Genomic DNA, 56,362 nt, shown 5'->3' with positions numbered 1-56,362 from the left:
GGTCCACCGCCCCGGCACCACGTTGTGCCCGACCAGCTCGGCCTCCAGCCGCTCGGCCAGCTCGGTGTGGCCCGCCTCGCGCAGCAGCCGGGCGGCGTCCGCGACCTGGCCGTCGGCGCCTCCGGTGAGCTGGTGGAACGAGAAGAGGTGGCCGCGGGCGCGCTCGGTGGTCTCCAGCGCCTCGGTCAGCCGCCCCACGGCCTCCACCGTCGTGTCGTCCACGCCCTCGGGTCGCCTGCCGTCCGCCGCTGGGATGCTCATGGACGGGGAATACCCGTTGCGCGCGGGCCTAACAGGGTGAAGAACCTTCGGATTGAAGAAGGCTTTCGACCCGCGTCAGCGGATGTATCGTGGCGACTGTGCCGAATCTGCGGATAAGCGAGGCCGCTGCCCTGCTCGGTGTCAGCGACGACACCGTGCGGCGGTGGATCGACCAGGGGCGACTGCCCGCCGTGCGGCTGGACAACGGCCGCAAGGGCGTGGCGGGGCGCGAGCTGGCCGCGTTCGCGCAGCGCGGGGCGGACAGCGCCGAGCCCGGCGCGACCGTCGCGGCTTCGGCGCGCAACAGGATGCGCGGGATCGTCACCCGCGTGCTCAAGGACGGGGTGATGGCCCAGGTCGAGATGCAGGCCGGGCCGTTCCGCTTGGTGTCGCTGATGAGCCGGGAGGCCGCCGAGGAGCTGGGGCTGGAGCCGGGCAGCGTCGCGGTCGCCTCCATCAAGTCCACCCATGTCGTCGTCGAGATCCCGGAGACCACGTGAGGCGGCCCCCCGTGCTCGCCCCGGTGCTCGCCGCAGCGCTGGTGGGCGCGTGCTCCTCCGCGCCCGACGGGACCACCGTGACGGTGTACGCCGCCGCGTCGCTGACCGAGGTGTTCACCGGTCTGGGCGCGGACTTCCAGGCCGCCAACCCCGGTGCGCGGGTCAGCTTCAACTTCGGCGGCAGCTCCGCGCTGGCGCAGCAGATCGGCCAGGGCGCGCCCGCCGACGTGTTCGCCTCCGCATCGCCCGCGACGATGGAGCAGGTCGCCGCCGAGGTCGACCGGCCGGTGACCTTCGCCCGCAACCGGCTGGAGATCGCGGTCCCCGGCGGCAACCCGGCGGGTGTCACGGGCCTGGCCGACTTCGGCCGGGCGGAGGCCAGGATCGCGCTGTGCGCCGAGCGGGTGCCCTGCGGCGCGGCGACCGGGGAGGTGTTCCGGGCGGCCGGGGTCACCCCGCGACCGGACACCCTGGAGCAGGACGTGAAGGCGGTGCTGACCAAGGTCCGGCTCGGCGAGGTGGACGCCGCGCTGGTCTACCGCACCGACGTGCGGGCCGCGGGCGGCGAGGTCGAGGGCATCGGGTTCGCCGAGGCCGAGCGGGCGGTCAACGACTACCCGATCGCGCCGCTGAAGCGCGCTTCCCCGCGCGGCAGGCAGTTCGTCGACTTCGTGGTGTCGGAGGCGGGGCGCGCGGCGCTCACCGCAGCCGGGTTCGACGTGCCGTGATCCGCGACCGCCCGCTGGTCCTGGTGCTGCCCGCGCTGGCGGGCCTGGCCTTCCTCGTGGTGCCGCTGCTGGGGCTGCTGGTGCGCGCGCCCTGGGCCGAGCTGCCCGCCCGGCTGTTCAGCGCCGAGGTGGGGAACGCGCTGCGACTGTCGCTGGTGTGCGCGAGCCTGGCCACCGCGCTGTGCCTGGTGCTGGGCGTCCCGCTGGCCTGGCTGCTGGCGCGCGGCGACGTGCCGGGGCGCGGGCTGCTGCGGGCGCTGGTGACCGTGCCGCTGGTGCTGCCGCCCGTGGTCGGCGGCGTGGCGCTGCTGCTGGTGCTGGGCAGGCGCGGGCTGGTCGGGCAGCACCTGGAGGCGTGGTTCGGCGTGTCGCTGCCGTTCACCACCGCCGGGGTGGTGGTCGCCGAGGCGTTCGTGGCCATGCCGTTCCTGGTGATCGCGGTCGAGGGCGCGCTGCGCGCGGCCGACCCCCGCTACGAGGAGGCCGCGGCGACGCTGGGGGCGTCGCGGTGGCTGACCTTCCGCCGGGTCACGCTGCCGTCGGTCGCGCCGGGCGTGGTGGCCGGGGCGGTGCTGTGCTGGGCGCGGGCGCTGGGGGAGTTCGGCGCGACGATCACCTTCGCGGGCAACTTCCCCGGCGAGACCACGACCATGCCGCTGGCGGTCTACCTGGCGCTGGAGACCGACCCGGACGCCGCGATCGTGCTGAGCCTGGTGCTGCTGCTGGTGTCGGTGGGCGTGCTGGCCGGGCTGCGCGACCGCTGGGTCGGTGGTGCCGGGTGAGCCTGCGCGCCGAACTGCGCGTGGTCCGCGACCGGTTCCGGCTCGACGTGGACCTCGACGTCGCGCCGGGGGAGGTGGTCGCCCTGCTGGGCCCCAACGGCGCGGGCAAGACCACCGCGCTGCGCGCGCTGGCCGGGCTGACCCCCGGCGGCCGGGTGCGGGTGGACGGCGCGGCCTGGGACGGGCTGCCCGTGCGGCGGCGGCCGGTCGGCGTGGTGTTCCAGGACTACCTGCTGTTCCCCACCATGTCGGCGCTGGAGAACGTGGCGTTCGGGCTGCGCGCCCGAGGGGTGCGGCGGGCCGCCGCGCGCGCCGAGGCGGCCCGGTGGCTGGAACGGGTCGGGCTGGCCGCCCACGCCGAGTCCCGGCCCCGCGCCCTGTCCGGCGGGCAGGCGCAGCGCGTCGCGCTGGCCCGCGCGCTGGCCACCGGACCGCGGCTGCTGCTGCTGGACGAACCGCTCGCCGCGCTGGACGCGGGCACCCGCGTGCACGTCCGCGCCGAGCTGTCGCGGCACCTGGGCGAGTTCACCGGCCACACCGTGCTGGTCACCCACGACCCGCTGGACGCGATGGTGCTGGCCGACCGGCTGGTGATCCTGGAGCGGGGGCGCGTGGTGCAGGAGGGGACGCCCGCGGAGGTCGCTCGCACGCCCCGCACCGACTACGTCGCCCACCTGGTGGGGCTCAACCTCTACCGCGGCGTGGCCGAGGGCGGCACCATCCGGCTCGACGGCGGGGGCGTGCTCACCGTCGCCGAGCCCGCCGACGGCCCGGTGCACGTGGCGTTCCCACCCGCGGCCGTCAGCCTGTTCCCGCAGGCCCCGGCGGGCAGCCCGCGCAACACCTGGCCGGTGACCGTGGCGGGCGTCGAGCAGCACGCGCACACCACGCGGGTGCGGCTGGACGGCGCCCCGCCGGTGCTGGCCGACATCACCACCGCGACACTGGCCGACCTGCGGCTGCGGCCCGGCGACGCGCTGTGGGCGGTGCTCAAGGCCACCGAGGTGCGCACCTACCCGATCACCGGGGCGGGCGGGGGATGAGCACGGCGACCTCGGTGAGGTCGTCGAGGAACTCCGCACCCGGCTGACCGCCGACCGGCTCGGCCTCGGCCACCACGACCGTCGCGCCGTCCAGCGCCGAGGTGTAGTTGTGGGCGTGGAAGGGGATCTCGGGCAGGCCGAGCAGGGCGCGGGGCAGCGGCGTGATGTCGCCGGTGCCGTGCACGTCCTCCAGGGCGCGGAACTCCCTGGCGTCGCGGCGCAGGCGGAACTCCACCCACGCCACCGACACCACCGCGCTCGCCCGGTCGTTCGACACGGTGAACAGCGCCCGGCTCAGCGAGGCGCACGGCGTGGTGGCCAGCAGGTCGCGCACCTGGCCGAAGGAGTGCGGCACGCAGTCGGCGTCGTGCTGGACCTTCACCTCGCCCTGCCGCACCCCCAGGTCCGCCCACGGGTCTTCGGGCTCGGGGGCGCTCATGCCGTTGGCGCCCACCACGACGACGCCTGCGAGGGCGGTACCCGCCACTACCGCTGCCAGACTCGCCATGCCGCCTCCCGTCGGTGCCCGCCCACAGTCTTGCCCCTGCCGCTCGGCGGCGAAACGCGCGGGCCCGGCGAGGTCAGACCGGCCGCAGCGCGGTGCGCGGCCCGGCGGGCAGCTCGACCCGGATCTCGTCGCCGGGGCGGACCACCCCGCCGACCAGCACCACCGACATGATCCCCGCCTTGCGGACCAGGTTGCCGTCCTCGTCGCGGTCCAGCACGGCCGCGAGCATCCCCCGCTGGAAGTCGTCGATCTGCGCGCACGGGTTGCGCAGGCCGGTGACCTCCACGACCGCTTCGGCGCCCAGGCGCAGGAGGGTGCCGGTGGGCAGGCCCAGCAGGTCGACCCCGCGCGTGGTGATGTTCTCGCCGAGCTGGCCCGCCGAGACCCGGAAACCGGCCGCGTTGAGCTCGTCGAGCAGCTCGGAGTGGATCAGGTGGACCTGCCGCAGGTTGGGCTGCGTGGGGTCGCGGCGCACCCGCGAGCGGTGCTTGACCAGCTCCCCCCGGTGCGCGTCGCCCTCGACGCCGATCCCGGCGATCAGCAGGACCGCGTCCTGGGTGGGCTTGCTGAACGTGTGCTCCGCGCTCCGGCTCACGGCCGTCACCATCCCCATGACCGCGACCCTACTGCCGCGCCAGCGGGTCGCCGTGGCCCACGCACACCACCCGCGCGTCCAGGTCCAGCAACCGCCGCGCGGAGGCCAGCAGCCGAGGCCGGTCCAGGTTGAACACGCCGGGGATGGGCCTGCCCTCCCAGGTGGCCACGGTGTCGCCGGTGAACAGCACCCCGTGCCGAGGCAGGTGCACGGCGATGCTGCCGTCGGTGTGCCCCGGAACGGACAGCACCCGCGCCCCGCCGCCGAACTCCAGCACGTCGCCCTCGTCGACCTCGTGGTCGACCGGTGAGCGGGGCGCGGGCGGCACACCGGGCGTGACGCGCTCGAACAGCTCCCGCTCCTCGTCCGGGATCACCGGGGGCGGGGCGGGCACGTCGCCCCGGACCACCGGCGCCTCCAACCGGTGCGCGAACACCTCCGCGCCGGTCCGCGCGCGCAGGTCGGCGGCCGAACCGATGTGGTCGTCGTGGAAGTGCGTCAGCACGATCCGCCGCACCGGTCCCAGCGCGGCGATCCGCTCGGCGTGCCCGGCGGTGCCTGTGTCGACGAGCGTCAGGCCGTCGTCGTCCTGCCACGCGTACGCCTGGCCGACGGGGAAGCGCAGCATCCGCAGACCGGGCAGCACCTCGATGATCTCCACCCCGGCCACGCTAGGCGGTGCTCAGCCGACCGCGACACCGGTTTCGCCGACGGCGGAGCGCGTGCCCGACCAGGCCGCCCACAGCTGCGCGTACCGGCCGCCCGCGGCCAGCAGGTCGGCGTGGGTGCCGCTCTCCACCACCCGCCCGTCAGCCAGCACCACGACCCGGTCCGCCGAGGCGGCCTGGGTCAGCCGGTGCGCCACCAGCAGCCCGGTCCGCCCGTCCAGCGCGCGGGCGGCGGCGGCCTCCAGCTCGCGGGCGCCCGCGCTGCCCGCGTCGGCGGTGGCCTCGTCCAGGATCGCCACCGGTGGGTCGGCCAGCACCAGCCGGGCCAGCGCCAGCTGCTGGGCCTGCGCCACGGTCAGCCGGTGCCCGCCCTCGCCGACCACGGTCGCCAGCCCGGAGGGCAGCGCCCGCACCCAGCCCAGCGCGCCCACCAGCTCCAGCGCCCCGGTGATCTCCTCGTCGGTCGCGGACGGCCGGGCCAGTCGCAGGTCCTCGGCCAGCGGACCGGCGAAGACGTGCACCTCCTGGCTGATCAGCGCGACCGAGCGCACCGCGCGGTCCAGCTCGACCCCGCCCAGCCGGATGACGCCCGCAGTGGGCCGGTGCACGCCCGCGATCAGCTTGGCCAGCGTGGTCTTGCCCGCGCCGGACGCGCCTACCAGCGCCACCCGCTCGCCGGGGGCCAGTTCCAGGTCGACCCCGCGCAGCACGGGGTGACCGTCCACATAGGAGTGCTCGACGCCGGAGACCGCGATGGCGGTGTTCGCCGGGCGCACCGCGCCGGAGGTGTCGGGCAGCGGCTCGTCGGCCACGCCGACCAGGCGGGCCAGCGACGCCGAGGCGGCCTGGGCGTCGTCGGCCAGCGCCAGCGCCGCGTTGATCGGGTTGAACAGGCCGTGGAAGTACAGCGCGGCGGCGGTGGCCGTGCCCACCGACGCGGAACCGTTGCCCACCAGCAGGAAACCGGTCACCAGCACGCCCGCCAGGCCGATGAACTCGGCGAGGTTGAGCCTGCCGTAGAACCGGGTCAGCAGGCGGATGCCGCGCAGCGCCAGGTCCACGGCGGCGGAGGAGCGGGCGCGCACCCGCTCGACGTGCCGCTCGGCCAGGTTGAACGCCCGCACCGTCGACGCGCCGCCGATGGAGTCCAGCAGTTGCTGCTGCTGCGCGCCGACCGCGACCCGCTGGGCCGCGTACAGCCGCACCGCGCGCCCGCCGTACCAGCGCACGGTGTGCGCCTGGATCGGCGCGGCCAGCAGCACCGGGATCAGGAAGCGCCAGTCCAGCACCGCGATGCCCACCACGGTCAGCGCGATGGTCAGCGCGGAGCGGGCCATCACGGGCAGCGCGTTGCGCACCGCGTCGGCGATCACCTGCACGTCGCGGGTCACCCTGGCGGTCAGATCGCCCGCGCCCGCCTGCTCGACCCGCTCCAGCGGCAGGTGCAGGGCGCGCTCCACGAACCGCTCGCGCAGGTCGGCCAGCGCGCCCTCGCCCAGCCGCGCCACCAGCGACGTGCCCGCCGCGACGGCCACGCCCTGCACGGCCGCCACCACGGCCAGCGCGACCACCGGCCAGGTGAGCGCGTCGGCGGGCGAGCCCGCGCCGACCAGGTCGACGACGTGCCCGAGCAGCGGCGCGGTGGCCAGGCCGACGGCGGTGCCCGCCACCAGCACGGCCAGCGCCGCCCAGGCCAGGCCGCGGCGGGGCCGCAGCAGCTCGCCCACGGCGGCGCGCACGCGCGCGGTCGAGGCGGTGGTGAGCAGTTCCCGCGCCGTCCCCTGGTCCGCGCTCATCCCAGCACCACCGCCCGGTAGGTCTCGTCCTCGGTCAGCTCGGCGTGCCCGCCGGTGGCGGCCACCACGCCGTCGCGCACGAACACCACCCGGTCCGCGGCGGTCAGCAGGGCCGGGCTGGTGGCGACCACGATGGTGGTCAGCCCCCGGCGCACCCGCCGGACGCCCTCGGCCAGCGCCACCTCGGTCACCGCGTCCACCGCCGTGGTCGGGTCGTGCACCACCAGCACCGGGGGCGCGGCGGCCAGGGCGCGGGCCAGCGCCACGCGCTGCCGCTGCCCGCCCGACAGCGACCGGCCGCGCTCGGACACCGCGCTGTCCAGCCCGTCGGGCAGCGCTTCGGCCACCTCGTCCACCCGCGCCGCGGCGATCGCCTCGGCCACCCGTGGCCCGCCCGCGGCGACGTTGTCCCGCAGCGAGCCCTCGAACAGGTCCGCGTCGTGCGCGGCCACCAGCAGCGCCGAGCGCCGCGCCGCGGCGTCCAGCTCCGACAGCGCGACGCCGTCCAGCGCCACCTCGCCCTCCTCGGGGTCGACCTCGCGCGCCAGCACGGCCAGCAGCGCGGCGGCGTCGGCCGGGTCGCGCGCCACGACGCCGAGCAGCTCGCCCGGCGCGGCCTCGAAGCTCACCCCGCGCAGCGTCCCCGACCACACCCCGGACAGCCGCACGTGCCCGGCCACCGGCTCGGCCGGCGACGCGTGGCCCGGTGGCACGGCCGGGGGAGCGGCCAGCACCTCGCCGATCCGCGCGGCCGAGGCGCGGCCCTGGGCGAACAGCCCGTTGACCCAGGAGAACACCGACAGCGGCCACAGCAGGAACTGGGCCAGGCCCACCGCCGCGACCAGCTGGCCGACGGTGATCGCCCCGTCGGCGGCCAGCCTGCCGCCGACCAGCGCCACCACCGCCAGGAACACCCCGGTGACCGCGAGCATCGAGCCGTCCAGCCAGGCCCGCGCCCGCGCCGCCCGCACCGCCGCGGCCATCGAGTCGCGGCTGGTGGCCCGGTACCGGTCGGCCGCGGCGTCCTCGGCGCCGATGCCCTTGAGCGCGCGCAGACCGGCCACCAGGTCGGCGGCCACGCCGGAGGCCAGCGCGGCGCGGTCCTGCTCGGCGTCGCTGCGCCGCTCCAGCGGCTTGCCCAGCAGGTGGGCCAGCACCAGCAGCAGGGGCGCGGCGACCAGCACCAGCAGCCCCAGCGGCAGCGAGACCCGCAGCAGCGCCACCGCGCCCACCAGCAGGCCCGCCACCGCCGCGAACGCGGTGGGCAGCGCCAGGTTCACCGCGCCGACGCGCTGGGCGTCGGCGGTGGCGATGCTGGCCAGCTCGCCGGAGAGCCTGCCGCGCTGGGCGCCGCCGTCGGCGGCCAGCACCCGCTGGGCCAAACGGGTGCGCAGCTCGTGCGCGGCCCGGTGGGAGGCGCGCTCGCTGGCCCGCAGGGAGAACCGGAAGCTGGTGGAGAGCACCAGGAACACCGCGCCGAGCACGGCGATCCAGCCGAGCAGCCGCCCGGTCGTGCCGGTGCCCACCGCTTCGTCGATGACCACGCCGATGAGCAGGGGGACCATCGCCTCGCCCGCTTGGTGCGCGGCGCCCAGGACCGAGGCGGCGGCCACGGATCGCCACTGCCCGGAGACGGCGTCCGACAGGACGGTTTTCACCCGACCACCTTCCCCTGTGCTCCAGGTGAGGTTAGCCTAACCGCAGAAGAGACCCGGCTCACTCCCCGACGCGTGCAACTTAGGTTAGGGTAACCAAAGTTTGATCACCCACTCGTCGCACCGATGGGACAGCCATGCCAGCACAGCCACCGGTTTTCGACCTACTCGGCGTCGGCTTCGGGCCCTCCAACCTGGCGCTGGCCGTCGCCGTCACCGAGTACAACGCCACCGCGGCCAAGGCGGACGTGGTGACCGCCCACTTCCTGGAGCGGCAGGAGGGCTTCGGCTGGCACCGGGGGATGCTGATCGACGACGCGACCATGCAGGTTTCCTTCCTCAAGGACCTCGTGACGCTGCGCAACCCCAACAGCTCCTTCAGCTTCCTCAGCTACCTGCACCACAAGGACCGCCTGCTCGACTTCGTCAACCACAAGAACCTGTTCCCCCTGCGGGTGGAGTTCCACGACTACTTCGAGTGGGCCGCCGAGCGGGTCGACGACCTGGTCTCCTACGGCCACGAGGTGGTGGCCGTGCGCCCGGTGGTCGAGGACGGCGTGGTCGCCTACTTCGACGTGGTCTCCCGCGTCGCGGGCGGCGAGCCGGAGGTGCGCCGCGCCCGCAACCTGGTGCTGGCCACCGGCCTGCGCGCCCACCTGCCCGAGGGCGTGCGGACCACCGAGCGGGTGTGGCACAACAGCGAGTTCCTGCACCGCGTGCGAGCGCTGTCCGATCCCCGGCGGCTGGTCGTGGTCGGCGCGGGCCAGAGCGGCGCCGAGGTCGCCGCGCACCTGCACGAGCGCTTCCCCGACGCCGAGGTTTGCGCGGTGTTCGCCCGCTACGGCTACAGCCCGGCCGACGACAGCTCCTTCGCCAACCGGATCTTCGACCCGGCCGCGGTGGACGACTACTTCCAGGCGCCCGAGCAGGTCAAGCGCGCCCTGATGGCCTACCACGGCAACACCAACTACGCGGTGGTCGACAACGACCTGATCGCCGAGCTGTACCGGCGCGTCTACCGGGAGAAGGTGCTGGGCGCGCAGCGGCTGCGGCTGCTCAACGTCTCCAAGCTCGCCGAACTGGTGGACACCCCGGACGGGGTTCGGGTGACAGTGGAGTCGCTGACCAGCGGCGAGCGGGAGGTGCTCGACGCCGACGCGGTGGTGTTCGCCACCGGTTACCGCGAGGCCGACCCCACCGCCCTGCTGGGCGAGCTTGCCGCCAAGTGCCTGCGCGACGCGGGCGAGCGGCTGCGGGTGGGCCGCGACTACCGGCTGGGCACCACCGACGACGTGCTGGGCGGGATCTACCTGCAGGGGGGCACCGAGCACACGCACGGCATCTCGTCCTCGCTGCTGTCCAACACCGCCGTGCGGGTGGGGGAGATCCTCCAGTCCGTGCTCCACCACCGCGCGCCCGCGGTCCCCGCGCAGCACGAGTACGCCGTCAGCGCGCTTTCCTGAGGCAGCGGCGAGAACACCGGCAAGTCACCACGGCGCTCTGTCGCGCCTGGCGAAAGGGAACAACGACATGTCCACCAGGTCCAAGCTGACCGCCGTCGCGGCGGCCGCCGCGCTGGCGCTGACCGCCTGCGGGGGCGGCGACGCGGGCAGCGGCTCCGCGAGCACGACCGGCACCTCCTCGGGCGCCTTCCCCGTCTCGGTCGAGCACAAGTACGGCACCACCGAGATCAAGGCGGAGCCCACCAAGGTCGTCACCCTCGGCCTGTCCGACCAGGAGCCGGTGCTCGCGCTGGGCGTCAAGCCGGTGGGCGTGGTCGACTGGTTCAAGGAGCGGCCCTACGGCAACTGGCCGTGGACCAAGCAGCTGTGGGGCGACACCCAGCCCGAGATCGTCGGCGAGCGCGACGAGTACAACCTGGAGAAGGTCGCCGCGCTCAAGCCCGACCTGATCGTCGCGGTGTACTCGGGGATGAACCAGGAGCAGTACGACACCCTGTCCAAGATCGCCCCGGTGGTCGCGCAGCCCAAGGGGTTCGTCGACTACGGCGCCCCGTGGCAGGAGCAGACCAAGCACATCGCCAAGGCGCTGGGCAAGTCCGCCAAGGCGCAGGAGCTGATCGACGGCGTGGCCAAGCGGTTCGCCGACGCCAAGGCCGCGCACCCGGAGTGGTCGGGCAAGACCGTCGTGGTGGCCGACAGCTTCAAGCCGGGCGAGTACTCCGCGTTCGCCCCCACCGACCCGAAGGCCATCTTCATGCGGGAGCTGGGCTTCACGCTGGTCGACGAGATCGGCGCGCTGGCGGGTGAGCGGAACGTGGCGCAGTTCAGCGAGGAGCGCTTCGACCTGCTCGACGCCGACCGCCTGGTGTGGCTGACCTCCGACGTGGCCGCGCAGGAGCGGGTCAAGGCGGTGCCCGCCTACCAGCGGCTGGACGTGGTCACCGGCAAGCGCGACCTCTTCCTCACCTACATGGACCCGCCGATCGGCGCCGCCATGTCCTTCAACACGGTGTTGAGCGTGCCCTACGGCATCGACCAGGTCGTGCCGCTGCTGGAGCAGATCAAGAGCTGACCGGCGAAGGCCGGGGGTGGGGTGCCGACCGGGCACCCCACCCCCGGCGTGCGCGGGTGAGGAACGGACGAGCCGGAGAAGGTTGAGATGACGACCCTGCCACTGACCGCCGCCCAGCGCGGAGTCCGGCTGGCCCAGCAGTTGGAGCCGGACAACCCCGTCTACAACGTGGGCTGGTACCTCGACCTGCGCGGGCCGGTCGACTTCGGCAGGCTGGCCTCGGCGGTGCGCCAGGCCATCGCCGAGACCGGGGCGCTGCACGTCCGGTTCACCCGGCACGGGCAGCAGCCCGTGCCGGTCTCCACCGACCTCACCGACCTTGACTTCGAGTCCTTCGCCGACGCGCGCGCCTGGATGGAGCGGGACCTCGCCCGGCTCGTCGACGTCGCCGAGGGGCCGATGTTCCACCACGCGCTGCTGCGCGTCGGCGCGGACCGCGTGCTGTGGTACCAGCGCTACCACCACCTGGTCATGGACGCGCGCGGCTGCGTCCTGCTCACCGAGCGCGCCCGCGACCTCTACGCCCGGCCCGACGAGCACCGCCCGCGACCGCTGGAAGTGCTCGTCGAGGCCGACCTGGCCTACCGGGACTCCCCGGCGCGCCAGGCGGACCGGGAGTTCTGGCACGCGCGGATGGCCGACCGGCCCGAGCCGGTCCGGCTGGTGCCGCGCGCCCACGGCCAGGCGCGTCGGGTCCTGCGGCGCACCGTCGAGCTGCCCGCCTCGCCGAACTCGCGGCAGGCCATCGCCGCCGTCGCCGCCTACGCGCACCGGGTCAGCGGCGCGCACGACGTCGTGCTCGGCCTGCCGGTCACCGGCCGCCTGGGCGAGGCCGACCGCACCACCCCCGGCATGGTCTCCACCGTGCTGCCGCTGCGGCTGACCGTGCGCCCGGAGGCCACCCTCGCCGAGCTGGCCGCCGACGCGGACCGGGAGATCCGGGCCGTGCTGCCGCACACCGCCTACCGGGGCGAGGACCTGGCCCGCGAGCTGGGCCTGCGCGACGGCGTCGCGGAACTGGTCGGCCCCACCGTGAACTACCTCGGCTTCGGCCAGGGCCTGGTGTTCGAGGGCCTGGACACCGAGCTCAACGTGCTCTCCCACGGCCCGGTCAACGACCTGAGCACCTCGTTCGTGCGGCGCGTCGACGGCACGACGGCGATCACCTTCGAGGCCAACGCCGAGGTGTGCGCCGAGGCCGAGCTGGCCGAGCACGAGCGGCGCTTCCTGCGCGTGCTGGCCGCCGACCCGGACCGGCCCATCGCGCGGATCGACCTGGTCGACGCCGGGGAGCGCGCGGCGCTGCTGGAGATGGGCAGCTCGCCGCGCGAGGTGGAGGAGCTGACCTGGCCCGCCGCGTTCGAGCGGCAGGCCGCCCGCACCCCGGACGCGGTCGCGGTGGTCTGCGAGGACGAGCAGCTGACCTACGCCGAGCTCAACGCCGCGGCCAACCGGCTCGCCCGCGCCCTGCGCGCGGGCGGCGTGCGGGACGAGGACGTGGTGGGGGTGATGCTGCCCCGGTCGGTCGAGCTGGTGGTGGCGCTGCTGGCGGTGATGAAGGCGGGCGCGGCCTACCTGCCGCTGGACGCCGACCACCCGCGCGAGCGGGTCGCGGCGATGGTCGCCGACTCGGGCGCGGCGCTGGTGCTGACCCCGGAAACCCGGCTCGACCTGCCCGACGACGCGGGCGACCTCGGCCTGGACATCGGGCTGCACCAGGCCGCCTACGTCATCTACACCTCCGGCTCCACCGGCAGGCCCAAGGGCGTCGTGGTCACCCACGAGGGCATCGGCAGCCTGATCGCCACCGCGCTGGACCGCATCGGCATCACCCCCGACAGCCGCGTCGTGCAGTTCGCCTCGGTCGGCTTCGACGTGGCCGTCTGGGACCTGTGCATGTCGCTGTGCGTGGGCGGTACGGCGATCGTGGTGCCCTCGCACCGCCGCGTCGCGGGCCAGGAGCTGACCTCCTACGTCAACCACCACCGCGCCACCCACATGATCCTGCCGCCGTCGCTGGTGGCCGCGCTGCCGCCGGAGTGCGAGCTGCCCGAGGGCGCGGTGCTGGTGGTGGGCACCGAGACCGTGCCGACCGAGCTGATCGCCCGCTGGGCGCGCCGGATGCGCGTGGTCGCCGCCTACGGCCTGACCGAGGCCACCGTCAACTCCACGCTGTGGGCGGCGCGGCCGGACTGGACCGGTCCGGTGCCCATCGGCGTGCCGGACCCCAACACCCGCTGCTACGTGCTGGACTCCGCGCTGCGCCCGGTCCCGGTGGGCGTCGAGGGCGAGCTGTACGTGGGCGGGCGCGGCCTGGCGCGCGGCTACCTCGGTCAGTCCGCGCTGACCGCCGGGCGGTTCGTGGCCGACCCGTTCGGCGAGCCGGGATCGCGCATGTACCGCACCGGCGACCGGGCCCGCTGGCGCGCCGACGGCAACCTGGACTTCCTGGGCCGCGCCGACGGGCAGGTCAAGATCCGCGGCTTCCGGATCGAGCCCGGCGAGGTGGAGAGCACCCTGATGGGGCACCCGGACATCGCCCAGGCCGCGGTGCTGGTGCGCGAGGACCACCGCCGCGTCAAGCGCCTGGTGGCCTACGTCGTCGGCGGCGTGGACCCGGCCGCGGCGCGGGAGCACGCGGCCGCCGCGCTCCCGGAGTACATGGTGCCCTCGGTCGTGGTGCCGGTCGCGGGGCCGCTGCCGCTGACGCCCAACGGGAAGCTGGACCGCAAGGCGCTGCCCGAGCCGGACTGGACCGCGCTGGGCGGCGACGCGCCCGCCACCAACCCGACCGAGCGGGCGCTGGTCGACGCGATGGCGGCGGTGCTGGGCCTGACCCCCGGTGTGCACGACAACTTCTTCGAGCTGGGCGGCGACAGCATCGTCGCGACGCAGCTGGTGGCACGAGCCCGCGAGGCCGGTCTGGTCATCACCCCGCGCGAGGTGTTCGAGCACCGCACGGTCGCCGCGCTGGCCGCCGTCGCCCGCGCCGCCGCCCCCGCCGCGGACCGGACCGCCGACCTCGCCGGGGTGGAGCTGGTCGACGCCGAGCTGCGCGCCGAGTTCGCCGGGCACGACGTGCTGCCCGCCGCGCCGCTGCAGGAGGGCTTCTTCTTCCACGCCCGCTTCGACACCGACGACTCCTACGTGGTGCAGGAGGTCCTGTCGCTGGGCAGGCCGGTCCGGCGGGACGAGGTGCAGGCCCTGCTGGACCGGCACCCCGCGCTGCGGGCCGGGTTCGCGCAGAGCGCGCGCGGCCGGGTCGTGCAGGTGATCCCCGAGTCGGCGCGGCTGCCGTGGCGCGAGTACGACGCCTGCACCGACCTGGAGGAGGTGCTGGCCGCCGAACGCGCGGACGGGTTCGACCTGGAGCGCCCGCCGTTGATGCGGGCCGCGGCGGTGGGCGACCGGTTGGTGCTGACGCTGCACCACATCCTGGTTGATGGCTGGTCGGTCGGCCTGCTGCGGCGGGAGCTGGACGGGCACCCGGTGGACGCGCCCGAGCACCGCGCGTACTTCGCCTGGCTCGCGGGCCGCGACCGGGACGCCGCCCGCGCCGCGTGGCGCGCCGCGCTGTCCGATGTGGACGGACCGACCGTGCTCGTGGCCGCGCCGTCGGACCGGCACGCCCAGCACGGCGTCGTGCTGTCCGGGGAGGCGAGCGCGCGGCTGGTCGCCGCGGCGCGCGGGCGCGGCCTGACCCTGGGCAGCGTGCTGCACGGCGCGTGGGGGCTGCTGCTGGGCGGCCTGACCGGCCGCGCCGACGTGGTGTTCGGCAGCACGGTCGCGGGACGGCCCGCCGAGGTGGCGGGCATCGAGTCGGCGGTCGGCCTGTTCATCAACACCGTGCCGGTGCGGCAGCGGTGGCGGGCCTCGGACACGCTGGCGGGCGCCTTCGCCCGGCTGCAGGACGAGCAGGCGGCGCTGCTGGAGCACCAGCACCTGGGCCTGGCGGAGATCCAGCGCGCGGCGGGCCACGGCGAGCTGTTCGACACCCTCGTGGTGGTGGAGAACTTCCCCGACGTGGTCACCGACGTCGAGGTGCGCGACCGGGTGCACTACCCGCTGGCGCTGGTGGTGCTGCCCGGCGAGCGGATCGAGCTGCGGCTCAAGCACCGCCTCCCCGACGACGAGGCGGCGCGGATCGCCGACCGCCTGGTGCGGCTGCTGGAGGCGTTCGCGGCCGACCCCGACCAGCCGGTGGTGGGCCTGGAACTGGTGTCGCGGGCCGAAGCCGAGTGGCTGGCCGCGCTCAACGCCACCCGCGCCGAGGTGCCCGAGGGCACGCTGGTCAGCCGCATCGCCGAGCAGACCGCCCGCACGCCGGACGCGGTGGCGGTGGTGTTCGAGGAGCACCGCCTGACCTACGCCGAGCTGGACCGGCGCTCCGACGTCCTGGCCCGCAGGCTGCGCGCGCGGGGCGCGGGGCAGGTCGTCGCCGTGGCCGTGCCGCGCTCGGCCGAGCTGGTGGTGGCGCTGCTGGGCGTGCTCAAGTCCGGCGCCGCCTACCTGCCGCTGGACCTGGACTACCCGGCCGACCGGATCGAGTTCATGCTCGCCGACTCCGGCGCGACCACCGTGGTGCGGCCGGAGGACTGCGCGGACCTCGACGCGCCGGACGCCGCGCTATCGGACGCGCAACCGGTCGCGCCGCGCCCGAACGACCCGGCCTACCTGATCTACACCTCCGGGTCCACCGGCCGCCCCAAGGGCGTGGTGGTCACCCACCGCGCCATCGTCAACCGGCTGGCGTGGATGCAGCACCGGTACGGCCTGGCCGCCGAGGACCGCGTGCTGCAGAAGACGCCGTCGAGCTTCGACGTGTCGGTGTGGGAGTTCTTCTGGCCGCTGTGCCAGGGCGCGGCCGTCGTGCTGGCCCGGCCCGACGGCCACCGCGACCCGGCCTACCTGGCCGAGCTGGCGCGCGCTCAGCGGATCACCACGCTGCACTTCGTGCCGTCGATGCTGGCGGCCTTCCTCGGCGTGCCCGAGGTGCTGGACGACCCGGCGTGGTCGGTGAGCCTGCGCCGGGCGTTCAGCAGCGGCGAGGCGCTGACCGGGGAGGTGGCGGCCCGGTGGCGCGAGCTGACCGGCGTGCCGCTGCACAACCTCTACGGCCCCACCGAGGCCGCGGTGGACGTGACGCACTTCGAGCACGACGGCGCGCCCGAGGTGTCCGTGCCGATCGGCCACCCGGTGTGGAACACCGAGCTGCACGTGCTGGACCCGTTCCTGCGGCAGGTCCCGGCCGGGGTGCCGGGCGAGCTGTACCTGGCGGGCGTCCAGCTGGCGCGCGGCTACCACGGCAGGCCCGCGCTGACCGCCGAGCGGTTCGTGGCCAACCCGTTCGGCCCGCCGGGCTCCCGGATGTACCGCACCGGCGACCTGGTCCTGCGCCGCGCCGACGGCGCCCTGGTCTACCTGGGGCGCACCGACCGCCAGGTCAAGGTGCGCGGCAACCGGATCGAGCTGGGCGAGGTCGAGGCCGCGCTGCGCGGGCAGCCCGGCGTGGCCCGCGCCGCGGTGATAGCGCGGGACAACCAGCTGCTGGCCTACGTCACGCCCGAGGACGTGGACCTGACCGCGGTGCGCGCGGGCATCGCCGAGGCGCTGCCCGCCGCGATGACCCCGCACGCGCTCGTGGCGCTGGCCGAACTCCCGCTGACCCCCAGCGGGAAGCTGGACCACAACGCGCTGCCCGCGCCCGCCGCCGCGCCCGCCCAGCGCCGAGCACCGGTCACCGAGCGGGAGCGCGTCCTGTGCGGGATCGTCGCCGATGTGCTCGGCGCGCCCGAGATCGGCGTGGACGACGACTTCTTCGCGCTCGGTGGCGACAGCATCACCTCCATCGCGGTGTCCACCCGCGCTCGCAGGGCCGGCGTGGAGATCAGCCCGCGCGACGTGTTCGAGCTGCGCACCGTCGCCGCGCTGGCCGCGCTGCGGGTCGACACCGCCGAGGTCGACCACGACGCGCCGCTGCTGGAGCTGACCGACCAGCAGCGGCGGGCGCTGCCGCCGCACGAGGACGCCTGGCCGCTGTCGCCGTTGCAGGAGGGTCTGTTCTTCCACTCCAGCTACGACACCGGGGCGCTGGACGTCTACCTGTCGCAGGAGACGATGGACTTCGCCGCGCGGCTGGACCTGGACCGGCTGCGCCGCGCGGGCGACGCCCTGCTGGCGGGCAACCCCAGCCTGCGCGCCGGGTTCACCAGCGACGGCGTGCCCGCGCCGGTGCAGTTCATCGCCCCTGCCCCGGAGATCCCGCTGCGCGAGGTGGCGGTCGCCGACGAGGCCGAGGTGGCCGCCCTGCTGGCCGCCGACCGCCGCGAGCGGTTCGACCTGGCCGCCCCGCCGCTGTTCCGGTTCCTGGTGCTGCGCCTGCCCGACGGCCGCGACCGCCTGGTCATCACCCACCACCTAATCCTGTGGGACGGCTGGTCGGCGTGGCTGTTCCTGGCGCGGCTGCTGGAGCTCTACCGCGACCGGGAGGCGCCGCTGCCCGCGTCCGGCTCCTACCGCGACTACCTGGCGTGGCTGGCCCGCCAGGACCACGACGCCGCGCTGGCGGCGTGGCGCGCCGCGCTGTCCGGCCTGGCCGAGCCGACCCTGGTCGCCCCGGTCGACCGCACCCGCGAGCCGGTCATCCCGGCCGAGTTCCACGCCGACCTGCCGGTGGCGCTGACCGACCGGCTGCGCGAGCGCGCCCGTGCCCACGGCGTCACCGCCAACGCCCTGTTCACCGTCGCCTGGGCGCTGGTGCTGGCCGCCCAGGTGGGGCGGGACGACGTGGTGTTCGGCACCGCCGTCGCGGGCCGCCCGGTCGAGGTCGACGGCGTCGAGGACGTCATCGGCATGTTCCTCAACACCATCCCCACCCGCATCGCCGTCGACCCGCGCGAGACCGTGCTGGAGCTGCTGCGGCGCGTGCAGGCCGAGCGCACCGCGCTGATGTCCTACGAACACGTGGGCCTGGGCGAGATCCAGCGGGAGAGCGGGCACCGGCAGCTGTTCGACACGCTGTTCGTGCTGCGCACCGGCGACGGCGAGGAACGGCTCGCCGAACTGGGCCGGGCGCACGGCGTGCTCGGCGTGTCCAATGTGGACGGCACGCACTTCCCGCTCACCCTCATCATCACCCCCGGCGAGCGCACCCGCGTGACGCTGGCCGCGCGGCCGGACCTGTTCGCCGCCGAGGCCGCGGGCGCCGTCCTGGCCCGCTACACCACCGTGCTGCAACGGCTGGTCGACCGGCCGGAAGCGCTGCTGGGCGCGCTGGACGTGCTGCCGGAGCACGAGCGCGCCACGCTGGAGGCCGAGTGGGACGCCAGCGCCAACCCCGTGGTCGACCTCACCATCGCCGAGATGCTGGCCGCGCAGGCCGAGCGCACCCCCGACGAGACCGCGCTGGTCTTCGGCGAGCAGCGGCTGACCTACGCCGAACTGCGACGGCGCGTCGATCACCTGGCCGCCGTGCTGCGCGACCGCGGCGCGGGCCCGGAGCGGGTGGTGGCGCTGGCGCTGCCGCGCTCGGTGGAGATGGTGGTGGCGCTGTTCGCGGTGCTGCGCACCGGGGCCGCCTACCTGCCGCTGGACCTGGACCACCCGGCCGACCGGCTGCGGATGATGGTCGAGGACACCCGGCCGCTGTGCGTGCTGTCCACCGCGTCGGTCGGGCTGGTGCCCGACGCGCTGTGCGTGGAGGACCTGCCGCCCGCGCCCGAGGTGGCCGAGTGGCCGCGCTTCTCCCTGGAGCACCCGGCCTACGTCATCTACACCTCCGGGTCCACCGGGCGGCCCAAGGGCGTGGTCACCCCGTACCGGGGGCTGACCAACATGCAGCTCAACCACCAGCGGGCGATCTTCGCACCCGCCATCGCCGCGGCGGGCGGGCGCAGGCTGCGCATCGCGCACACGGTGTCCTTCGCCTTCGACATGTCGTGGGAGGAGCTGCTGTGGCTGGTGGAGGGCCACGAGGTGCACATCTGCGACGAGGAGCTGCGGCGCGACGCCGCCGCGCTGGTCGCCTACTGCGACGAGCACCGGGTCGACGTGGTCAACGTGACGCCGACCTACGCGCAGCTGCTGATCGAGGAAGGGCTGTTGGAAGGGCACGTGCCCGCGCTGGTGCTGCTGGGCGGCGAAGCCGTGCCGGACTCGGTGTGGCGGCGGCTGCGCGACACCCCCGGCACCTACGGCTACAACCTCTACGGTCCCACCGAGTACACGATCAACACCCTCGGCGCGTCCACACAGGACAGTGAGACGCCGACCGTGGGCAAGGCGATCTGGAACACCCGCGCCTACGTGCTGGACGCGCACCTGCGCCCGGTGCCGCCCGGCGCGCCCGGCGAGCTCTACATCGCCGGTGTCGGCCTGGCGCGCGGCTACCACGACCGGTTCGCGCTCACCGCCGAGCGGTTCGTGGCCGACCCCTACGGCCCGCCCGGCTCGCGCATGTACCGCACGGGCGACCTGGTGCGCGCCCGCGCCGACGGCAACCTGGACTTCCTGGGCCGCACCGACGACCAGGTCAAGATCCGCGGCTACCGGGTGGAGCTGGGCGAGGTCGAGGCCGCGCTGGCGGGCCAGGACGGCGTCACCCACGCCGCCGTGGTGGTCGACGCGGGTCCGGGCGGGGTGAAGCGGCTCATCGGCTACGTCGTGTCCGAGGTCGACCCGGCGGTGCTCAAGGAGCGCCTGAAGGCCGCACTGCCGGACTACATGGTGCCCGCCGCGATCATGCCGGTGGACGCGCTGCCGCTGACCGTCAACGGCAAGCTGGACGTGCGGGCGCTGCCCGCGCCGGTGGTGACCGGCGCGACCGCCTCGCGCGCGGCGGCCACCCGCGCCGAAGAGGTGCTGTGCGGGCTGTTCGCCGAGGTGCTGGGCGTGGCATCGGTCGGCGTGGACGACAACTTCTTCGACCTGGGCGGCCACTCGCTGCTGGCCACCCGGCTGGTCAGCCGGGCCCGCACCGCGCTGGGCGCGGAACTGGCCATCCGCGACCTGTTCGACGCGCCGACCGTGGCCGAGCTGGCGGCCCGCGCGGGCGGCGCGCCGTCGTCGCGGCCGGTGCTGCGGCCGGTCGAGCGCCCCGAGGAGCTGCCGCTGTCGCACGCGCAGCAGCGGCTGTGGCTCATCCAGCAGATGGAGCAGACCTCGGCGGCCTACAACTTCCCGCTGGTGTTCCGGCTGCACGGCGACCTGGACGTGCCCGCGCTGCGCGCCGCGTTCGGCGACGTCGTGGCACGGCACGAGGCGCTGCGCACCGTGTTCGGCGAGCGGGACGGCGTGCCGTTCCAGCGGGTGCTGCCGGAGGCCGAACCCGTCGTGGTGGTGCGCGAGGCCACCGAGGACGAGGTGCCCGCCATCGTCGCGGGCGAGGTGGACCGGCCGTTCGACCTGAGCGCCGAGCTGCCGCTGCGGGTGACCGTGGCGCGCCTGGCCGAGGACCGGCACCTGGTCGTCGTGTTGCTGCACCACATCACCACCGACGAGTGGTCGGACCGGCCGTTCCTGCGCGACCTCGCCGAGGCGTACTGCGCCCGCCGCGCCGGACACGCTCCACAGTGGACAGAGCTGTCCGTGCAGTACGCCGACTACACGGTGTGGCAGCGGGAGCTGCTCGACGTGGTGGGCGAGGACCAGCTGGCGTACTGGGAACGCGCGCTGGCGGGGGCACCGGAGGAGCTGGAGCTGCCCACCGACCGCCCCCGCCCCGCACGGCCGTCCTTCCGCGGCGCGGACCTGGAGATCGCGTTCGACGACGAGTTGTGCGGGCAGGTGCGGGCGCTGGCGCAGTCGACGGGCGCGAGCACCTTCATGGTGCTGCAGGCGGCCGTGGCCGCCCTGCTGAGCAGGCTGGGCGCGGGCGAGGACGTCCCGCTGGGCGCGCCGATCGCGGGCCGCACCGACGAGGCACTCGACGAGCTGGTCGGCTTCTTCGTCAACACCCTGGTGCTGCGCGCCGACCTGACCGGCGACCCGAGCTTCGCCGAGCTGGTGGCGCGGGTGAAGGAGACCAGCCTCGCCGCGTTCTCCCACCAGGACGTGCCCTTCGAGGCGGTGGTGGACCGGCTCAACCCGGTCCGCTCGGCCGCGCGCAACCCGCTGTTCCAGGTCATGGTCGGCTACCACAGCCGGGGCGGCGACGCCTTCGCCCTCGACGGCCTGGCCGTCCAGTGGCAGGAGCACCGGACCACCACGGCCAAGTTCGACCTGGTGTTCAGCTTCACCGAGCACGTCGACGGCCCGATCGGCTGCCGCCTGGAGTACGCCACCGACCTGTTCGACCGGGACACCGCCGAGCGCCTGGGACAGCGGCTGATTGCGCTGCTGCGCGCCGTGCTGGCCGACCGGGACGCTCCGGTCGGCGCGGTGGACCTGCTGACCGACGACGAGCGCCGCCGGGTGGTGGAGGAGTTCAACGACACCGCCCGCGCGGTGCCCGAGGAGACCTTCACCGCCCTGTTCGCCCGCCGCGTGGCGGAGCGGCCGGACGCGGTCGCGGTGGTCGACCGCGCCCGCTCGGTCGGCTACCGCGCGCTGGACGCGCGGTCCAACCGCATCGCCCGGCTGCTGGCCGCGCGCGGCATCGGCCGGGAGTCGGTGGTGGGCGTGGCGGTGCCCAAGTCGGCGGACATGGTGGCGACCGTGCTCGCGGTGCTCAAGCTCGGCGCGGCCTACCTGCCGCTGGACCTGTCCCACCCGGCCGACCGGATCGCCTACATGATCGAGGACTCGGCCGCCGCGCTGGTGGTCACCACCACCGACGCGCCGGTGCCCGCCGACGCGCTGCTGCTGGACTCCCCGGAGGTGGTCGCGGAACTGGCCGCTCTCGACGAGTCCGCCGTGGACGCCGGTCCGCAGGGCCTGGACTCGGCGATGTACGTCATCTACACCTCCGGCTCCACCGGCCGCCCCAAGGGCGTGGTCGTGCCGCACGAGGGCATCGCCAGCCTGGTGGCCACCGCGGTCGACCGGATGGGCCTGACCGCCGACAGCCGGGTGCTGCACTTCGCCTCGGTCGGCTTCGACGTGTCGGTGTTCGAGCTGGCCATGGCCCTGTGCGGGGGCGGGCGGCTGGTGCTGGCCCCCGAGGAGGTGCGGGTGGCGGGCCCGGCGTTGACCGACTTCCTGCGCGAGCGCCGGATCACGCACATGATCCTGCCGCCGTCGCTGGTCTCCGCGCTGCCCCCGGACTGCGAGCTGCCCGCGGGTTCCACGATCCTGGTCGGCACCGAGACCGTGCCGCCGGACGTCATCGGCCGCTGGGCCGGGCGGCTGAACCTGCTGGCCGCCTACGGCCTGACCGAGGCCACGGTCAACTCCACGCTGTGGAAGGCCCGACCCGGCTGGGACACCGCGGTGCCCATCGGCGTCCCCGACCCCAACACCACGGTCTACGTGCTGGACGCGCGCCTGCGCCCGGTGCCGCCCGGCGTGGTGGGGGAGCTGTACGTGTCCGGGCGCGGTCTGGCCCGCGGGTACCTCAACCGGCCTGGCCTGACCGCGGAGCGGTTCATCGCCTCGCCGTTCGGCCCGCCCGGCGCGCGCATGTACCGCACCGGCGACCGGGCCCGCTGGCGCGCCGACGGCAACCTGGACTTCCTGGGGCGGGTGGACACCCAGGTCAAGATCCGCGGCTTCCGCGTCGAGCTGGGCGAGATCGAGGCCGCCCTGGCCAGGCACCCGGACGTGGCTCAGGCCGCCGTGGTGGCCGACCGCGAGGGCGACATCACCCGCCTGGTCGGCTATGTCGTCGGCGCCACCGAGGACGACCTGCGCTCGTTCGCGGCCGAGCGGCTGCCCGAGTACATGGTGCCCGCGACTATCGTCCAGCTCGACGGGCCGCTGCCGCTGACCCCCAACGGCAAGCTCGACCGCAAGGCGCTGCCCAAGCCGGACTGGTCGGCGCTGACCGGCGACGACCGGCCGGTCACCCCGGAGCAGAAGGCCATCGCGGAGCTGTTCGCCGAAGTCCTCGGGGTCTCGCCGGGCATCCACGACGACTTCTTCTCCCTGGGCGGGCACTCGATGGCGTCCATGCGCCTGGTCGGCAAGATCCGCGCGGTCTTCGGCGTGGACCTGGCGCTGCGCGACGTGTTCGACTCGCCGACCGTCGCGGGCCTGGCGGGCAGGCTCTCCGGCGCGTCCTCGCGCCGCCCCCGGCTGCGCCGCTTCGACCGCCCGGTGGACCTGCCGGTGGCCCCCGTGCAGCGCGGCCGGGGCGGCACGCGCTGGGACCACGCGCTGGCGCTGCGCGCGGCCGAGCCGTTCGACGTGCCCGCCTTGACCGCCGCCCACGCCGACGTGGTGGCCCGCCACGAGCCGCTGCGCACCGTGGTGCACGGCGGCCTGCAACGGCCCGTCGCCGCGCCACCGCTGGAAGTCGTGCGCGTCGACGTGCTCGACGACGCCCTGACCGCGTTCGCGCAGGAGGATGTGGACCTGTCCGCGCACCCGCCCGTCCGCGCCCGGCTGGTCGTGGACGCGGGCGGCGCGCAGGCGCTCCTGCTGACCATGCACTACCTGGCGGTGGACGAGTGGTCGGTGGTGCCGCTGTTCCGCGACCTCCAGCACGCCTACGCCGCGCGCCGCGCGGGCGAGGCCCCCACGTGGGCCGACCTGCCGGTGAACTACGCGGACTACACGCTGTGGGCGAGCGAGGTCGTCGAGGCGGTGGGGGAGGAGCAGCGCGCGTACTGGCGGGAGGTGCTGCGCGACCTGCCCAAGCTGCCGCTGCCCTACCGGGGACCGTGGCGGGCCGGTCCGTACCGGGCCGACACCATCGCGCTGGAGCTGCCCGCCGACCTGCACGAGGCGATCGACCGCCTGGCCGCCTCCACCGGCACCAGCATGTTCATGGTGGTCCAGGCGGCGCTGGCGGCGGTGCTCAGCCGGTACGGCACGGACATCCCCATCGGCGCGCTCGCCGCCGGGCGGGGCGAGGAGGCGCTGGCCGACCTGGTGGGCTCGTTCGCCACGACGGTGGTGCTGCGCACCGACACCGCGGGCGAGCCCGGCTACACCGAGCTGCTGTCCCGAGTCCGCGCCACCAACCTGGCCGCGCTGGACCACGCCGACGTGCCGCTGGACGTCACGCCGCAGGTCCTGCTGATCCACCACGAGAAGGCGGTGTTGTCCACTTTGGATGGTGGGGTCGGCGTCCTCGACGCCGTGCCGACCGGGACGACGCCCGCCGAGCTGGCGCTGAGCTTCTACGAACCGCAGGGCGACGGTCCGGTGCCCTGCTACCTGGTCTACGCCACCGAGTTGTTCGACCGCACGACCGCACAGCGGTGGGCGGACGCGCTGCACGAGGAGCTGCGCGCGGCGACCGCCGACCCCGACAGGAGGATCACGCCATGACCAACCCCTTCGACGACCCCGACGGCCGCTTCCACGTGCTGGTCAACGACGAGGAGCAGCACTCGCTGTGGCCGTCGTTCGCCGATGTCCCGGCGGGCTGGCGGGCGGTGTTCGGGCCGGACACGCGCGAGGCGTGCGCGGCGTACGTGGAGCAGCACTGGACCGACCTGCGCCCCCTGAGCCTGCGCGGGTGACGTTCGCCCCGCCCCCGCGAGTCGAACCCCCGGACACCGCGAACTGAGCGTTCGCGCACCCCGAACCGCGCGTTCGCGACGGCCCGGTAGTAGTTGACGGCCCTCGGGGGCGGGGGCGGGTGGTACTTGCCGACGCGGGGAGGGGCGTCCCAGGGGTGGGGTGTCTTCGGTTAGCCTTGCCTAAACACGGGGAGGTGCGGGTGAGGCGGGGCATCGGGTTGGCGCTCTCGGTCGGCGTGCTCGGCTTCGTCGTCCTGCTCAGCCTCTGGGTCGGCACCAAGAACATCCCGTTCACCGCCACCTGGGACCTGCTGCTGCGTGACGACGGCTCCGGCGACGCGGCGATCATCCGCGACGTCCGCGTCCCCCGCGCGCTGCTGGGGGTGCTGGTCGGCGCGGCGCTGGGGCTGGCGGGGGCACTGATGCAGGCGCTGACCCGCAACCCGCTGGCCGACCCCGGCCTGCTCGGGGTGAACATGGGCGCGGCGGCCGCCGTGGTGTCGGCGATCGCGTTCTTCGGGGTCACCTCGGCCACCGGCTACGTCTGGTTCGCGCTCGCGGGCGCGGCGGTCGTGTCGGTCGCGGTCTACGTGCTGGGCTCGACCGGCCGGGGCGTGGTCGGGCCGGACCGGCTGGTGCTCAGCGGCGCCGCGCTGGGCGCGGTGCTCTACGCCTTCATCTCCGCGGTGCTGCTGCTCCACGCCCACACGTTCCACTCCTTCCGCTTCTGGAACGTGGGCTCGCTGGCGGGGCGGACGCTGGAGATCGTCGGGCAGGTCGCGCCGTTCATCCTGCCCGGCATCCTGATCGCGTTCCTGCTCGCGCCCAGCCTCAACGTGCTGGCGCTGGGCGAGCACACGGGCAAGGCGCTGGGCGCGAACCCCAACCGCACCAAGGGCTTCGGCGTGCTGGCGATCACGCTGCTGGCGGGCGCGGGCACCGCTGCGGCCGGGCCCATCGGCTTCGTCGGGCTGGCCGTGCCGCAGGTGGCCCGGATGATCGCGGGCTCGGACCAGCGCTGGGTGCTGTCCTACTCCGCGGTGCTGGCGCCGGTGCTGCTGCTGGGCGCGGACGTCATCGGGCGCGTGCTCATCGCGCCGCAGGAGATGGAGGTCGGCATCATCACCGCGTTCCTGGGCGCGCCGGTGTTCATCGCGCTGTGCAGGCGCAGGAAGCCGGCGCGGCTGTGAAGACCATCCGCACCGGCCCGCTCTCGCTGCGGGTCAGCGAGCGCGCCGTGCTGACCTGCCTGGCCGTGGCCGCGCTGACCGCCGTGACCGCGGTGACCACGATGGTCACCGGCGACTTCCCGCTGACCGTGGGCGAGGTGCTGAGCACCTTCGTCGGGCAGGGCGACGGCGCGTCGGAGTTCGTCGTGCTCACCCTGCGGCTGCCCCGGCTGCTGACCGGCCTGCTGGTGGGCGCGGCGCTGGCGCTCAGCGGCGCGATCCTGCAGAGCCTGTCGCGCAACCCGCTGGCCAGCCCCGACATCATCGGCTTCACCCAGGGCTCGGCCACCGGCGCGATCGCGGTCATCGTGCTGTTCCAGGGCGGCATGACGGCGGTGGCCACCGGGTCGGCGGTCACCGGCCTGCTCACCTCGGCCGCGGTCTACCTGCTGGCGCTCAAGCGGGGCGTGCAGAGCTCCCGGCTGGTGCTGATCGGCATCGGCGTCAGCGCCATGATGCTCTCGGTCAACTCCTACCTGATCACCCGCGCCACCCTGGAGGGCGCGCTGGCCGCGCAGGCGTGGCTGGTCGGCGGGCTGAACAACCGGGGCTGGGACCACGTGCGGGTCATCGCCGCCGCGCTGGCGGTGCTGCTGCCGTGCGCGCTGTGGCTGGGCCGCCGCCTGGCGCTGCTGGAGATGGGCGACACCGCGGCGACCGGCCTGGGCGTGGACGTGGAGCGGACCCGCCTGGCGCTGCTGGCGGTGGCCGTCGGGTTGGCCGCGGTGGCCACCGCGGTGGCCGGGCCCATCACGTTCGTGGCGCTGGCCGCGCCGCAGCTGGCGCGCAGGCTCACCGGCGCTTCCGGCCCCGGCCTGGCCGCCTCCGCGCTGGTGGGCGGGCTGCTGCTGGTGGTGGGCGACCTGGCGGTGCAGCGGCTGTTCCCGACCACACCGCTGCCGGTGGGCATCGCCACCGGGGCGATCGGCGGGCTGTACCTGGTGTGGCTGCTGGCCACCGAGTGGCGGAAGGGGAGCACCCGATGACCAGGCTCAGGGGCGAGGACCTCACGCTGGCCTACGACGAGCGCGTGGTGGCCACCGGGCTGGACGTGGCCGTCCCCGACGGCTCGTTCACCGTCATCGTCGGCCCGAACGCGTGCGGCAAGTCGACGCTGCTCAAGGCGCTGGCGCGGATGCTCAAGCCGCGCGCGGGCGCGGTGCTGCTGGACGGCAAGGCCATCTCCTCCTACCGCTCCAAGGACGTCGCCCGGCTGCTGGGGCTGCTGCCGCAGACCTCGATCGCGCCCGGCGGCATCACCACCGGCGAGCTGGTGGCCCGCGGTCGCTACCCGCACCAGCGGGTGCTGCGCCAGTGGTCGGTCCAGGACGAGGCGGCGGTGGACCGGGCGATGGAGCTGACCGGCGTGCGGGAGCTGGCCGACCGGCCGGTGGACGAGCTGTCCGGCGGGCAGCGGCAGCGGGTGTGGCTGGCCATGGTGCTGGCCCAGCAGACCTCGATCCTGCTGCTGGACGAGCCGACCACTTTCCTCGACATCGCCCACCAGGTCGAGGTGCTGGACCTGTGCGCGGACCTGCACGAGGACGGGGGCCACACGCTGGTGGCGGTGCTGCACGACCTCAACCAGGCGTGCCGCTACGCCACCCACCTGATCGTGATGAAGCCCGGCCGGGGGATCGTGGCGCAGGGCGACCCGGCCGACATCATCACCGCCGAGCTGGTGCGCGACGTGTTCGGGTTGCCCTGCCGGGTGATCGACGACCCGGAGACGGGCACGCCGCTGGTGGTTCCGCTGCGCAGGCAGCGGGTCGCGGTCGGGGGAACCGCTCCGCAACTGTCCCAAGTGGACTGACCGGTGGTGTCGCCGCCAGCGGTCCCGCTGCTCCGATCGGGTCACAAATCCCTTGTGGCGTAACGAAAAGGTCTACGCGACCCGTGCGGTGCATAAGTCGGTGATGCAGTGGGCACCCCAGGGTCCCCATCCACACCGTCCGTTCCGCTCGACGAGGAGCAGGACCATGGCCCACAAGAGAGATCTGATCGACATCCGCAGCGGCGACGAGTTCTACCAGCCCACCCCCTTCGGCCTGGTCTACCCACTGCGCACCGGCGATGGCGCGCCCCCGCCCGACCAGCGGGGCCGCACCTGGGAGTACTTCGTGGCCAGCGGTCGCGAACTGCAACCGGTCACGTCGTGAGCCGGGGCAGCACCTCCTGGCCGAACAGCCTGATCGCCTCCAGGACCGCCGCGTGCGGCAGCCCGCCGATGTCCACCACCACCAGGTGGGCGTCCAGGCCGAGCAGCTCGCCCAGCCCGTTGAGCCGCTCGGCGACCTCGGCCGGGTCGCCGCACACGGCGGCCCCCGCCATGAGCGCGTCCACGTCCACCTCGCCGCCGTCGCCGCGCCACGGGTGGGCGAACCGCGCGTAGGCCGACAGGTGCGGCCGCCACAGCCGCCGCGCCTCCGCCGAGGTGGGCGCGACGAACACGTGGCTGGGCAGCGCCACCCGTCCCCGCCCGCCCAGCGCCTCCCGGTAGCGCCGCACCACCGGCAGGTGCGTGCCGGGGTCGCGCAGCGTGCTGGGCAGCATCAGCGGCAGCCCCAGCTCCACCCCCAGGTCGGCCGACACCGCCGAGCCGCTGCCGATCCACACCGTGGGACGCGGTCGCTGCACCGGCCGCGGCACCGTGGTCACGTCCACCAGCGGGCTGCGGAAGCGCCCCCGCCAGGTCACCCCCGGCCGCTCCAGCAGCGTCAGCAGCAGCCGCAGGTTCTCGTCGAACCGGGCCCGCAGGTCGTCCTGGACGCCGAAGGCCGCGTCGGTGCGCTGGGACACCCCGCGCGCCACGATCAGCTCCGCCCGGCCCGAGGACAGCACGTCCAGCGTGGCCAGCTCCTCGGCCACTCGCACCGGGTCGTGGTGGGCCAGCAGGGTGACCCCGGTGGACAGCCGCAGCCTGCTGGTGCGCGCGGCGATGGCGGCCAGCAGCAGCTCCGGCGCGGAGACGATGTAGCGGGTGAAGTGGTGCTCGCCGATCGCCACCCCGGTGAAGCCCGCCTCCTCGGCCACCACCGCCTGCTCCACGACGGCGCGCAGCCGGTCGGCCTCGCTGACCGCCTGCCCGGTGCTGGGGTCGGGCAGGTGGTCGCCGAGTATCAGCAGGTAGACGTCCATTCCGCAATACTGCACCGCGCGATTAGGCTGGGTGCATGAAGGCCACTGTCGTCGACAACCCGGACCGCTCCCGCTACGAGGTCTTCCTGGACGGGGAGCTGGGCGGGTTCGCCGACTACGCGCTGGGCGACGGGGTGATCGCGTTCACCCACACCGAGGTCGCGGTCGAGGGCAGGGGGCTGGGCGGCGAGCTGGTCCGGCACGCCCTGCGGGACGCCCGCTCGCGCGGGCTCAAAGTCCGCCCCGACTGCTCGTTCGTCCGCGACTACCTGGCCAAACATCCGGAACTCGCCGAGGTTACCGACGAGTAGTACCCGCGGGTGGGCTGGACCGACCCCGAACCCGCGCCTGATCAGCGGGGCAGCTTCACCACGGTCACGAAGAAGTCGTCGATCTGCCGGACGACCTCGATGAACCGGTCGAAGTCCACCGGCTTGGTGACGTAGGCGTTGGCGTGCAGGTCGTAGCTGCGCAGGATGTCCTCCTCCGCCTCGGAGGTGGTCAGCACCACCACCGGGATGGTGCGCAGCGACTCGTCGGCCTTGATGTCGGCCAGCACCTCCCGGCCGTCCCGCTTGGGCAGGTTCAGGTCCAGCAGGATCAGCCCCGGCCGCGGCGCCGAGGCGTACTCGCCCTCGCGGCGCAGGAACTCCATCGCCTCCACGCCGTCGCGCACGACGTGCAGCTGGTTGCGGATCTTGTGGTGCTCGAACGCCTCCTGCGTCATCAGCGCGTCGCCGGGGTCGTCCTCGACCAGCAGGACGTCGATCACGTTCAGCGAGTCACTCATCGGTGTCCCCGGTTTCCTCTTCCTCGACGACGGGCAGCGTGAACTTGAAGGTCGTGCCGGGCCCCTGGCCGGGCTCCAACCAGATCGTGCCACCGTGGTACTCCACGATCTTGCGGCACATCGCCAGGCCGATCCCGGTGCCGGGGTAGTCGTCCTTGTGGTGCAACCGCTGGAAGATCACGAAGATCCGCTCAGCGTACTCCGGCGCGATGCCGATGCCGTTGTCCTGGACGGTGAACGTCCACAGCTCCCCGGTGCGCTCGGCGCTGATGCGCACCACCGGCGGGTCCTCGCCGTGGAACTTCAGCGCGTTGCTGACCAGGTTGCCGAACACCCCGCCCAGCAGGGACGCCTCACCGCGCACCCTGGGCAGGTCGGTCCGCACGATGGTGGCCCCGGTCCGCTCGATCACCTCGGAGTAGCTGTCCTCCACCTGGGCCACCAGGTCGTCGCAGTCCACGATCGTCTGCTCGCGGGTGATCCGGCCCACCCTGGAGAACGCCAGCAGGTCGTTGATCAGCACCTGCATCCGCTTGGCGCCGTCCACGGCGAACTGGATGTACTGCTCGCCGCGCTCGTCGAGCTGGCCGGAGTAGCGCCGCTCCAGCAGCTGGCAGAAGCTGGCCACCTTGCGCAGCGGCTCCTGCAGGTCGTGCGAGGCGACGTAGGCGAACTGCTCCAGCTCGGAGTTGGAGCGCTGCAGCTCCTTGAGGTCGGAGACGATGCGCTGCCGCATGGCGTCCACGTCGTGGGCCAGCATCACCGTCTCGCGCGGGCCCGCCACGTCCACCGCGTGCGCGTAGTCGCCGGAGGAGACCTTCCGCGCCTGCGCCGCCAGCACCGCCAGCGGGGCGATCACGATGCGGTGCAGCACCACCGCCACGCCCGCGATGATGACCACCAGCAGCACACCCAGCCCCAGCGACAGCCACACCACCTCGGCGGCCACCTCGTCCAGGGACTGCCTGGCCGCCCGCGCCTCGGCGTCGAGGTCGCCCCGCAGGTCCGCCACGGCCGCGCGGACCCGGTCGAACAGCTCCTTGCCGCGGGTCACGTCGCCCAGCGTGGGCAGCGCGGCCCCGCTCAGGTGGACCTGGGCGATGATGCCCTCGGCGTACTGCAGCCGCCAGTCGGTGGCCGAGCGGCCGATGGCGTCGACCTCGCCCGCCAGGTCCGGCCGGATCTCGGCGAGCAGCGCCCGCGTCTCGTCCTCGGCGCGGCGCTCGGCGTCCTGGCCGTCCAGGTAGGGGGAGAGGAAGTCCTGGTGCGCGGTGATGGCGAAACCGCGCAGGCCCGTCTCCTGGTTGATCAGCGCGCTGTCCAGGTCCTGCACCGCCTGCTGGGCCGGGACCACGCGGTCCAGCAGCCGCTCGCGCGCCTGGCTGAGGCTGCCCATGGCCACCGCGATGCCGGTGATGGCACCCGCGCTCACGATGATCAGGATCGCCACGGCGGCGACCAGCAACCTGCTGGCGGGCCAGCGGGCGCGCAGGTCCATCAAGTACTCTCCGAGATCAGCAGCACGGCCATGTCGTCGTCCAGTTCCCCGCCGTTGAGCTCTTTAACCCTCGAGATCAGCGCGTCCAGCAGCGACGAGGGGTGCCCCGCCCGGTCCGGGCGCTCCTTGCGGACCTGGCCGATCAGCTCGATCAGCCGCTCCGCGCCCAACCGCTCGGTGTCGCCCGCCACCCGGCCCTCCACCAGGCCGTCGGTGTAGAGCAGCAGCTTCCAGCCGGGGGGCAGCGGCACGTCCAGCCCGCTCCAGGTGCTGTCGGGCAGCACGCCCAGCGGCAGACCCGCCCGGTCGCGCGGCAGCTCCACCACCTCGTCGCCCACCAGCAGCATCGGCTCGGGGTGGCCCGCCAGGTAGATCCGCGCCCACCGGCGGTCCGGCGAGATGGTGACCATGCACGCGGTGGTGAACAGGCCCGGCTGGTGGCGCTCGTGCTCCAGGATCTGGTGCAGCGTGCGCAGCACCCGCGAGGGCTCCTGGTCGGCCAGCACCAGCGCGCGCCAGGCGATGCGCAGCAGCACCCCCAGCGCGGCCTCGTCCGGCCCGTGGCCGCACACGTCGCCGATGAGCACCTGCAGCGTGCCGTCCGGGGTGGCCACCGCGTCGTAGAAGTCGCCGCCCAGCAGCATCCGGCTGCCGCCGGGCCGGTAGCGCACCTGCACGTCGGGCCCGTCGTCGTGCAGGATCGGGGACGGCAGCAGGCCGCGCTCCAGGCGGGTCTTCTCCGCCGCGTGCAGCTGCTCGTCGCGCAGCTGCCGCTGGGTCTCCTCGGCCTGCTTGCGGCCCACCGCGTAGCGGATGCCGCGCAGCAGCGCCTCGCCGTCGACCTGGCCCTTGACCAGGTAGTCCTCGGCGCCCGCGGCGACCGCGCGCATCCCCTGCCGCTCGTCGGTCATGCCGGTCAGCACGATGATCGCCGCCGGGTGCGGCTGGGCCAGCAGGTGCAGCAGGCCGTCCAGGCCGGTGGTGTCGGGCAGGCCGAGGTCCAGCAGGACGCAGTCGGAGCCGGGCAGGAGCCTGCTGGCCTCGCGCAGCGTTCGCGCGCGGCGCAGCTCCACGTTCGCCCCGACGTCCTCCAGCAGGGCCTCGACCAGCACGGCGTCCCCCTCGTCGTCTTCGACGAGGAGCACGCTGATGCGGTCTACGGCGCTCGTGGGCACGTGCGGGACAGTAGTCGAACTGGATCAGGACGGGGACGGGCAGGCGACCGTTGCCCGGCGCGTGTCGCCCGCGGCGGTGCGGCGGCGGTGGCCCAGAATCCCCCGGTGAGCTTCTCCGAGATGGTGGCGTTGACCGCGCGGTTGCCCCGGCGCGGCCGGGGGTTCTGGTACGGGTTGGCGATCGAGGCGCTGTGGCCGCTGGTCGTGCTGTTCGTGCGGACGCGGATGCGTGGGCGGCGTCACGTGCCGGGCCGGGGTCCGGTGCTGCTGGCGGCCAACCACCTGTCCAACGCCGACCCGGTGACGCTGGCCGCGTTCGCGCTGGCCTCCGGGCGGGTGCCGCGCTTCCTGGCCAAGGCGGCGCTGTGGCGGGCACCGGTGGTCGGGTGGGTGATGTCGTCGGGCGGGCACATCCCGGTCGACCGGGGCACCGCGCGGGCCGGGCTGGCGGTGGGCGCGACGCGGGACGCGCTCCGCGGCGGCGAGTGCGTGATCGTCTACCCGGAGGGCACCTTCACCACCGACCCGGACGGCTGGCCGATGCGCGGCAAGTCGGGTGTGGCGCGGATCGCGCTGGAGACCCGCACCCCGGTGGTGCCGGTGGCGCAGTGGGGCGTCCAGCGGCTGCTGCCGCCGGGCGGCCTGCTGCCCCGGCCCTGGACGCGGGTGGACGTGCTGGCCGGTCCGGAGGTCGACCTGTCCGACCTCTACGAGCTGGAGCCGACCAAGGAGGTGCTGGAGGAGGCCACCGCGCGGATCATGAGCGCGATCACCGGGCTGCTGGCCGAGCTCAGGGGCGCCGCGCCCGGTGACCGCGCCGTTCCGACTCCCAGCGCAGGTAGCCACCCGCCGCGGCGGACAGGCTGGTGAGCAGCCACACCAGCACGCCCGCGTCGTCGGTGACCCCGATGACCGGCAGCAGCTCGGGCAGCACGTCCACCGGGGACACCAGGTAGACCAGGGCGAACGCCCAGGTGGCCACCCTGGTGGCGGGCAGGCCGTAGTCCTTGCGGGCGCGCAGCATCCGCGGCAGCGCGCGGGCCCGGTCCAGGACCGAGCCCATCGGCTCGGGCTCCCCGGCGGCGATCCGGGCGCGTCGCCGCCGCGCCCGGCGCAGCAGGCCGAGCGCGATCCCGGCCGCGCCCAGCACGAGCAGCGCGACGCCCACCGCGGCCGGGGGGAGCCCGACCACCTCCGCGTCCCGCCACACCAGCGTCGACAGCCCCAGCACGGCGAGGAACCCGCCGAAGAAGATCACCCCACCATGCTAGGGCCGGAGGCCCCGCCGCGCACCGCTCGCGCGGCTCACCGTCTTCGCCCCGCCGCCAGCAGCGCCGCCGCCACGACGGCGCACCCCGCGGCCGTGGCACCCCGCCAGAGGGCCCGGTCGAAGAGCACCACCAGCCCGTTGCACAGGGCCAGCGCGAGGAAGACGGCGGCCAGCGCCACCAACGGTTTCGACCACTGACGGGACGTGCCGCGCGATGTCATGACCTGAACAGCGTTCGGATTGGCCCGGCTGTTACGCGACGCCGCGGTTCACCGCCCGAAGGGGCGCGGCCGATGGGTCGGGCGGGCACGCCGCTGCCAGGGGAGTCGCGGGGGAGTCGTCGTTGAAGCCCGCCCAGTGGCCGACCCGGAACACCCCCGGCCCGGTCGAGCCGCCCAGCGCGATGCGCCTGTCCCGCACCGCGCGCACGGTCAGCTCGGCCTGCCGGTCCAGCAGCCCGTCGATCCGGGTGTCGTCGAGTCCGTCGATCTCCTCCCAGAAGGTCAGCACGCGGTTGACGTAGAGCGCCACCAGGTGGTCGCGCGCCTGCTCGAACCGGCCGCCCGCCAGCGCCGCCAGCGCGTCGGCCAGGACGTGCGGCCACTGCTCGGTGGTCACCCGCAGCCCCCACGGCGCGGCGGTGAGCCCGTCCGCGGCGGGGAACAGCGCCCGCACGTCATCGCGGTGCGCATCCAGGTACCGCGCCACCGAGGCGGACACCCGCGAGACCACCGCCGGGTCCTGAGGGGCCGCCGCACCGTCCACCGCCGCCCGCGAGCGCACCGCGCCCGGTCGTGACGGGCGCACGCAGTCGGTGCGCAGCACGACGTGGAACAGCGAGTCCAGCACCTGCTGCGGCAACCGCAGGATCTTCGGGAACGGGGAGTTGTGCAGCTTGCGCCCCAGCGGTACCTCCACCACGCGCATCCGCTCGCGCAGCGCGTTGGCGGTCAGCCACACGTCGATGCCGTAGAGGTAGGCGCTCGCGGGCCGCGGCCAGGTCCGGGCCCGCTCCAGGAACGCCCGGTTGAAGGCGAACTCGCCACCGATGGGCTGCTGCAGGTGCACCCCGAACACCGCCGCCAGCAGCGGGCTGGCCAGGTGGTTGGTGGTGTTGGCCTCGAAGCGGTTGCGCCGGTAGACGGGCACCGCCAGCGTCGGCCGCTCGTCGTCGACCGCCCCGGCCAGCCTGCCCACCCACTCCGGTTCGGCGGAGCGCACGTCCGCGTCGAGCAGCAGCACCCGGTCCGCGCCCAGCTCCAGCGCGCGGTCGATGATCGCGAAGACGTTGGTGCCCTTGCCGGTTCCCTCGCCGCCGCTGCGCGCCACGACCTTGCGGGCGCGCAGCGGCGTCTCCGTGAACCGGTCCACGGTGCCGTCGGTGCTGCCGTTGTCGGCCAGCACGACCGCGTTGCTCCCGCCGGGGAAGGCCAGCCGCAGGCCGGCGTCGGCGGCCTCGGCCACCGCGCCGACCGTGCGCGCCTCGTCACGGGCCGGGATGCCCACGACCGTGACTGCGTTGTTCCGGTTCGCCATACCCCCGAATGCTTGGTGGCCGGAGTTACGGAACTACGGCATTCGGGTAACAGCTCACCTGGGCCTGGCCCTGGGGCCGCTGCGGGCCAGCGGACGCGGCTGGTGCCGGGTCCGCACCACGGGGGCGTGCTGCGGCGTGTAGTCGTAGCGGGCACCCTCGTAGCGGGTCTCCTCGTGGCGGACTTCCTCGTAGCGGGACCGTTCGGGACGCGGCTGCTCGCGGGGCGGGATCGGCAGCGGCTGCGAGTCCTGCTGCTGCCGGGGCAGCCGGGGTTCCTCGCCCCGCCCCGGATCACCTCGTCCAGGATCACTTCGCCCCGGAGCACCGCCGCTGTCGGCCAGTTCGCCCCTGGCGGGGGCGATCCGGGTCGCCTCCGGCTCGGGCCCGGCCAGGTGCTGCGGCACCCGGCGCTGCCGCTCCGGACCGCCCACCACCTTGTTCTGCCGCCACAGCTCCGGCGACAGCTTGATCATCGCGGTGGGCGCGTCCAGGCCCACCATGCCCACCAGCCTGCCCTCGTTGACGAAGCCGGTGATGGTGCGGTGGTCCTTGCTGGAGCGCGCCAGCGTGGTGGTGTCCTTGCCGAGGGCGGGGATGCCCGACCCCTGGATGCGCATCCCGTACTGCTCGGTCCAGAACCTCGGAACGGGGGTGAACGGCCGCGAATTCTCCCTGCCCGCCAACAGGTTCTCCGCGGCCGCCCGCCCCATTTCCACCGCGTTGAGCCAGTGCTCGACCCGACGCGGTTGTCCTCCGAACCTCAGGTTGGGCCAGCGCGCGACATCGCCCGCGGCCACGATGTCGGTCGCCCCGACCGCGTGGCAGGTCGCGTCGCACAGCAGCCCGTCCTCCAGCACCAGCCCCGAGCCGCGCAGCCAGGCCACCGACGGGGAGGCGCCCACCGCGATCACCACGACCGCGGCGAAGAACACCTGCCCGTCGGACAGGTGGATGGCCACCCCGCCCGGCTGGCGCACCCAGTGCCGGATCTTCACGCCCATCGCCATCCGCACGCCCCGCGCCCGGTGCGCCTCGGTGACGGTGTCGCCGATCTGCTTGCCGCACGCGCCGCCCAGCAGCGTCGACGAGCGGCTGACGATGGCCACGTCGCGGCCCATCATCTTCACCGACGCGGCCATCTCGCAGCCGATCAGGCCGCCGCCGATCACCACCACCAGGCCCTGCGTGGAGTTGATCGCGTTCTTGATGCCGATCGCGTCGTCGACCGTGCGCAGCACGTGGATGCGCGGGTCCTGCCGCGGCGCGCCCGCGAGGTGGCGCGGCTCGACCCCGGTCGCGATGATCAGCCCGTCGTACTTGAGCTCCTCGCCGCCGGGCAGCCCCACCACGTGCCGGTCCGGCTCCAGGTGGGTGGCCGCGGTGCCCAGCCGCCACACCGCGTTGAGCTCGCGGCTGATGGTCAGCCGCAGGTCGCTGGCGTGCAGCTCGCCGTTGATGGCCTCCTTGGACAGCGCGGGCCGGTGGTAGGGCAGGTGCCGCTCCGCGCTGACGATCACGATCTCGCCCTGGTAGCCCAGCTCCCGCAGCCGCTCCCCGGACCGCAGCCCTGCCAGCCCGCCGCCCGCGATCACGATCCGCTCCTCGTTCTTCACCGCACTCGCTCCCGCAGTTCGATCGCGCGCATCGGGCACGCGCGGGCGGCAGCGCGCGCCTTCGCGAACTGCTCCGGTGGGGGCCTGCGGTCGTAGCGCAGGCGCTCGTCGTCGACCAGCTGGAAGATGCCGGGCGCCTCGGCCTGGCAGATGCCGTAGCGGTGGCAGCGCTCGTTGTCGACGCTGACGTCCAGCGCGCTGCCGCCCGCGCCGTCGGGCTCGGGCTCGAAGCCCGGCTCCGGCTCCAGCATGCCGAGCTTGACCAGCACGTCGGGCGGCAGGAAGCGGGCGAGGGCGATGGTCACCGTGGGGATCAGGATGGTCAGGCCCGCCAGCCACAGCACGGCCAGGTTGCCGTTGGCGATGGCGCCGAACCAGGAGTGGATGACGGTGATGGTGACCGCCGGGTAGGCCAGCTGGTGCAGCCGCAGCCACTTGCGGTAGTAGATCTTCTTGCGCAGGCCCGCGGTGAACGCGATCACCAGCATGATCTCCAGGCCGATGATGCCCAGCGCGTGCCGGAACAGGCCGCCGGTGGCGAACGGCACGGTGATCTTGACGAAGCTGAAGGCGTTGACCTGCAGGATGGTGAACGCGAAGGCGTGCAGCGAGCCGAAGGCCAGCGCCAGCGTCGCCAGCACCATGTGGCTGTTGCGCAGCCCTTGCCTGCCGGTGAACTTGTTCGCCCAGCCGGTGGCGATCATGACGCCCCAGCACAGGGTGGCGCACATGGCCGCGTAGGCCAGACGTGCCGAGATCTGCGCCACGTGGCGCACTCCGGCGTCGTGGCCGTCGCCCGCCGCCTGGGCGACGAGCAGCGGAACCTGGGTGAGCACGGTTTTCGACCTCCGAGATGGCGGGAGAGAACTCGCAGGTGGGGGACGACCCGCCCGGCTGGTCGCGCAGGAGTGGTCACGACCTGCCGGGCGGGAAGGGGTGTGTGACAGTTCCGCGTCGCCGCGGTTGACGTGGTGTGCCCGCTGTGGCCACCACCTCCTTTCACTTCACCGAACCCTTCGGCCGCAGCACGCGCAGCAGGCCGATGGTCACCGCGGCCCCCACCGCGCAGATCAGCAGGACGGTCATCATGTTGGGGCCGCCGGTCGGGACGACCTGGGCAGCGCGCACGGGGTTGGCCGATGCCGCGTCCGGCGCCGCGCCCGCGGCCACCGGTTTGGCCAGCCCCACCTCGGCGGTGACCAGGTTGGTGCTCTCCAGCAGCGTCATGTGCTTGAGCACGATGTTGTTGCCCACCTGGGCGAACTGCCGGATCGCCTCGTTGCGGGTCATCGCCCGGACCTGGGCGATGACCGGGAAGATCGAGCCGTGCGCGGCGCGCAGCCGGTTGGCGAACGAGTCGTCGAACGCCGCGCCGGTGGCGCTGCGCATCTCGGCCATCCACGACTGCTGGTCGGCGTTGGGCTCGTCGGGCAGTTCCACGCCCATCTGGTCGGCCAGCCGGAGCACCCGCTGGTCGAGGAACGCGTGGTCGCTGGCCAGCTGCGCGCCGACCTCCTTGACCCGCTGGCTGGCCGCGCGGGTCTGCGCCTCCTCGCCCATGGGCATCTCCCACAGGCCCGCGAGGCGCACCTTGACCAGCAGGTCCTTGTCCATGGCCGTGATCGGGCCCAGCGGCGTCTGCTGGACCGGACCGGCGTCCACCGGGTCGTCGGCGTGGGCCACACCGGTGAGACCGAGCGAGAGCAGCAGGTGCACGGCCAGCACCACCGCCGCGGAACGCTTCGCTGACATGGCTTTCCCAGTCCTAGTAACCGTCGCCAGTGGACCCCTGCGCGGGCGCCGCGCCGTCCTCCGCCTGGGCCTTCTTGCCCTCCGGGGTGACGGCGAACCACGTGCCGCCCTTGCCCTGCCCGGTCAGGTCTCCCGCCTTCTTGTCCCCCGTGTACCGGTACAGCGGCCAACCGGCCAGCGTGACCTGCTTCTTGCCGTCGGCCCTGGTCACCGAGCCCACCATGGTCGGGTCCACACCGGAGGTCATGGTGTGCTCGCCGACCAGCACCGGGGGCCACGACTTGGCGCACTCGCCGTCGCAGTTGGACTTCGGCGGCTTGGCGGTGTCCTTGTCGTACCGGTAGAGCGCGAAACCCCCGGCGTCCGCCACGAACCAGCCGACCTGTGCCGACTCGGTGGCCGACAGCATCTGGTGGGGCTCCTTGCTGAATTCGGCCTGTTGCTGGAGAGTCGTCGTACCGGAGCCGGCGCCCGCCGCGCCGTTCCCGCTGCCCGTGGCTCCCAGGCCGCCCGCGCCGCAGGCGCTGGTCAGCACGAATGCCGCGAGGGCGGGAACGGTGAGCAACGCCTTCCTGGTGCGTCGACTGCGCATGGTTGGTCCTTTCTCCTGCTGGCGGGTTCCGCCGAACGGTCCAGCGACCGGGGGGAACCGGTCGACGCCATTGGGCGGACACCGAGGAGTACGGACACGACCCGGTGACGGTTCACGAACGATTCGACCACTTTTTCTGCGGCCAGACTCTCGACTTGGAACCCGTCGGCGCGCTTGGATACGCGGCGTGGCGCGGCACAGACGCACTCAACAACAAACACAACGCGATCAGCCATGGCCGGACACCGGTCTGGAGGACGAGCTGATCCGCAGGCTCTACCAGGAGTTCGGCAGCGCGCTGCTCGGTCACGCCATGCGGCTGACCGGCAGCGACCGCCAATGGGCAGAGGACATCGTGCAGGAGACGCTGGTCCGGGCGTGGCGCAACGCCGAGAAGCTGGAGCGGGACCCCGTCCTGCTGCGCTCTTGGCTGTTCACCGTGGCCCGGCGGCTGGTCATCGACGACCGCCGCAAGCGCAGCGTCCGACCGCAGGAGTCGGAGTTGACCCCGTCCGACGAGGCGCCGTCGCGGGATGAGGCGGACCGCACGCTGGCCGCGATCGTGGTCGCCGAAGCGCTCAACGGACTGACGGAGGAGCACCGGGAGGCTATTCTCGAGACGTATTTGAGGGATCGGACCGTCGGGGAAGCCGCAGCGGTGCTCGGAGTACCACCGGGCACGGTGAAGTCCAGGGTCTACTACGCTCTTCGCGCCCTGCGGCGGGCGCTGCAGGATCGGGGCTGACACAGGTGAGTTCGCTGCCGAACCACGTCGACGTGGCGGCGTATGTCCTCGGCATCCTCGATGAGGACGAGGTCGACGCCTTCGAGAACCATCTCGCCCAGTGCCGCCGATGTGCGCTCGACTTGCGCGATTTCGCCATGCTGCCCGACCTGCTCGACGAAGCCGACGCCAACGGGATGCTGCGCTCCAACGCGGGCGAGCGACCCGACGGGCGCTCCGTGCGGGCGATGCTGGACACGGTGTCGGAGGACCGCGCGCGCAAGCGCCGGAACCGCGTCCTGCTGGCCGCCGCCGCGGCCGTCCTGCTCGTCGCCGTGACCGCCGTGGTGTCGGTGAACCTCGCTTCTTCCTCTTCGAACACCGTGGCCGCGGGTTCAACCGCGCCCCGGCAGTCCGAAGTGGCCAACAACTCACCCGACGGATCGGGGTCGGTCGCCCGGACCGACCCCGCCACCGGGGTGACCGCCCGGATCAGCGCTTCGCCCGAGCCCTGGGGGACCTCACTGCAGCTGGAGGTCAGGGGGGTCAAGGGGCCGGGGCTGTGCGAGCTGGTCGCCAAGTCCCGCGAGGGCGACGTGCTGACCGTGGCCAGCTGGAAGGCCGCCGGGTCGGGCAGCGGCGACGACCCGGTGCACGTCGTCGGGGGAGTCGGCTTCAAGTGGCACGAGATCTCGGAGTTCTCGGTGCGCTACAACGACGACGGCAAGGTCCTGGTGCGCCTGCCCACCAGTTGACGCGCTAGATCCGGCGCAGTCCCAGCAGGACCCGCTCCATCAGCTCCAGCGACGGGCCGCCGTCGGAGTTGTCGGCGTTCTGGTGGACGTTGATCAGACTCAGGTCCGACATGTCGGCCAGCAGCACGCGCACCACGCCCAGCGGCAGGTGCAGTCGCGCGGCCACCTCGGCCACCGAGTGCGGCAGCCTGCACAGGTCGCTGATGATGCGGTGCTCCGCGGTGGAGGTCAGCGCGTCGCGGGCGGCGCGCTCGTTGGTCGTGACGATCGTTTCGATCGCCAGCGCTGTCGTCGAGCGCGTCCGGCCGCCGGTCCTGGTGTAGGGGCGCACCCGCGGTGTCGACACCGGAGCTCCTCGGCGGTCGGAGTGATCTTCAAGGCCGTTGCCGGTGTTCGACCTTAGAAGTGACCGGGGTGCGCTGTCTGCTGTTGATCCGAAATTCGGCGGGTTTTTCTTTCCGTCGACACGCTGCGTACCAGCGTTGATTCCCAGTGTGATCGAAATTTTCGACATTCATGGGATGATCGGTTGCCGACCGGCTCGGCGACCGGGAGGCCACCCCGCGACGGCAGTCGTCGCGAGGTGACCCGGAGGATCACCCGATGGGTGTCGGATTCACGATCACAGGAACCTCGCAGAACACTGGGGCAGAACACTGGGGGATGTGTTCTGGTGATGAGCTCACCATCGCGGCTTGTGGCCGGGTTCGAAGCTAGCCGGCGCGGGAGCGCTCTCACAACGGTGTTGGGCAAGGCTTGATGTTGACCGTTCAACGGAATGGTTCGTCGAGCGGCGGACCGTCACCGTTCGACACCAGGTGTAACGCCGAAGAGGGGTGGTAACCCGCCGTGGTCAACGGCCGCGCGCCGCAGAGCACGCGGCTCAACCCGAGGGCATCCGGAGGACGGCCATGGTCTCCCAGTCGGTGGACCGGAAGACGGCGGGCAGAGCGGGAGGACGGCTCGGGCGAGCCCTGGGCTGGGTGAGCCTGGGCCTGGGAGTCGCGCAAGTGGCGGCCCCGAACGCGGTGCGGCGGATGAGCGGGGTCGACGACTCGGCCACCTCCCGCGCGGTAGTGCCGCTGGTGGGCGCCCGCGAACTCGTGCACGCCGCCGGGCTGCTGGCGGGCAAGCGGGCAGGCCCGTGGGCGTGGACCCGCGTCGCGGGCGACGCGATGGACCTGACCAGCCTCGCCGTGGCGCTGGCCAACCGACGGGGGCGGCAGCAGGCGCGGCAGCGCAGGCGCCTGGCCGGGGTCACCGGCGCCGTGCTCGGCATCACCGCTCTGGACGTGCTCACCGCGCTCACCTCCCGTGAGCGGGCCGGAGGAGGAACTGTGAACCTGACCGCCACGACGACCGTGCGCAGGCCACCGGGGGAGGTGTACGAGTTCTGGCGGCGCTTGGAGAACCTGCCCACCTTCATGGCGCACCTGGACGACGTGCGCACCACCGGTGAGAGGACCAGCCGCTGGAGCGCCACGGCACCGTTCGGCCGCACCGTCGAGTGGGACGCCGAGATCACCGACGAGGAGCCCGGCGTGCGCATCGGCTGGCGCTCGACCGGCGACGCGGACGTGCCCAACACCGGCAAGGTGTGGTTCGTGCCCGCACCGGACGGCGTGAGCACCGAGGTGCACGTGGTCATCCGCTACGACATGCCCGGCGGGGCCATCGGCAAGGCCGTCGCCCGCTACTTCGGCGAGGAGCCGCACCAGCAGCTCGACGACGACCTGCGCAGGCTCAAGCAGGTCCTGGAGACCGGCGAGGTGGTCCGCTCCGAGGGCGCCCCGTGGGGCAAGCGCGCCCGCCACGAGTTCCCGCAGCGGCCCGCGCAGCCCCTGTCGGCCGAGGAACTGGCGAAGGGAGCCGTGGCATGAGGGCGAACACCTGGGCGGGTCGCAACAAGGTCGAGGTCCGCGACGTGCCCGACCCGACCATCCTCAACAGCCGCGACGCGATCGTGCGGGTCACCTCCACCGCGATCTGCGGCTCGGACCTGCACCTGGTCGACGGCTACGTGCCGACCATGCAGGACGGCGACATCATGGGCCACGAGTTCATGGGCGAAGTGGTCGAGGTCGGCCCCGGCGTCGACCCCGGCAAGCTGCGCGTGGGCGACCGGGTCGTGGTGCCGTTCCCGATCGCCTGCGGCGCCTGCGGGGCGTGCGCGGCGGAGCTGTACTCCTGCTGCGAGAACAGCAACCCCAACGCGGGCATCGCGGAGAAGATGTTCGGCCACCCGGTCGCCGGGATCTTCGGCTACTCCCACCTGACCGGCGGATACGCGGGCGGGCAGGCGCAGTACGCGCGGGTGCCCTTCGCCGACGTCGGCCCGCTCAAGATCGAGTCCGACCTCACCGACGAGCAGGTGCTGTTCCTGTCCGACATCCTGCCCACCGGCTACATGGGCGCCGAGATGTGCGACATCCAGCCCACCGACGTGGTCGCGGTGTGGGGCGCGGGACCGGTGGGGCAGCTGGCCATGGACAGCGCGCGGGCACTGGGCGCCGCGCAGGTCATCGCGATCGACAAGGAGCCCTACCGGCTGGCCATGGCCGAGCGGGCGGGCTACACCACGATCAACTTCGACGAGGTCGACGTCCGGTCCCGGCTGCTGGAGCTCACCGGCGGGCGCGGCCCGGAGAAGTGCATCGACGCCGTCGGCCTGGAGGCCACCCACGGCAGCGCCCACATCAACGCCTACGACCGCGTCAAGCAGGCCGTCCGGTCGGAGACCGAGCGGCCGCACGCCCTGCGCCAGGCGATCCTGTCCTGCCGCAGCGGCGGCGTGGTGTCCGTCATCGGCGTCTACGGCGGCCTGATGGACAAGTTCCCGGCGGGCGCCTGGATGAACCGGTCGCTGACGCTGCGCACCGGTCAGTGCCACGTCCACCGCTACATGAAGCCGCTGCTCGGCCTCATCGAGCGCGGGGAGATCGACCCGACGCGGATCATCACCCACCGCATGTCGCTGGAGGAGGCGCCGCGCGCCTTCGAGATCTTCAAGCACAAGCAGGACGACTGCGAGAAGGTGATCCTCACCCCCTGACGGCGGCCACCCGGCTGGTCAGGCCGCGTGCCGGGTGGGTTGTCGGTGCAGCAGGTTCTGCCGGGGGCGCTGGGCGGGATCGACGTGGCGGGGTGGGATGACGGCGGGCACCCCGTCGACCAGGGTGATGCGCCACTCGGTGTGGTGGACCAGGGTGTGGTGACGGCGGCACAGCAGGACCAGGTTGTCCAGGTCGGTGGGGCCGCCGTCGGCCCAGTGGCGCACGTGGTGGGCGTCGCACCAGGTCGATGGCCGGTGGCAGCCGGGGAAGGCGCAGCCGCCGTGGCGGGCGTGCAGGGCGCGGCGCTGCGCCAGGCTGACGGTGCGCCGGGCGCGGCCGAGGTCGAGCACCTCCGAGCGCCCGCCGAGCACGACCGGGATGACCTTGGCGTCGCAGGCCAGGCGGCGGGCCTGGGCGGCGCTGAGGTGGCGGCCGTCGTCCAGCCGGGCGTGGCCGGTGCCGCGGCGCAGCGCGTCGAAGCCGACCGTGACGCTGATGTGCGGGCGCTCCCCGGCTTCGCTGGGCAGCCTGCCGCTGCCCTCGGCAAGCTCCAGCAGGTCGGCGAACGCCTCCCCCTGCCGCTCGGCGCGGTTGCGCGGTGCGGCCGCACCGCGTTCGGCCGCACCTCGCTCGGCTGCGCCCTGTTCGGCGGCATCCCGTTCGCCCGCCAGGGGCGCGGCCAAGGGGTACAGCAGGGCGGTGAACTTGGCGCCGGTCTCGGCGGACAGCTCGCCCCACAGCTCCAGCCGTCCGCCCGGCAGGTGGCGCAGGTGCAACACGTCGCCGCGGGCGGCGTGCTCGTCCCGTTCGTCGGCTTCGTCCCGCGCGGTGCGGTCGCGGATGTGCTCGGCCAGCAGCCGCACCGCCCGCGGCTCCACCGCGCAGGCGGCGCGGACCAGGATCTCCTGACTGCCCGGAGGCAGTCGCAGCGAAACCGCCCGCGCCAGCTCGGCCAGGTGCTCCTCGCTCAGCTCCGGCCACACCTCTGCGGGGATCGGGTGCGCGGGTTCCAGCGGCTGCCCGGTGGCGCTGAGGGTGCCCAGGAACAGGCGGACCTGCGCCGTCCAGCGCCGCAACCGCGCCCGGTCGACGCGGGTGCTGTGCCGATAGGACTCCAGGTCCAGCCCGCGCCGCAGCACCTCGGCCAGCAGGGCCAGGCGCTGCCCGTGCAGCGCTCGAGCGCGCGTCTCGACCTCGGCGACGGCACTCATCAAGTCGTCGTCGGACAGCAGCGCGGGCGGAGGACTCATGTCCACCACGTTATTCGAACACCTGTTCCCGTCGCATCTACACGATCAGGCGTTCACGGATGGATGACCGGGGCACCGCGCTGTCCACAGTGGTCCCCCTGTCGCGCCCTGGTGTCCTGTTCGAGCACCGCGGACCCTGGTGTCCTGAGAGGATTGCCCGGTGGCTGAGCAGGAGGTGCCCGTCGCCGAGGACGTGGTGACGGAGCAGGACTACGAGAGGTTCGCGCGGCACCGCATCGCCGAACTCGGCGGGGACGCCGAGGCGTTCGGCCTGTCCTACAACGTGCTGCAGCTGGCGTACATGATGATCACCGACTACGAGGCGCTGGTGCACCGCGAGCACGGCTGGACCATGCCCGCGTTCCGGCTGATGTTCAAGCTGTGGATCCTGGGCCCGACCCAGCCCAACCGGTTGGCGGACCTGTCGGGGACCACGCGCTCGGCGATGTCGAACCTGATCAACACGCTGGAGCGGGCGGGCCTGGTGGAGCGCAGCCGCGACGAGCGGGACCGGCGGGTGGTGTTCGTGGCGCTGACCGAGCGCGGGCGCGAGGCGGTGTCGCGGGCGTTCCCCAGGCAGAACGCGCGGGAATCGCGGTGGTTCGAAATCCTCTCGCCGGAGGATCGCGCCCGGATGGTCGACATGATCCGCCGCGTGGTGGCGACCCGGCCGGGGTAGTGGCGGGACGCCTTTCGGACAATGTCGTGCGAAATTCAACGAAATGTTGCGCAGCCGGTTGTTAATGCGTCTCAGGTTTTCTGAGATGTGGTCATCCCAGGGTCGCTGAACCAGCCCCTGTTTCACCAGGTGGACCCCTGGTGCGGACGCTAAACATTTTTCATGCGGATGGCGGAATGGCCGCCGGGGATTGCTGCGATACGTTCGCTTAACCGTCGTCGCATCGCATCGCAGCAGAAAGGCCCCCCATGCTGACCACAGTGGCAGCGGCTGCGCTCGTCATGTCCGCGCTCATTCCCACCGCCCAATCCGAGGCCGTGCCCCCGCCGGACTACGTCACCGTCGATGTGGTGACCGTGAACGGGTCGGGTTGCCCAGCCGGAACGGCCGCGGTGGCTGCTTCCCCCGATCGCACCGCGTTCACCGTCACCTACAGCGCGTTCCTCGCCGAAGCCGGTGAAGGCGCCGCCCCGACGGACTTCCGGAAGAACTGCCAGCTGGCCGTGAAGGTCGGCTACCCGCAGGGCTTCACGTTCGGCGTCGCCCAGGCCGACTACCGCGGCTTCGCGCACCTCCAGGCGGGTGCGACCGGGATGGAGCAGGGCAACTACTACTTCGCGGGCATGTCGCCCACCGGGCGCAAGAGCCATTCCTTCACCGGCCCCTACAGTGACAACTGGCAGGCCACGGACGCGACCGAGTTCGGTTCCATCGTGTACGCCCCCTGCGGCGAGTCCCGATTGGTCAACCTGAACACCGAGCTGCGGGTTTCGAACGGCTCCGCGCAAGGCACCAGCTTCATGGTGATGGATTCCACCGACGGCAGCGTCAGCACCAAGTACCACTTCGCCTGGAAGCGGTGCTAGGAGTTGTCGGCTGCAGTGGAGCACGTTCGACCCCGGAGCAATTCGCCGCCGTTGATCGGTTTTTTGACGAGTCGGAAGGTGTTCGATGCTGAACATTGTGGCCGCCGCCCTGGCGGCGTCGGTGATCGTGATCCCGCCCGGTGGGGCACCCGGCACCACTCCACCGCTGGACCACATCACCATCGAAGTGGTGACCGTCAACGGGTCCGGTTGTCCGGCCGGGACCGCGGCGGTGGCGGTGTCGCCGGACAACAAGGCGTTCACCGTGACCTACAGCGACTTCATGGCGGTGGTGGGCGGTAACGCCGATCCCACCGCGTGGCGCAAGAACTGCCAGCTGAACCTCAAGGTCAACGTCCCGTCGGGCTTCACCTACGGGATCGCCCAGGCCGACTACCGCGGCTTCGGGCACCTCGAGCCGGGTGCCACCGGCATGGAACGGGCGAACTACTACTTCCAGGGTATGTCGCCCACGGCGTACAAGGTGCACAACTACGCCGGGCCGTTCAGCGACGACTGGCAGGCCACGGACACCACCGAGCTCGCCGCGATCGTCTACCACCCCTGCGGCGAGAAGCGCAACTTCAACATCAACACCGAGTTGCGGGTGAGCCTGGGGACCTCCGACCCCAAGACCACCAGTTTCATGTCGATGGACTCGACCGACACCACCATCCAGACCACCTACCACTTCGCATGGAAGACCTGTCCATAGACCCCGTGGTGGGGAGGCCGGCGGGCAGGCAGCCGAGAGGTTGCCTGCCCGCTTATACGCGGTGGGAACGCTAGCGGGCGGCGCGGCCCGCCGCCCTCGCGCAGGCCGCGGCGGCGAGCAGCAGCAGAGCGGCCACGGCCGCCTGCCACCACGCCGACTCGCTCAGCGCCACCGTCACGTTGACCGCTCCCACCAGGGTGAACAGGCAGGCCAGCAGCAGCCACAGCCCGCGTTCGGACTTCAGCCCCCCGCGGACGAGGGACGGCATAGGTGAGTGCGCCATGGCGGGACCTCCAGGGGATGCGACGCAGCAGGACACGTCGAATGCGCGGCGGTTACCCACTGACCGGTCGATTCACACCTGCGCGATCACCTCAGCCGATCGTCACCCCGAACAGCAGCCCCACGTAGTAGGTCACCAGCATGGTGAGCGACCCCACCACGACGTTGCGCCGCACCGCCCGCCCGACCCGGCTCGCCCCGAGCCGGGCGCTGACCACGCCGGTGATCGCCAGACCCGCCAGCACGGCCAGCGCGCACGCCCACACCCGCCACGACGTCGGCGGCAGCACGATCGCCACCAGCGGCACCACCGCCCCCGCGGCGAAGGCCACCAGTGAGGCCCAGGCCGCCTGCCACGGGCTGGTCAGGTTGTCCGGGTCGATCTGCAGCTCGGCCTCGGCGTGGGCGCGCAGCGGGTCCTTCGCGGTCAGCTCGCGCGCCACCTCCTCGGCCAGCTCCGGCGACAACCCCTTGGCCTGGTAGATCTCGGCGAGCTCCCGCTCCTCCTCCTCGGGCATGTCGCGCAGCTCGCGCGCCTCCTGGCGCAGCGCGGCCCGCTCGGTGTCGCGCTGGGTGCTCACCGAGACGTACTCGCCGCCCGCCATGGACAGCGCGCCCGCCACCAGCCCGGCCACCCCCGCGGCGAAGATGGCCGTGCGGTCGGAGGTGGCCCCGGCGACGCCGACCACCAGGCCCGCGGTCGACACGATGCCGTCATTGGCCCCCAGCACCCCGGCGCGCAGCCAGTTGAGCCTGCTGGAGAGGTCGTCCTGGTGGGGTTCGTCGACGTGCACGCCCGTGATCGAACCACGCGGCGGTTAGCCTCGTGCCATGGGGGAACTGCGTCGAGTCCTCGCCGCCCACTTGCCCGGCCTCCCCGTGGAGTCGGTGCGGCTGCTGGGCGAGGGGCAGGAGAACGTCGCGTACGAGGTGAACGAGTCGCTGGTGGTGCGACGGCGCAAGCGGGGCTCGGTCGTGGCGGAGGCCGCCGTGCTGGCGGCGGTCGCGGAAGTCTCGCCGCTGCCGGTGCCCGTGCCGCTGTTCGCCGAAGGCGAGTGGATGGCCTACCGCAAGCTGCCGGGGGCGCCGCTGCACCGGGTCGGTCCCCGGCCGTCGGTGGTGGCCGCGCTGACCGAGTTCCTCGCCGCGGTGCAGGCCGCCGACATCCCGGCGCCCGAGGACGACCCCCCGCTGCAGGAGTGGCTGGCCGACGCGGCGGCCGACTACCCGGCCCTGCCCGTGCCCGAGGCGTTCCGGCGGCCGGTCGAGCGGTTCCTGGCCGCTCCGCCGCCCGCGGCCGGGCACCGGTCGGTGTTCTCGCACAACGACCTCGGGGTGGAGCACGTCCTGGTGGACATGGCCACGACGGGGGTCACCGGGGTGATCGACTGGACCGACGCGGCGTGGGTCGACCCGGCCTACGACTACGGCAGGCTGTTCCGGGACCTGGGGCCGTCGGCGCTGGCGGCGACCCCGGAGCCGCTGCGCGAGCGGGCGGTGTTCTACGCGCGGTGCACCGCGCTGGAGGACCTGGCCTACGGCGTGCGCGGCGGGCACGAGGTCTACGCGCGCAGGTCGTTGGAGTCGATGGCGTGGGTGTTCCGGGTGTAGCACCGCCGCGTGGTCGGGCGGCTCAGGACTCCAGGACCCGCCACACCGGGCCGTCGTGCCAGCTGGCCTCCAGGCGCGAGGTGCGGCCCGAGCCGGTGAACACGACCACCACCGCGTCCGCGGGCAGTTCGACGCTGGCGGCGTAGCCCTGGCGCGGGGTGGCCGAGATCGGCTGCATCGCGCCGGGGGAGAAGCGCACCGAGGCCACCCCGCCCTGGGTGGTGAAGCTGCGCAGGTAGGCGGGTTTGCCGTCGATCTCGGTCCAGGTGCCTTCCTCCGACGGCAGCGGCTGGGTGGCCGTGGTGGTGGTGGTCGTGATGCCGGTGGTGGTGGTCGTGGGCCGGGAGGCGGGGGGCGGGACGGCGGCCGTGGTGGTCGTGACCGCGGTCGTGGTGGTGGTGGTGGTCGTGGTGGCGACCAGCGACGAGTGCTGCACCGGTCCGGCCACCACGCGCGGTCGCTCCGGCACGCCCGCGTCCAGCACGAACCGGATGCCCAGCCAGGACAGCCCGACCGCGACGGCGGTCGACGCCGACCACGCGGCCAGGTACAGGGCCCGGCTCACGCCGGACCGGACGACACGCTGACGTGGTTGCCCACGTCGTCGCGGTCGGCGGCGTCCAGCACGGCGTCGAGCAGGTTCGGGAAGCGGGCCTCGATGTCCTCGCGGCGCAGCCGCACGTAGGAGCGCGTGCCCTCGCCTCGGGTGTCGGTCAGGCCCGCGCCGCGCAGCGTGCACAGGTGGTGGCTCAGCGTGGACTTGGCCACGGGGACGTTGAACTCGCTGAAGCAGCGCTCCTCGCCGTTGGCCAGTTGTCGGACCAGTCCCACGCGCAGCGGGTCGCTCAGCGCGGCCAGCACGTCGGTCAGGCGCAGCTGGTCGACGGCGGGCGGGGGTTCCCTGTGGCGCACGTGGACCATGATAACCGTTCGATGGTTTGCGAACTTCGAACGAAGTCGCTAGCTTGTTCGATGTTCACCGAATATCGAACAACAAGGGGTTGGGTCATGGAGTTGGCGAACCAGCGCGCCCTGGTCACCGGGAGCACCTCGGGCATCGGGCGCGAGACGGCCCTGCTGCTGGCGGGCGCCGGCGCTGCCGTGGTGGTGTCCGGGCGGGACGCCGAACGCGGCAAGGCGGTGGTCGCCGACATCGAAGCGCGCGGTGGGCGGGCCGAGTACGTCCAAGCGGACCTGGCGGACCTGGACTCGGTGCGCGAGCTCGCGGAGTCGGCGGGGGAGGTCGACGTCCTGGTCAACAACGCGGGCGTCTTCCCGGCCGCGTCGACCTTCGAGCAGGACCTGGCCGGCTACCAGCTCATGTTCGACATCAACGTGCGCGCGCCGTACTTCCTCACCGCCGCACTGGCGCCGAAGATGGTCGAGCGCGGCTCCGGCAGCATCGTCAACATCTCGTCGCTGGCCGCCGCCCGCGCCTTCCCCGGCACGTCGGCCTACAGCGCGACCAAGGCGGCGCTGGAGTCGCTGACCCGGACGTGGGCGCTGGAGTTCGCCGGGGTGCGGGTCAACACCGTGACCCCTGGGCCGGTCACCACCGACGGCGCGATGACCGAGGCCGCTGACGGCACGGACCCGAGGGCCGCGATCGCGCTGCTGGGGCGGGTGGCCTCGGCGTCGGAGATCGCCGAGGTGATCCTGTTCCTGGCCTCGCCCAGGGCCAGCTACGTGACCGGGGCCAACATCTTCGTCGACGGTGGCGGCGCGGTGTTCAAGTAGCGGTGTTCAAGTAGCGGTGTCCGACCAGCCGGGTGCCGAGCGCTCCTCCGCCCCCGCCCCGGCGCGAAGAGTTCTCGCGTTACCGTGCGCGCCATGGTTTCGGTGCTGCTCGTGGAGGACGACGCGGTGGTGCGCTCCGCCGTGACCCGAGCCCTGACCGGGCTCGGCCACGCGGTCCTGCCGGTGGGCACGGCGCTGGAGGCGCTGCGGGAGATCACCGCCGCCACCTTCGACCTCGTCGTGCTCGACCTCGGCCTGCCCGACGTGGACGGGGCCGACGCGCTGCGGATGATGCGCGGCGTCTGCGACACCCCGGTCATCGTGGCCACCGCCCGCGACGACGAGAAGGAGATCGTGCGGCTGCTCAACGCGGGCGCGGACGACTACCTGGTCAAGCCGTTCTCCAGCGAGCACCTGGCCGCCCGGCTGTCGGCGGTGCTGCGCCGCGCCCGCCGGGAGCCGCCGCCGGGGCCGCTGCGGATCGGCGAGCTGGTCATCGACCTGGACCGGCGCGAGGCCCGGCTGGGCGACCGGGAGCTCAACCTGACCCGCAAGGAGTTCGACCTGCTGGCCTACCTGGCCGCCCGGCAGGGCAAGGTGGTGCCGCGCGCCGAGCTGCTGGCCAACCTGTGGAACCTGTCCGGCCGCGACGACCAGACGCTGGACGTGCACCTGTCGTGGCTGCGCCGCAAGCTCGGCGAGCGGGCCGCCCAGCCGCGCTACCTGCACACCGTGCGCGGGGTCGGCTTCAAGCTGACGGCCGCCGGATGAGGACGACCGCGTGAGGAAGTCGCTGGCGCTGGTCTCGCTCGCGGTCACCTCCATGGTGGCGCTGGCCTTCCTCATCCCACTGGCCCTGGTGGTGCGCCAGCTCGCCGAGGACCGGGCGCTGGCCGACGCCGAGCGGCGGGCCGGGGCGCTGGCCCCGGTGCTGGTGATCACCGACGACCCGGCGGCGGTGCGGCAGGCGCTGGCGGGCAGCGACGGGCAGGTCGCGGTGCACCTGGGCGGCGGGCGGGTGGTCGGCTCGGGCAAGGCGACCGAGGAGCAGTTGCGCACCGCCGCGCGGGAGGGGCGGGCGTTCGTCGCCGAGGTCCCGGACGGCCGGGTGCACGTCCAGCCGGTGGTGCTGGACCGGGGCCGGGTCGTGGTGGTCGAGGCGTTCGTGGCGCGGGAGGAGCTGGCCCGCGGCGTCACGCAGGCGTGGCTGGCGCTCAGCGGGGTCGCGGTGACCCTGGTGCTGGGCTCGGTGCTGGTCGCCGACCGGCTGGGCGCGCGGGTGGTCAAGGCGTCGCGGGCGCTGGCCGACCAGGCGCGCAAGATGGAGCAGGGCGACCTGGCCGCCCGCGTCACGCCCACCGGCCCACCGGAGCTGGTGGAGGTCGGCGGCGCGTTCAACCGGATGGCCGACCGGCTGGGCCAGCTCGTCACCGCCGAGCGCGAGGTGCTGGCCGACCTGTCGCACCGGCTGCGCACCCCGCTGACCGCGCTGCGGCTGGACTCGGAGACGCTGGGCGCCGACAGCGGCGCCAACCGGGTCCGGCAAGCCGTGCACGCGCTCGAGCGCGAGGTCAACGAGCTGATCCGGGCGGCCCGCCGGGAGCTGGACGACCCGGCGGGCACGCGCTGCGACGCCGCGGAGGTGGTGCGCGACCGGCTGGTGTTCTGGTCCGCGCTGGCCGACGACCAGCAGCGACTGTGGAACCTGCGCGGCGTCGAGCGGCCCGCGCTGGTGCCGCTGACCCGCAGCGACCTGGCCGCGGCGATGGACGCCGTGCTGGGCAACGTCTTCCGGCACACCCCCGAGGGCACCGGGTTCGTGGTGGCGCTGTTCCACCAGGCCGACCGGGTGATCGTGGTGATCGAGGACGCCGGTCCCGGCATCGCCGACCTGGAGGCCGCGCTGCGGCGGGGCAGCAGCGGCGCGGGCTCGACCGGCCTGGGCCTGGACATCGCGCGCCGCGCCGCGGAGTCCACCGGGGGCTCGCTGGTGGTCGACCGAGGCCCGCTGGGCGGCACGCGCGTGCAGCTGCGGCTGACCCGGCTGGATGACGCTCCAGTCTGACCCGAGCGGCCTTTCCCGAACCTGATGACAACTTTAAATCTTCCATAAATAAATGCCTGTTGACATTTCCGCGAAGCTCGATAAAGTTGTTTCCAGGAAATGGGGCCGATCGCGGCGCTCCCAACGCTCGACCGGTCGACCCCATTCCACTCTGGTGCGGCGACCGCGTGCGCTACCCTGCATAGAGCGCAGTCGCGGTCGCCGCGCCCGAAAATCGCTGTCGAACGCAGATGAGGTTTTCGCGTGTCGCGCAAGAGCACCGCACTGCCCGTCGCCGCCTTCGCCCTGCTGGCACTGACCGGTTGTGAGGAGCCGGAGTCGATCGGGCTCGTGGGCGCCACCGCCACCACGACCACCCGCGCCCCGTTACAGCCCAGCGCCACCCCGACCACGAGCACCACGACGATCACCAGCGGCACCACCACGACGACGAGCACGACCACGACGACGAGCACCACGACCGCCGAGCCGACGACCACCACGACGACGGTCGCCGCCGCCACCACCACGACCAGCAGGCCACCTGCCGTCACCGCCACCACGACGACGGTCGCCGCGAAGCCGCCGGTCACCACCACGAAGGCCCAGGGCGAAGCCGACATCGCCGAGGCCAGGGTGGTCGAGCTGACCAACGCCGAACGCGCCCGCAACGGCTGCCCCGCGCTGGCCGCCGACCCGCGACTGGCCAAGGCCGCCCGCGCGCACAGCGCCGACATGGCCGCGCAGAACTACTTCAGCCACGTGTCCAAGGACGGCCGCTCGTTCGTCGACCGGATCAAGGCCGCGGGCTACCCCACCCCCGGCGCGGAGAACATCGCCGCGGGCCAGCGCACGCCCGAGGACGTGGTGAAGGGCTGGATGAATTCCGCGGGCCACCGCGCGAACATCCTCAACTGCGGGCTCAAGGCGATTGGCGCGGGCATGGCCAGGGGTGGTTCCTACGGAATCTACTGGACCCAGAACTTCGGCTGGTGACCCCTCGACACCCCGCGTGACCCGAATGCTCCGGTCATCGCGGGTGACATGCGCCGCCCGGACAACGCACCCGGCGGTAAACGGCGGCATCGCCGGGTGCCGCACCCGTCGCGGCGCATAGGCGAACGCCCCCGCTCCCACTCCGGTGGGGGCGGGGGCGCTCTGCCGTTGTCGGGGCTGTTGTCGGAATTGACGGTTTCACAGCCGTGGCTGGTGGGCTTCGGCGGGCAGTTCGTCGAGGATCAGCACGGTGTGGCTGGAGGTCACGTCCGGCATGGTCTGCAACCGGGTCAGCACCAGGTCGCGCAGGCTGTGCGCGTCCGGCGCACGCACCAGCAGCACCAGGTCGTAGTCGCCGGAGACCAGCGCCCCGTGCCAGACCTCGGGGATCTCCAGCACCCGCTGGCGCACCGCCTTCCACGAGTGCTGGCTGATCTTGAGGTAGACGTAGGCGGAGATGCCGTAGCCGTAGCGCTCCGGGTCCACCACCGCCGAGTAGCCGGTGATCACCCCGTCCCGGTGCAGCCGCTCCACCCGCGAGTACGCGCTGGCGCGGGAGATGTGCAGCCGCTCGGCCAGCGCCCGCATCGACAGCCTGCCCTCCGCGCGCAGCGCCTCCACGATGCGGCGGTCCGTGGTGTCGAGCGGAGCCGTTCGTCCAGCGCTGGGCGTCATGTGGCCGACTGTAACCCGATCGCGCGGCCATCCGTCCGGATTGTCCATCCGGAACTGGAAGATCGGTCGGTGTGAGCCGGATCATGCCAGGCACCGCGTTCCACCAGTTCCGGAGGTGCCCATGGCCCGCCTGCGCGCACCCGAGCGGGAGCGGACGCTGCTCCCCTCGGAGGAGCCGTTGTCGTTGCTGCGCAAGGACGGCTCGCCGGTCGAGGACTCGCCGCTGGAGATGCCCGACGACGACGTGCTGGTGCGGCTGCACCGGCACATGGTGATCGGCCGCCGGTTCGACACCCAGGCAACCGCGCTGACCAAGCAGGGCAGGCTGGCGGTCTACCCGTCCTCGCGCGGGCAGGAGGCGTGCCAGGTCGGCGCGGTGCTGGCGCTGCGCGAGCAGGACTGGCTGTTCCCCACCTACCGGGACTCGGTGGCGCTGGTGACCAGGGGCGTGGACCCGGCCGGGGCGCTGACCCTGCTGCGGGGCGACTGGCACCTGGGCTACGACCCGCACGAGCACCGGGTCGGCCCGCAGTGCACGCCGCTGGCGACCAACACCCCGCACGCCGTGGGCTTCGCGCACGCGGCCCGGCTCAAGGGCGAGGACACCGCCGCGCTGGTGATGCTGGGCGACGGCGCGACCAGCGAGGGCGACACCCACGAGGCGCTGAACTTCGCGGGCGTGTGGCGGACGCCGGTGGTGTTCCTGGTGCAGAACAACGGCTACGCCATCAGCGTGCCGCTGAGCAAGCAGACCGCCGCGCCCTCGCTGGCGCACAAGGGCATCGGCTACGGCGTGCCGTCGGTGCTGGTGGACGGCAACGACGCCGCCGCGGTCTACGCGGTGGTGCGCGAGGCGCTGCGCGCGGACGGGCCGACGCTGGTCGAGGCGATCACCTACCGCATCGAGGCGCACACCAACGCCGACGACGCCACCCGCTACCGCGACGCCGACGAGGTCGCCGCCTGGCTGGACCGCGACCCGGTGGACCGCCTGGAGGCGCACCTGGTCTCGCGCGGTCTGCTCGACGCCGCGGGCAAGCGGGCGCTGGCCGAGGAGGCCGAGGCGTTCGCCGCGCGGGTGCGCGAGCAGCTCAACGCCGACGTGGAGACCGACCCGGCGGAGCTGTTCGCCCACGTCTACGCCGAACCCACCACCCACCTGCGCGAGCAGGCGGCGCAGCTGGCGCGGGAGCTGGCATGACCACGGGCACGACCACGGGCACGACCGCTGACACGACCGTGGTGTCCATGGCGGCCGCGCTCAACCGGGCGCTGGCCGACGCGCTGGAGGCCGACGAGCGCGTGCTGGTCTTCGGCGAGGACGTGGGCGCGCTGGGCGGGGTGTTCCGGGTGACCGACGGGCTGGCGGCCCGCTTCGGCGAGCGGCGGGTGTTCGACACCCCGCTGGCCGAGTCCGGCATCGTCGGCACCGCCATCGGCATGGCCATGAACGGCCTGCGCCCGGTGGTGGAGATGCAGTTCGACGCCTTCGCCTACCCGGCGTTCGAGCAGATCACCAGCCACCTGGCCAAGCTGCGCAACCGCACCCGCGGCCGGGTCGAGGTGCCGGTGGTGATCCGGGTGCCCTACGGCGGCGGCATCGGCGGGGTGGAGCACCACTGCGACTCCTCGGAGGCCTACTACACCCACACCCCCGGCCTGCGCGTGGTCACCCCCGGCACCCCGGACGACGCCTACCGGCTGCTGCGCGACGCGATCGACTCGCCCGACCCGGTGGTGTTCCT

52 protein-coding genes (2 of these 52 cut by a window edge) are annotated in these 56,362 nt (G+C 73.5%); 28 read left to right on the top strand and 24 right to left on the bottom strand.

The genetic code is table 11. The features are described from left to right. Positions 1 to 261: the 5' portion of a hypothetical protein gene (locus JOF41_RS19090; RefSeq protein ID WP_189224912.1), read on the bottom strand. It extends 165 nt beyond the left edge of the window; only the first 261 of its 426 coding nucleotides appear in the window; the start codon lies at positions 259 to 261; its stop codon lies beyond the left edge, outside the window. A gap of 98 nt (positions 262 to 359) precedes the next feature. On the opposite strand from JOF41_RS19090, the gene JOF41_RS19085 reads away from it, so the two are divergent. The 4 genes from JOF41_RS19085 to JOF41_RS19070 are packed head-to-tail and all read left to right on the top strand — an operon-like array spanning position 360 to position 3,314. After that, entirely contained in the window at positions 360 to 761 is a 402-nt protein-coding gene (locus JOF41_RS19085) for a TOBE domain-containing protein (protein ID WP_189224913.1), read from the top strand. After that, a complete protein-coding gene (gene modA, locus JOF41_RS19080) occupies positions 758 to 1,489 on the top strand; it encodes a molybdate ABC transporter substrate-binding protein (RefSeq protein ID WP_209620909.1) in 732 nt (243 codons plus the stop codon). Before JOF41_RS19085 ends, modA begins: the two co-directional genes overlap by 4 nt. Beyond that, positions 1,486 to 2,271 (top strand): molybdate ABC transporter permease subunit, encoded by a 786-nt coding sequence (modB, locus tag JOF41_RS19075; protein WP_189224915.1) that lies wholly within the window; start codon positions 1,486 to 1,488, stop codon positions 2,269 to 2,271. Before modA ends, modB begins: the two co-directional genes overlap by 4 nt. Beyond that, positions 2,268 to 3,314: a sulfate/molybdate ABC transporter ATP-binding protein gene (locus JOF41_RS19070; RefSeq protein ID WP_209620907.1), complete on the top strand. Its 1,047-nt coding sequence runs from the start codon at positions 2,268 to 2,270 to the stop codon at positions 3,312 to 3,314. The genes modB and JOF41_RS19070 overlap by 4 nt, the downstream gene beginning before the upstream one ends. On the opposite strand, the gene JOF41_RS19065 is transcribed toward JOF41_RS19070, so the two are convergent. From JOF41_RS19065 to JOF41_RS19045, 5 genes are all read right to left on the bottom strand, one after another. Continuing rightward, positions 3,292 to 3,822 carry a hypothetical protein gene (locus JOF41_RS19065; RefSeq protein WP_189224917.1) on the bottom strand — a complete coding sequence of 177 codons (531 nt, stop codon included), beginning with the start codon at positions 3,820 to 3,822 and terminating at the stop codon, positions 3,292 to 3,294. The two genes, JOF41_RS19070 and JOF41_RS19065, sit on opposite strands and share 23 nt — an antisense overlap. Before the next feature lie 73 nt (positions 3,823 to 3,895). Further along, positions 3,896 to 4,417, bottom strand: a complete 522-nt coding sequence (locus JOF41_RS19060) for an MOSC domain-containing protein (protein ID WP_229795943.1) — start codon at positions 4,415 to 4,417, stop codon at positions 3,896 to 3,898. A 28-nt stretch (positions 4,418 to 4,445) separates the two neighbouring features. Continuing rightward, positions 4,446 to 5,078 (bottom strand): MBL fold metallo-hydrolase, encoded by a 633-nt coding sequence (locus JOF41_RS19055; protein ID WP_307867462.1) that lies wholly within the window; start codon positions 5,076 to 5,078, stop codon positions 4,446 to 4,448. Positions 5,079 to 5,099: 21 nt separating this feature from the next. Beyond that, entirely contained in the window at positions 5,100 to 6,881 is a 1,782-nt protein-coding gene (locus JOF41_RS19050; protein WP_209620905.1) for an ABC transporter ATP-binding protein, read from the bottom strand. Further along, a complete protein-coding gene (locus tag JOF41_RS19045; RefSeq protein WP_209620903.1) occupies positions 6,878 to 8,539 on the bottom strand; it encodes an ABC transporter ATP-binding protein in 1,662 nt (553 codons plus the stop codon). Before JOF41_RS19045 ends, JOF41_RS19050 begins: the two co-directional genes overlap by 4 nt. Positions 8,540 to 8,673: 134 nt before the next feature. On the opposite strand from JOF41_RS19045, the gene JOF41_RS19040 reads away from it, so the two are divergent. The 8 genes from JOF41_RS19040 (at position 8,674) to JOF41_RS19005 (ending at position 28,024) form a co-directional block, all read left to right on the top strand. Continuing rightward, positions 8,674 to 9,999 (top strand): lysine N(6)-hydroxylase/L-ornithine N(5)-oxygenase family protein, encoded by a 1,326-nt coding sequence (locus JOF41_RS19040; RefSeq protein ID WP_209620902.1) that lies wholly within the window; start codon positions 8,674 to 8,676, stop codon positions 9,997 to 9,999. A gap of 67 nt (positions 10,000 to 10,066) precedes the next feature. Beyond that, entirely contained in the window at positions 10,067 to 11,071 is a 1,005-nt protein-coding gene (locus JOF41_RS19035) for an iron-siderophore ABC transporter substrate-binding protein (protein ID WP_189224922.1), read from the top strand. Positions 11,072 to 11,158: 87 nt separating this feature from the next. Next, a complete protein-coding gene (locus JOF41_RS19030; RefSeq protein ID WP_209620900.1) occupies positions 11,159 to 24,442 on the top strand; it encodes a non-ribosomal peptide synthetase in 13,284 nt (4,427 codons plus the stop codon). Beyond that, positions 24,439 to 24,636, top strand: coding sequence for an MbtH family protein (locus tag JOF41_RS19025; RefSeq protein WP_209620898.1), 198 nt, complete (start codon positions 24,439 to 24,441; stop codon positions 24,634 to 24,636). Before JOF41_RS19030 ends, JOF41_RS19025 begins: the two co-directional genes overlap by 4 nt. A gap of 200 nt (positions 24,637 to 24,836) precedes the next feature. Then, complete coding sequence (locus JOF41_RS19020) at positions 24,837 to 25,826, top strand: iron chelate uptake ABC transporter family permease subunit (protein WP_209620896.1); 990 nt, start codon at positions 24,837 to 24,839, stop codon at positions 25,824 to 25,826. Further along, on the top strand, positions 25,823 to 26,851 hold the full coding sequence (locus tag JOF41_RS19015) for a FecCD family ABC transporter permease (RefSeq protein ID WP_307867461.1): 1,029 nt from the start codon (positions 25,823 to 25,825) through the stop codon (positions 26,849 to 26,851). Before JOF41_RS19020 ends, JOF41_RS19015 begins: the two co-directional genes overlap by 4 nt. Beyond that, on the top strand, positions 26,848 to 27,678 hold the full coding sequence (locus JOF41_RS19010) for an ABC transporter ATP-binding protein (protein ID WP_209620890.1): 831 nt from the start codon (positions 26,848 to 26,850) through the stop codon (positions 27,676 to 27,678). Before JOF41_RS19015 ends, JOF41_RS19010 begins: the two co-directional genes overlap by 4 nt. 166 nt (positions 27,679 to 27,844) lie before the next feature. After that, a complete protein-coding gene (locus JOF41_RS19005) occupies positions 27,845 to 28,024 on the top strand; it encodes a hypothetical protein (RefSeq protein WP_189224928.1) in 180 nt (59 codons plus the stop codon). Here the strand turns inward: JOF41_RS19005 and JOF41_RS19000 are convergent. Then, positions 28,014 to 29,003, bottom strand: coding sequence for an LLM class flavin-dependent oxidoreductase (locus JOF41_RS19000; protein ID WP_209620888.1), 990 nt, complete (start codon positions 29,001 to 29,003; stop codon positions 28,014 to 28,016). The two genes, JOF41_RS19005 and JOF41_RS19000, sit on opposite strands and share 11 nt — an antisense overlap. 35 nt (positions 29,004 to 29,038) lie before the next feature. Between JOF41_RS19000 and JOF41_RS18995 the strand changes: the two genes are divergently transcribed. Then, complete coding sequence (locus JOF41_RS18995) at positions 29,039 to 29,314, top strand: GNAT family N-acetyltransferase (protein WP_189224930.1); 276 nt, start codon at positions 29,039 to 29,041, stop codon at positions 29,312 to 29,314. 41 nt (positions 29,315 to 29,355) lie between these two features. On the opposite strand, the gene JOF41_RS18990 is transcribed toward JOF41_RS18995, so the two are convergent. From JOF41_RS18990 to JOF41_RS18980, 3 genes are read right to left on the bottom strand one after another with little or no spacing between them, the layout of a single operon-like run. After that, positions 29,356 to 29,793, bottom strand: a complete 438-nt coding sequence (locus tag JOF41_RS18990) for a response regulator (protein ID WP_189224931.1) — start codon at positions 29,791 to 29,793, stop codon at positions 29,356 to 29,358. Beyond that, entirely contained in the window at positions 29,786 to 31,291 is a 1,506-nt protein-coding gene (locus JOF41_RS18985; protein WP_209620885.1) for a sensor histidine kinase, read from the bottom strand. Before JOF41_RS18985 ends, JOF41_RS18990 begins: the two co-directional genes overlap by 8 nt. Next, positions 31,291 to 32,466: a PP2C family protein-serine/threonine phosphatase gene (locus JOF41_RS18980; protein WP_189224933.1), complete on the bottom strand. Its 1,176-nt coding sequence runs from the start codon at positions 32,464 to 32,466 to the stop codon at positions 31,291 to 31,293. The genes JOF41_RS18985 and JOF41_RS18980 overlap by 1 nt, the downstream gene beginning before the upstream one ends. A 120-nt stretch (positions 32,467 to 32,586) precedes the next feature. Between JOF41_RS18980 and JOF41_RS18975 the strand changes: the two genes are divergently transcribed. Next, positions 32,587 to 33,336: a lysophospholipid acyltransferase family protein gene (locus tag JOF41_RS18975; protein ID WP_189225082.1), complete on the top strand. Its 750-nt coding sequence runs from the start codon at positions 32,587 to 32,589 to the stop codon at positions 33,334 to 33,336. Here JOF41_RS18975 and JOF41_RS18970 read toward each other — a convergent pair. The 7 genes from JOF41_RS18970 to JOF41_RS18940 form a co-directional block, all read right to left on the bottom strand. Next, positions 33,257 to 33,724: a YkvA family protein gene (locus JOF41_RS18970; RefSeq protein ID WP_189224934.1), complete on the bottom strand. Its 468-nt coding sequence runs from the start codon at positions 33,722 to 33,724 to the stop codon at positions 33,257 to 33,259. The two genes, JOF41_RS18975 and JOF41_RS18970, sit on opposite strands and share 80 nt — an antisense overlap. A 47-nt stretch (positions 33,725 to 33,771) precedes the next feature. Continuing rightward, complete coding sequence (locus JOF41_RS18965) at positions 33,772 to 33,957, bottom strand: hypothetical protein (RefSeq protein WP_209620882.1); 186 nt, start codon at positions 33,955 to 33,957, stop codon at positions 33,772 to 33,774. A gap of 31 nt (positions 33,958 to 33,988) precedes the next feature. Then, positions 33,989 to 35,272 (bottom strand): glycosyltransferase family 2 protein, encoded by a 1,284-nt coding sequence (locus tag JOF41_RS18960; RefSeq protein ID WP_209620880.1) that lies wholly within the window; start codon positions 35,270 to 35,272, stop codon positions 33,989 to 33,991. Between the two features lie 54 nt (positions 35,273 to 35,326). Further along, on the bottom strand, positions 35,327 to 36,886 hold the full coding sequence (locus JOF41_RS38335; RefSeq protein WP_209620876.1) for an NAD(P)/FAD-dependent oxidoreductase: 1,560 nt from the start codon (positions 36,884 to 36,886) through the stop codon (positions 35,327 to 35,329). Further along, complete coding sequence (locus tag JOF41_RS18950; protein WP_189224938.1) at positions 36,883 to 37,722, bottom strand: ferredoxin; 840 nt, start codon at positions 37,720 to 37,722, stop codon at positions 36,883 to 36,885. The genes JOF41_RS38335 and JOF41_RS18950 overlap by 4 nt, the downstream gene beginning before the upstream one ends. A 163-nt stretch (positions 37,723 to 37,885) precedes the next feature. After that, positions 37,886 to 38,638, bottom strand: coding sequence for a DUF4142 domain-containing protein (locus tag JOF41_RS18945; protein ID WP_229795947.1), 753 nt, complete (start codon positions 38,636 to 38,638; stop codon positions 37,886 to 37,888). 13 nt (positions 38,639 to 38,651) lie between these two features. After that, positions 38,652 to 39,230 carry a hypothetical protein gene (locus JOF41_RS18940; protein WP_189224939.1) on the bottom strand — a complete coding sequence of 193 codons (579 nt, stop codon included), beginning with the start codon at positions 39,228 to 39,230 and terminating at the stop codon, positions 38,652 to 38,654. Between the two features lie 187 nt (positions 39,231 to 39,417). On the opposite strand from JOF41_RS18940, the gene JOF41_RS18935 reads away from it, so the two are divergent. Beyond that, entirely contained in the window at positions 39,418 to 39,975 is a 558-nt protein-coding gene (locus JOF41_RS18935; RefSeq protein ID WP_372448488.1) for a sigma-70 family RNA polymerase sigma factor, read from the top strand. Between the two features lie 5 nt (positions 39,976 to 39,980). Beyond that, the gene (locus JOF41_RS18930) at positions 39,981 to 40,709 is read left to right on the top strand and encodes an anti-sigma factor family protein (RefSeq protein WP_189224940.1); all 729 of its coding nucleotides are present in this window, start codon (positions 39,981 to 39,983) and stop codon (positions 40,707 to 40,709) included. Positions 40,710 to 40,713: 4 nt separating this feature from the next. Here the strand turns inward: JOF41_RS18930 and JOF41_RS37860 are convergent, their stop codons facing one another. Continuing rightward, positions 40,714 to 41,055 (bottom strand): DUF742 domain-containing protein, encoded by a 342-nt coding sequence (locus JOF41_RS37860; RefSeq protein ID WP_189224941.1) that lies wholly within the window; start codon positions 41,053 to 41,055, stop codon positions 40,714 to 40,716. 565 nt (positions 41,056 to 41,620) lie between these two features. Here JOF41_RS37860 and JOF41_RS18920 point away from each other — a divergent pair. Then, positions 41,621 to 42,589 carry an SRPBCC family protein gene (locus JOF41_RS18920; protein WP_189224942.1) on the top strand — a complete coding sequence of 323 codons (969 nt, stop codon included), beginning with the start codon at positions 41,621 to 41,623 and terminating at the stop codon, positions 42,587 to 42,589. Further along, the gene (locus JOF41_RS18915) at positions 42,586 to 43,761 is read left to right on the top strand and encodes a zinc-dependent alcohol dehydrogenase (protein WP_189224943.1); all 1,176 of its coding nucleotides are present in this window, start codon (positions 42,586 to 42,588) and stop codon (positions 43,759 to 43,761) included. The genes JOF41_RS18920 and JOF41_RS18915 overlap by 4 nt, the downstream gene beginning before the upstream one ends. Before the next feature lie 18 nt (positions 43,762 to 43,779). Here JOF41_RS18915 and JOF41_RS18910 read toward each other — a convergent pair whose 3' ends face one another. Continuing rightward, positions 43,780 to 45,012, bottom strand: coding sequence for an HNH endonuclease signature motif containing protein (locus JOF41_RS18910; RefSeq protein ID WP_209620872.1), 1,233 nt, complete (start codon positions 45,010 to 45,012; stop codon positions 43,780 to 43,782). Positions 45,013 to 45,172: 160 nt separating this feature from the next. On the opposite strand from JOF41_RS18910, the gene JOF41_RS38330 reads away from it, so the two are divergent. From JOF41_RS38330 to JOF41_RS18895, 3 genes are all read left to right on the top strand, one after another. Then, a complete protein-coding gene (locus JOF41_RS38330; RefSeq protein ID WP_189224945.1) occupies positions 45,173 to 45,691 on the top strand; it encodes a MarR family winged helix-turn-helix transcriptional regulator in 519 nt (172 codons plus the stop codon). Between the two features lie 248 nt (positions 45,692 to 45,939). Then, positions 45,940 to 46,557, top strand: coding sequence for a DUF4360 domain-containing protein (locus JOF41_RS18900; RefSeq protein ID WP_189224946.1), 618 nt, complete (start codon positions 45,940 to 45,942; stop codon positions 46,555 to 46,557). 85 nt (positions 46,558 to 46,642) lie between these two features. Beyond that, complete coding sequence (locus JOF41_RS18895) at positions 46,643 to 47,272, top strand: DUF4360 domain-containing protein (protein WP_189224947.1); 630 nt, start codon at positions 46,643 to 46,645, stop codon at positions 47,270 to 47,272. 70 nt (positions 47,273 to 47,342) lie between these two features. Here JOF41_RS18895 and JOF41_RS18890 read toward each other — a convergent pair whose 3' ends face one another. Together JOF41_RS18890 and JOF41_RS18885 are read right to left on the bottom strand one after the other, a co-directional pair. Continuing rightward, complete coding sequence (locus tag JOF41_RS18890; RefSeq protein ID WP_209620870.1) at positions 47,343 to 47,555, bottom strand: hypothetical protein; 213 nt, start codon at positions 47,553 to 47,555, stop codon at positions 47,343 to 47,345. Between the two features lie 91 nt (positions 47,556 to 47,646). Next, positions 47,647 to 48,348, bottom strand: coding sequence for a VIT1/CCC1 transporter family protein (locus JOF41_RS18885; protein WP_229795948.1), 702 nt, complete (start codon positions 48,346 to 48,348; stop codon positions 47,647 to 47,649). 37 nt (positions 48,349 to 48,385) lie between these two features. Here JOF41_RS18885 and JOF41_RS18880 point away from each other — a divergent pair, with 37 nt between their 5' ends. Further along, positions 48,386 to 49,165, top strand: a complete 780-nt coding sequence (locus JOF41_RS18880) for a phosphotransferase family protein (protein ID WP_209620867.1) — start codon at positions 48,386 to 48,388, stop codon at positions 49,163 to 49,165. Between the two features lie 22 nt (positions 49,166 to 49,187). On the opposite strand, the gene JOF41_RS18875 is transcribed toward JOF41_RS18880, so the two are convergent. Both JOF41_RS18875 and JOF41_RS18870 read right to left on the bottom strand, forming a co-directional pair. After that, entirely contained in the window at positions 49,188 to 49,730 is a 543-nt protein-coding gene (locus tag JOF41_RS18875; RefSeq protein ID WP_209620864.1) for a hypothetical protein, read from the bottom strand. Beyond that, positions 49,727 to 50,086 carry an ArsR/SmtB family transcription factor gene (locus JOF41_RS18870; RefSeq protein WP_189224951.1) on the bottom strand — a complete coding sequence of 120 codons (360 nt, stop codon included), beginning with the start codon at positions 50,084 to 50,086 and terminating at the stop codon, positions 49,727 to 49,729. Before JOF41_RS18870 ends, JOF41_RS18875 begins: the two co-directional genes overlap by 4 nt. An 87-nt stretch (positions 50,087 to 50,173) precedes the next feature. On the opposite strand from JOF41_RS18870, the gene JOF41_RS18865 reads away from it, so the two are divergent. From JOF41_RS18865 to JOF41_RS18850, 4 genes are all read left to right on the top strand, one after another. Further along, complete coding sequence (locus JOF41_RS18865) at positions 50,174 to 50,902, top strand: SDR family NAD(P)-dependent oxidoreductase (RefSeq protein ID WP_189224952.1); 729 nt, start codon at positions 50,174 to 50,176, stop codon at positions 50,900 to 50,902. 93 nt (positions 50,903 to 50,995) lie between these two features. After that, positions 50,996 to 51,673 (top strand): response regulator transcription factor, encoded by a 678-nt coding sequence (locus JOF41_RS18860; protein ID WP_189224953.1) that lies wholly within the window; start codon positions 50,996 to 50,998, stop codon positions 51,671 to 51,673. 10 nt (positions 51,674 to 51,683) lie between these two features. Then, complete coding sequence (locus JOF41_RS18855; protein ID WP_189224954.1) at positions 51,684 to 52,967, top strand: HAMP domain-containing sensor histidine kinase; 1,284 nt, start codon at positions 51,684 to 51,686, stop codon at positions 52,965 to 52,967. Positions 52,968 to 53,210: 243 nt separating this feature from the next. Continuing rightward, positions 53,211 to 53,942, top strand: a complete 732-nt coding sequence (locus JOF41_RS18850) for a CAP domain-containing protein (protein ID WP_189224955.1) — start codon at positions 53,211 to 53,213, stop codon at positions 53,940 to 53,942. 198 nt (positions 53,943 to 54,140) lie between these two features. Here the strand turns inward: JOF41_RS18850 and JOF41_RS18845 are convergent, their stop codons facing one another. Beyond that, a complete protein-coding gene (locus tag JOF41_RS18845; protein ID WP_189224956.1) occupies positions 54,141 to 54,617 on the bottom strand; it encodes an Lrp/AsnC family transcriptional regulator in 477 nt (158 codons plus the stop codon). Positions 54,618 to 54,738: 121 nt separating this feature from the next. On the opposite strand from JOF41_RS18845, the gene pdhA reads away from it, so the two are divergent. Both pdhA and JOF41_RS18835 read left to right on the top strand, forming a co-directional pair. Beyond that, positions 54,739 to 55,818: a pyruvate dehydrogenase (acetyl-transferring) E1 component subunit alpha gene (gene pdhA / locus JOF41_RS18840; protein ID WP_189224957.1), complete on the top strand. Its 1,080-nt coding sequence runs from the start codon at positions 54,739 to 54,741 to the stop codon at positions 55,816 to 55,818. Beyond that, positions 55,815 to 56,362, top strand: partial view of an alpha-ketoacid dehydrogenase subunit beta gene (locus tag JOF41_RS18835; RefSeq protein WP_244989628.1) — the 5' portion only. It continues 484 nt past the right edge of the window; 548 of the gene's 1,032 nt are visible here — the first part of the coding sequence; its start codon is at positions 55,815 to 55,817; its stop codon lies beyond the right edge, outside the window. The genes pdhA and JOF41_RS18835 overlap by 4 nt, the downstream gene beginning before the upstream one ends.

The organism is Saccharothrix coeruleofusca, from assembly GCF_017876325.1.
GTDB lineage: Bacteria > Actinomycetota > Actinomycetes > Mycobacteriales > Pseudonocardiaceae > Actinosynnema > Actinosynnema coeruleofuscum.
This window is presented reverse-complemented; position numbering and strand designations above follow the sequence as displayed.

Excerpts from the sequence above, each read along its gene's own strand:
- JOF41_RS18900 (WP_189224946.1), top strand. The coding sequence starts at position 45,940 with ATGCTGACCACAGTGGCAGCGGCTGCGCTCGTCATGTCCGCGCTCATT.
- JOF41_RS18895 (WP_189224947.1), top strand. The coding sequence starts at position 46,643 with ATGCTGAACATTGTGGCCGCCGCCCTGGCGGCGTCGGTGATCGTGATC.
- JOF41_RS18975 (WP_189225082.1), top strand. The coding sequence starts at position 32,587 with ATGGTGGCGTTGACCGCGCGGTTGCCCCGGCGCGGCCGGGGGTTCTGG.
- JOF41_RS18960 (WP_209620880.1), bottom strand. The coding sequence starts at position 35,272 with ATGGCGAACCGGAACAACGCAGTCACGGTCGTGGGCATCCCGGCCCGT.
- JOF41_RS19000 (WP_209620888.1), bottom strand. The coding sequence starts at position 29,003 with ATGGACGTCTACCTGCTGATACTCGGCGACCACCTGCCCGACCCCAGC.
- JOF41_RS18990 (WP_189224931.1), bottom strand. The coding sequence starts at position 29,793 with ATGAGTGACTCGCTGAACGTGATCGACGTCCTGCTGGTCGAGGACGAC.
- JOF41_RS19025 (WP_209620898.1), top strand. The coding sequence starts at position 24,439 with ATGACCAACCCCTTCGACGACCCCGACGGCCGCTTCCACGTGCTGGTC.
- JOF41_RS18845 (WP_189224956.1), bottom strand. The coding sequence starts at position 54,617 with ATGACGCCCAGCGCTGGACGAACGGCTCCGCTCGACACCACGGACCGC.
- JOF41_RS18920 (WP_189224942.1), top strand. The coding sequence starts at position 41,621 with ATGGTCTCCCAGTCGGTGGACCGGAAGACGGCGGGCAGAGCGGGAGGA.
- JOF41_RS18910 (WP_209620872.1), bottom strand. The coding sequence starts at position 45,012 with ATGAGTCCTCCGCCCGCGCTGCTGTCCGACGACGACTTGATGAGTGCC.
- JOF41_RS19035 (WP_189224922.1), top strand. The coding sequence starts at position 10,067 with ATGTCCACCAGGTCCAAGCTGACCGCCGTCGCGGCGGCCGCCGCGCTG.
- JOF41_RS19040 (WP_209620902.1), top strand. The coding sequence starts at position 8,674 with ATGCCAGCACAGCCACCGGTTTTCGACCTACTCGGCGTCGGCTTCGGG.
- JOF41_RS19065 (WP_189224917.1), bottom strand. The coding sequence starts at position 3,822 with ATGGCGAGTCTGGCAGCGGTAGTGGCGGGTACCGCCCTCGCAGGCGTC.
- JOF41_RS18940 (WP_189224939.1), bottom strand. The coding sequence starts at position 39,230 with ATGCGCAGTCGACGCACCAGGAAGGCGTTGCTCACCGTTCCCGCCCTC.
- JOF41_RS18995 (WP_189224930.1), top strand. The coding sequence starts at position 29,039 with ATGAAGGCCACTGTCGTCGACAACCCGGACCGCTCCCGCTACGAGGTC.
- JOF41_RS19050 (WP_209620905.1), bottom strand. The coding sequence starts at position 6,881 with ATGAGCGCGGACCAGGGGACGGCGCGGGAACTGCTCACCACCGCCTCG.
- JOF41_RS18870 (WP_189224951.1), bottom strand. The coding sequence starts at position 50,086 with ATGGTCCACGTGCGCCACAGGGAACCCCCGCCCGCCGTCGACCAGCTG.
- JOF41_RS19010 (WP_209620890.1), top strand. The coding sequence starts at position 26,848 with ATGACCAGGCTCAGGGGCGAGGACCTCACGCTGGCCTACGACGAGCGC.
- JOF41_RS19005 (WP_189224928.1), top strand. The coding sequence starts at position 27,845 with ATGGCCCACAAGAGAGATCTGATCGACATCCGCAGCGGCGACGAGTTC.
- JOF41_RS18880 (WP_209620867.1), top strand. The coding sequence starts at position 48,386 with ATGGGGGAACTGCGTCGAGTCCTCGCCGCCCACTTGCCCGGCCTCCCC.
- JOF41_RS18915 (WP_189224943.1), top strand. The coding sequence starts at position 42,586 with ATGAGGGCGAACACCTGGGCGGGTCGCAACAAGGTCGAGGTCCGCGAC.
- JOF41_RS18860 (WP_189224953.1), top strand. The coding sequence starts at position 50,996 with ATGGTTTCGGTGCTGCTCGTGGAGGACGACGCGGTGGTGCGCTCCGCC.
- JOF41_RS18890 (WP_209620870.1), bottom strand. The coding sequence starts at position 47,555 with ATGGCGCACTCACCTATGCCGTCCCTCGTCCGCGGGGGGCTGAAGTCC.
- JOF41_RS18865 (WP_189224952.1), top strand. The coding sequence starts at position 50,174 with ATGGAGTTGGCGAACCAGCGCGCCCTGGTCACCGGGAGCACCTCGGGC.
- JOF41_RS18965 (WP_209620882.1), bottom strand. The coding sequence starts at position 33,957 with ATGACATCGCGCGGCACGTCCCGTCAGTGGTCGAAACCGTTGGTGGCG.
- JOF41_RS18945 (WP_229795947.1), bottom strand. The coding sequence starts at position 38,638 with ATGTCAGCGAAGCGTTCCGCGGCGGTGGTGCTGGCCGTGCACCTGCTG.
- JOF41_RS19030 (WP_209620900.1), top strand. The coding sequence starts at position 11,159 with ATGACGACCCTGCCACTGACCGCCGCCCAGCGCGGAGTCCGGCTGGCC.
- JOF41_RS18985 (WP_209620885.1), bottom strand. The coding sequence starts at position 31,291 with ATGGACCTGCGCGCCCGCTGGCCCGCCAGCAGGTTGCTGGTCGCCGCC.
- pdhA (WP_189224957.1), top strand. The coding sequence starts at position 54,739 with ATGGCCCGCCTGCGCGCACCCGAGCGGGAGCGGACGCTGCTCCCCTCG.